We start from the raw sequence: 57,671 nt of genomic DNA, 5'->3' as shown, positions 1-57,671 counted from the left end.
CCTTACTGTCTTTGCTGTAATTGCCAGCGCGCGCCAACCAAACGCCATTTATCACACTGTGCACTCCGCACTCCGCACTCCGCTTTCAGCCCCGTTACGCTGGGCGGGGGTGATCCCCATCGTCTAAAAACAGCTGCATCGTCACCAGATCAAGCCACCGGTCAAATTTGCGCGCCACCTGTTTGGCACGCCCGACCACCTCAAAACCAAACCGTTCATGAAAACGAATGGAATGGACGTTTTCCGCATCGATCCCCGCCACCATCACATGCATGCCCGCCTGCTTGGCGTGGGCCATCAGCGGCCGTAACAGCGCACCGCCAATGCCCTTACCGCGATGATCGGCATGTACATGCACGGAATGTTCGACCGTAAAACGATATCCCCAGCGCGTGCGCCACGGCCCGTACGATGCAAACCCCAAAACCACCCCGTCCCGCACCGCCACCAACACCGGAAAGCCCTTTGCTTTGCGATCATCAAACCAATCGCGGCGCTCGTCCAAGGTCGATGGCTCGTCATCATAAATCGCCGTACTATCGCGCAGCACCTGATTATAGATTTCAAGAATGTCCAAAAGATCATCTTCCGTTGCGTCACGCACCTGCATGGGGGCCTCCGGTTTGTCCTATTAATTCCCTGTTGCGAAACGATATTCCATTATAGTAGACAGTCAATAGGGATTTTTAATCAGATTGGTGATTTCATGACCAACATAGAAGACGACACCACCGCATGGCTGTCGGCCCGCATTCGCCATGAACGCGAAATCCGCGGCTGGTCGCTTGGCCATTTTGCCCAGATGTCGGGCGTATCCAAGGCCATGATCAGCAAAATCGAACGCGCCGAGGCCAGCCCGACCGCAACCGTCCTTGGCCGCTTGTCCGGTGCGCTGTCGCTGACCGTATCGGCCCTTCTGTCACGCACCGATGCCGTCCATCATGGTGTCCGCCGCCACGATCAGCAGCCACGCTGGTCCGATCCCGAAACCGGATATGGCCGGCGTCAGGTTCTTTCAGGACAAAAAATTCCGCTGGAAATGGTCGAAGTTAATCTTCCCGCCGGGCAAAAGGTCGCCATGCCCGCCTCCGCCTATAGCTTCATCCAACAAGCGATCTGGGTGTTGGACGGCACATTGCTGTTTCACGAAGGCGACCGGGTCCATCAACTCCACCAAGGCGACTGTCTGGAGCTTGGCCCACCGCAAAACTGCATGTTTGAAAATCAAACCGCGGAAAACTGTCGGTACCTCGTCACCGTGGTCCGCAGCACGCCGGGCTAACCCCGCGCCTTAACTCTGACGAAGCCTCAAGAGGACGCCTTTCTTAAGAGTACGCCTTTCTTAAAAGGAAACCTTAAAGTGTGGCGTAATCAATCTTGCGCACAGCACCAGGCGACATGCCCGTGGTGCGTTTAAACGCCCGGCTAAACGCCGCACCCGACGCATAACCAAGCCGCTCTGCCACGTCCTCGACCGCCAAATCATCGCGGCCAATCCATTGGCTGGCAAGGCGCATGCGCAGGTTGGTCAGGTAATTTTGCGGCGTTGATTGCGTCAGTTCGACAAACCGTTCGGCAAAGACCGATCGTGACATGCCAATCTCCGCTGCCATATCCGCGACCGACCAATTGCGCCCCGGATCTTTATGAAGGGCGGCCAAAACGCGCGCCAATTTCGGATCGCGCACCGCCTCGACCCAACCACAAATATCACAGCCGCTTTCGACCCAACGGCGCACAATCGCGGCCGCCACCACATCGGCCAACCGTGTCAGGATCACGCCGTATCCCGGCCGTTTGGCTTTCAGCTCGGCGGTCATGACATCCAAAATCGCCGGAATTTGCGGATCATGTTCGGGCACGGTTTCGATATGCATGATTTCGGGCTTTAGGTGTGCTAACGGATGCAACCAGCCCAGATCAAATTCCATCGCACAGCTGAAAATCAGGTTATCCTTGGATCGGCAGGCATCCTGCTCACAGGCGCGAATTTCACATGCCGCATCGCAAAGACGCTCGCGTTCATAATCGCCAACGCTGCGCATCGGAACGTCTGCATCGCTATAAAGGTCATGCACCCCGGCACAGGGCAGCAAAACCGCATCCCCACAGCCAAGCTGATGCACCGCCCCGGTTTTGGTGCGGATCGTCACCGATCCTTGGCCGATAAAATGCAACCACGCCCGGTTGTCATCCTGATCCTCGCCAAATCGAAGCCCATAAGGGGCCGAAATCTCAATCCGGCGATAATCAAGCCCGCGCAGGCGCACGCCCGACAACAGCTCATTGACCATATCATGGCCAATCTCATTCCCCCCGCTGATGCCAGCACCAGCACCAACACCAGCAAAAGCATCCGCCGCCACGGCCAACGGGGCCTCAGCAGAATCAGACGCATTTTCGATTTGGGGTTCTTGCAAAGCAGGCATGACAACATTCCGGACGATTGATCAACAAACTCGGACAATCTGGCATAGATCGTCCGCGCGGTCCAGTCTATCGTGTGTGCAATGCACAAACAGCCGCACCCGGCGCACTGCGCCCCGGCCCCCAAGATCAAAGGACACCCCATGCCTAACCCAAAAACCGATCCCGCCACGGATCAATCTGAAAACGCCGCACCACCTGGCGCGCCAGCAACCGCCACACCCACCCCAACCACAACAGCATCCACCCCCACCGCATGGTGGGCGGTTCTGTCCATGACCCTTGGGGTCTTTGGCCTTGTCACGGCTGAATTCCTGCCGATCAGCCTGCTGACCCCGATTGCCGACGACCTTCACATTACCGAAGGTCTGGCCGGACAGGCGATTTCGGCCACCGCCCTTTTTGCCCTGATCACAAGCCTTCTGATTGCCACCGTCACCCGCCGCTTTGACCGCCGCACCGTGTTGCTCAGCTTCTCGGTCCTTCTGGTGATTTCAAGCATCATGGTCGCCATGGCCCAAAGCTTTTCCTTCCTGCTGTTGGGCCGGGTTTTGCTGGGCATCGCGCTTGGCGGGTTCTGGACCATGTCGACCGCGACCATCATGCGTTTGGTCCCGCCCCAGCACATCCCGCGCGGCCTTGCCATTATGTATAGTGGCGTTTCCGCTGCCACCGTCTTTGCCGCCCCGGTCGGAAGCTACCTTGGCGATATCATAAGCTGGCGGGCGGTCTTCCTGCTCGCTGCGGGCATTGGTGCGATCACCTTTGTCACCCAGCTGGCAACCTTGCCATCCTTGCCGCCGCGTGGGCGCGCGACGCTTCGGGTATTGGTCGATTTGGTCAAACGTCCGGGCATGAAGTTTGGCCTGTTTTCGCTGGTCCTGATCATCACCGGCCACTTTGCCCTGTTTACCTATGTCCGTCCGTTTCTTGAAAACGTCACCGGCGTTGCCACGGCGGGTGTATCGGGCGTGTTGCTTGGCTTTGGCTTGGCCAATTTTGCCGGCACCTATTTGGCCGGCACGCTGATTTCACGCTCCCTGCGCATGACCATTGCCCTGATGCCAATGATTATGGGGCTGTGTGCGATTGCCATGGTCACCCTTGATGGCGCGCTGACCCCGACCATTATTCTGGTCGCGATTTGGGGCATGGCCTTTGGCGGTGTGCCGGTCGCGTGGTCGACCTGGATCACGCGCACCGTCCCGGACGAAGCCGAAAGCGGCGGCGGCTTGGTGGTTGCGGGCTTCCAAACCGCCATCGCCAGCGGCGCGGTCATTGGCGGCCTTTTGTTTGATTTCGTCGGTTCGCTCGGCGTCTTCACCATCGGCGGCCTGACCCTAATCGCCGCGGCCCTCGTCGTCACCGCCGTGCTCCGTCCGGCCCCCGCACCAGAGCTTGACCTCGCCGAACAAAGCTAACCCGACGCATAATCGGCATCCCCAAACACACCAAAGGGCAGCGGAACACCTCCGCTGCCCTGAACCAACCACGGCGCAACCAATTAAGTTAAGCGCCCAGTTGCGGGCTCAGCTACGCACCGACCGAGGCCAATTTTCTAAAATAAAACTCCATGCGCGACGCCACACCTTGGTTCGGATCGGATTTTAGGCGTGCCGCAATATCGTCATGCCAATCCGCCCGATTGCCAAGCCGCGCAATCAAGGCCGACGCCACGATCTTGCGCACCTTCGCCGACCGATCACGAGACGCCCGGTCCATGCTTCCCGCAACATCGACCGAAATGCTTAACGGGCGTTGCTGCAAATCCGGCACCAGGCGGCTGACACCATGGACTTTATCCACCCAAACCCGCTTGTACCCGTTCGCCCATTGCGCGCGGCCATTCAACAAAAAATCTGTCGCACAGGACCGCACCGCCGCCGATTTCGCATCAGCCGCCAACTCAGGAAGGCATTCATCCAAATCGGGCCGCTGCATCACCCGACGCAGCACAGCCGTGACCGGCCCATCGGCCTTATCACGAAGTTGCTGCTTGATAAACGCCAGCACATCGCGCCGATACAGCGTGTCTTCAACACATTTAAAAGCCCGATCATCCCAGCGGGCAAACATCTGCATGCGCAAAAGCAAAAAGAACGCCGCCCGCCCCGCAACGTCATACTCCATGCGCGGAAAATACTGCGCGCCATACTCCAACGCCGCCGCCCGGACCTGCGCAACCCAATCATTCATGCGATAGACAATCGACACAAATTCAAACGGTGATCGCGGCGGACCATCAAGGTGCTTAAGCGCCGCCTCGCGCTTGAACCCATCGCCATGAAACTGCAAGAACCAGCCGTAATCCTTGGGCGCACGTAGGCCCGAACCCGAAAAATCGGACGACGCCTCGCCTGCGAGGTCCCAGCTATAATTGATCCCGCCAATATCGCGAATTTGGATGCCCGCGGGCGCAATCAATTTGGGATCAAGCATCTCAAGTGCGGTGCGAAAGGCGTCGATTTCATCCACCGCGCCAACGCCCGAACCCTCAACCCGCCCCAACGCGTAAATCGCATGTTGCGCATATTTCGGCAGGACGGATTGTTTTCGATGGGTGAATAAATCAGGATATCTTGCAAGCTGAGCCAACGAACCCGGGCCTCTGTCTTTTTCTTTTAGATCGCAACGAAGAACAACGCGAATTCACCGCGTCTATGTGGCCCTTTTATGTCAACCAGCCTCCCGAAAAACCGTTTTTGCCGTCACCACCGTGCTGCGTCCAGCCCCGCCCCAAAAGCCGGCGGACCAGAAGCAAAAAACTCACACAAACACCAAAAAGGGCAGCGAACTTATTCCGCTGCCCTTTTTGCTTCTAAGAATATCCAAACACCCCTAAAACCAACGTCATTCTCGCGCAAAAACGCGAACTGCTAGCTAGTTGCCGGAGGCTCAATTTTTATGGAGACGGACTGGGCTGCAGCCATCGCGTCTTTCACATAGAGTGTGTAGCTTTTCCCAGCGTCCGACACTTTTTTGCGAGATATGACAATTTCATGGCCCGAAGTCACCCTCACGTCAAATTCATCTGAGGCGGGAGAAACGCCAACCCATGATGTACTCAAAGGCATTTTACCACCTTGGACAACAATAACCGCGGTCTGTTGCTCGCCAAGGACCAAAGTGTTTTGTGCCGTCGTCAACGGAGGAACCGGTGGCAGGTCAAGCACACACGTAGAAGCGACCTCCGCCATTGCGTTGGTGGCTTGTTCAACCTTCTGCTTTATACTGTCAGCTGCTTGTTGCAGCTCGGTCGACTGGCTGCGGATTAATGCCGCCAACTCTTCTGGGTCTTGAGATACAGCGCCGCCTGACTTGATAAGCGCAGCCACATCAACCGGCTCCTCTACGACACTAGAAGCCCCAACGCCAGCCCCATAGGCTGCGCCAGAAAGACCAATCCCTTGCGCGACCTGGACTATCGCCTCAAGACTGGCCCGATTGTCTGATATGCGCTGATTAAGTGTAACCAAAACAGTATCACGGGACTGCCTAGTCACCGATGCAAACTCCCCATCAAGCGCTTTGAATTGTTCGATACTCCGGCTTGCGGCCTCAAACGCATTAATGGCGGTCGAAGCTATCGGTTCGACTTCTTTGTAATATGTCGACCCATTATTCATGGCCTTCAGCTTACTTAAGCCCGCCTTCAAAACCACAAGCTTGCCTTTATAGCTAACCGACGTTGAACTAATCGGCTTCACAACCGAAATTGCTTCCTCCGCCTGCCCTGAAATACATGCAAGGGAACGATCTGCCGCAAGATAGGTGCTGACACTATCCTCACTGGCGAAAAGCGACGAGCCCCCATAGGCCCCCGCCGCCGCCAGTCCGAACCCCAGCACCATATCGGTATGCGCACCGTATAGCGCGGAAATACCAGCAGCCGATGCCGCACCAAAAGCGGTGTAGCGCAGCAGGGATTGTCCAACCACCAAGTCTGATCGTTGGTCTTGGATTTTCTCCCGCACAGTTTCGGTTTCCTGCGCGGCTTTGGCTAGAAATGGTAAATCTTTATTGGAGGCATCGAATGTCCGTTCTGGCAGATCAATATAAGGATCGAACCAAACACCACTACAACCAGACACAGCCACACAACACGCAAGACCAATCAAAGAACGCTTTAGCACGGACACCCCCAAGAATAATTTTTCCCCAAAATATTCGCGCTTAGATTGTAATATAAATTAGATAAATCGCAACTAAAAATAGTCCCAAGACAAAACAACCCGCCCTCAAGTTAAATATCTTTAAAATACAAACATATACCTCAAATTACTCTTCACTTTCGCACACTGCGCCACTTTCCTGACTGTCTTTGCCCCTCTTCTAAGGCAGAGCCATCCACACCAACTGTCCCCTACCCCAATCAATAACCTCCCCATCCATACCGCGAAGGCCCCCGCCACAAAATCGTCACAACCTTTTTTGGAACGATCTCAAATCTCACTCGTTTGAAGGGGTGTAATGTTCGACATCAATGAAAGGAGCGACATTATGCCAGCGATTGATACTGCAAAGATTTTGATCCTTGCCACCGACGGCTACGAGCGTTCAGAACTGCGCGTTCCGCTTGAAAAGCTCTCCACCCACGGGGCCGATGTGAAAATCGCCTCCCCCAAATCAGACCCGATTAAAAGTTGGGATAAAACCGATTGGGGTGACACGGTCGATGTCGATGTCGAAGTCAAAAATGTCGATATCAACGATTATGACGCACTGGTCCTGCCCGGCGGGCAGATCAACCCCGACACCCTGCGCAATGACGAAGCATCGGTAAGCTTGGTCCGTGAATTTGTCGCATCGGGCAAACCGGTGGCGGCCATCTGTCATGGCCCGTGGTTGCTGGTCGAAGCCGGTGCGCTGCGCGATCGCCACGCCACATCCTTCCCGTCGATCAAAACCGATTTGATCAATGCCGGGGCGATCTGGCGCGATGAACAAGTGGTGTGTGAGGACGGTATCATCACCTCGCGCAATCCAAATGACCTTGACGCCTTTGTCGCCAAAATCGTCGAGGAAGTCAGCGAAGGCAAACACCACCGCCGCGCGGCTTAATCCGATCACGGCGTCTTAACGCCCAAAACACCAAAAGGCAGCGGAACCACTCCGCTGCCTTTTTTCGTTTCACGCACAATCATCAACCAACAAACCCGTCGGTAACGCCGCACCTTTACAAATCCCGTCATTCCCGCGCAGGCGGGAATCCATAAACGCGACAGATTTAGTCTTCCCACAAGATCCGACAAACATTGAATCCCGTTTTATCCCCGACCAGCATCGTCTCATCATCAAAGGCCAGGGCAACACGATCATGCTTGCGCGAACCAAGGTTCATGCCGGGCGTTAACGGCAACATGCCCAGCGGGGCTGACAGATCCGGCGGATAGATCAGGGTCTTGTTCAGCCCATAAAGCTTTAGCACGCTATAAGACATATTCCGGCTACAGGTAAGGTCCCCCAACGGCACTTCGGCCACAGCGTTGAGGCACAACGCCGGCGCACGGGGCTTTCGAAAGCGCTGCCAGAACCCCCGTTCATTGCGCTCATTGCGCTCATTATCCGGCGCACCAACGATGTCATAATCAATGACAAGCTTCGTCTCATAGGCTGGCCCACTGTTAAAATGGGTTGCTTGCCCGCCATTGGTTACGGTGCGGAGCTTCCCGTCGCCCAAGAACGCGTCGACGATAAACAACCAAGAAGAGCCCATTGCCCGGTCGCGCCACGCCGCCATGACGTCTGGGGAATTCAATTCCACCGGCACCCCGACCCACGCGAAACGGTCACCCGTTCGGCGCAGAAACGCAAAAAAACGCCCAACCCGGACCCTGAAACGATCCGACAGCGTCACCAAAAGCAGATCATCACTGACCGCCATGGCGCTCAGGGGTTTGGGTGTCCGGCCAAAGGAATCCTGCCGGGAAATCTCCATTTCCGCCAGAAAATCCATATTGCGAATTGGATAGGTCTGAAGACAGCGGCTAAAATCAGCAGATATGACATGCACGCGATCATAATCGAGACAGCCAAAGCCCCCGCCCCACGGAAAAAAGCTGCGCGAGAGGTTATCAGAGGACGCACTTTCCGCAATCGCAGACCTGTAAGGCGCCAATGTCTCCAACTTATCGGCGTTTGGCGACCAAACAGCTGCCAAAGGCGCACCATCCGTGGGGGCGTATCCCCGCACCAAAATTCTGGCATCTGGCAATATGTCGATGGAACGCGCCCCGTCTATCACCCCGTCGAACGCAACGTCGCGGATGATTTCGGATTTTAGCCTTTTCTGGCGATTTGCAAATTCCCGGCGGGCAGACAAGTCTTCGGATGCCATCTCATATCCGTTCAGCTTTTTCTGATTTTTCACGCTTGCTCTAAGCGCGTGAGACCTTACCGTCAAGCGCCCGAAAAAATGGACAGGAAAAAGGGGACGGATTTATTTCGGCTTGCTTCTCTTTGTTAGCCGTGTCGCCATTTGACGAGATTTCTGACTATATCTTTTTTTGTTCTCAATAATATTTTGTAGTTCATCAGTGAAATCTGCGTCCACTTCTCTTAGCTCCGAGAGCCAGTGAAGTGAACAGTCTGTCCAATGGGGGGAGCCATGCAGGAAACCGCCACGAATGAGTACTTCATAGGGAAAATCGCATGCGGGATGTTGCGAGGCAAACTCAGATATAGCGCTTTTGAAGCTGTCAACCGAAAGCTCTAAAAAGGGAAGTAGCGCAAGTATTGATTGGCTGTCTCCGTCGCCTACGAAATAACGCTTCCCTTTTACCGCGACTAACCATGATTGTCTTTCGGCATCAAAAACAAGAGTTCTATCCGAATTGCAGCACTGAATGATCGTTTCCATCACATTCCTGCATTGTAATCAATTGCAACAAGGGGACTATACAAAGGGGCCTGCCCCCTTATTCTCATTCATTCCGCCACAAATCTCGTCATTCCCGCGCAGGCGGGAATCCATGCATCAAGGGCACTATGGATGATCGTTGATGGTTTGGAACGTTACTTCTTGGCACTTTTCCCTTCCTTGATAGATTGCTTTACAGCTTCAACACTGTCGATCAGCTCTCTGAGGTTGTCAGGGTCGGGAGTTCCTCCGGTAAATTCATCGGAGTGTGAGTGAGCACCTATCAACTCGGAAGCTTCACCATGTAATTTCCGCAATTCGTCTGCGGCTTCATCCGTCCAGTATACCTGCCGCAGATTGCTTACACGAACATGTTCTTCCCAACGCACAACAGTACCATTAAACAGCTCGTGAATGATCGTCTCTTCGATTGTTCGGCGAAGGGCATCAGCACCTTTTTCAACCAGTTCAACCCGTTCACGACCATGTGCTTTTAGAGCTTTAGCAAGGTATTCCTTAGCGAGATGCGCAGACAAATATGCTTTATGGCTTAACGGTGAATCGTTGAGCTTTACTACTCCCGGAGTATCCTCGTAATCTCTCTCAATCCAATGCACATCTAGCGAGCAGTTATTCTTTTTTTTGGCCAAATTGGTCAGCGAAGTTACAAAAACGATGTCATGGGAAAACACGATAACTTGTCGGACAAGAGCTTCATCAACAAGACGCAGAGCTATCTGCTTCTTACGCTTGTGATCAAGCGATGTCACGGGGTCATCTAGAACTATAGCGGCGCTCGACGGGTTGAGATTAACTTCAGTTAGGAAATCAGCAAGCGCCAAAGCACGCTGCTCACCTTCGCTGAAAATCTCTTCAGGTTTATGTCCTCCTCGCACCTTTAGCCCTCGGAGTGTTTTTCCTTCACTTCCACGTGCTTGAAATTCAATCGGAAGCGCACAATTCAACTTAGTACACTCTTCTGCTAACCGCTCTTTATAAGCCCCTTCAATGAGAGTTTTAAACAACTTGCGCTGCCTATGGGTCACAAAGCGCGTATTTGGCTTCGCTGCTATTGCCTTTTGAATCCAGCGAAGTTCTTCAACAAAAGTGACGACATCTTCAATATTCTGGGCGAGAATTTGACGCTGTCTAAGTAAAGTATGCTCAGCTTTAAGCTTAGCAAGCACTTCCTTGAATTTGCCATCTTTGAGCTTCTGTTCCTGAGCCTCAATTTCTAAAATTGCTTTGGTCAATTCAGCCGTTGGCAAAATAATGTCATTGTTTGGAATTCGTTCCAACTGACCTGTATTAAGAGCATCAACTAACGCATTTCTGCGCTGGGAAAAAATAGCCGAAACTCCGTCAAATACTTTAACGAGTTCAGGATTAATTTTACCCAAATCCGCACGGACGCGGCTGCCCGCAGGAAGGATATCAAGTTCCAATTCCTGCAGTTTTTCAACATGTGAACTAATTTTCTCATCAACCGCAAGGGCCCGCTTGCGGGCTCCTGCGTCCAAATATCCCCACATACGATTTATGAGCTTAGCTGAAGGCTCATCCAATGGACGATGGCACAAAAGACACGGATCGGCTTGCTCCGGATAACTTTCACGCTCTACCTCAGCTAGCTTCCGACTTGCATTGACAAAAGTATCCCATTCAGGACTACCAGTTTGCGTCAACTTTGGATGCGAAACAGTTTCAGCGCCCTCCTTGATCGCTTCAGCGGTCGCTATTCGATGCTCATTCATCATATTGAACGCTTCTCTCACGGCCTCTTTGTTCACCTGGCCAGCAAGCTTATTCATTTTGCGCTGCGAATTGGAAATATCAGTTCTACCGGCCTCAAGAGCTTTTAAAGTTTCTATCGGTGAGTTTGCTATCAACTCGGTTTCCACACGGCGCACTTCATCAAGCCTACTTTGCTCGACTTCGCCAAACGTACCTTGAGCGCGAAGGTCTTCAATATTGCTCTCATAATTCAGCTTCGCCAGTAGATCCGAAATCGCACCTTGGTCCGTAAATAGTTGGTGAAATTTATTCTCCCTACTCTTTGCCGAAATATCGACTTCCAGCTTATCCTCAAAAAGCCGAATAATACGCATCAACTCATCAAAAACATCGAAGCCTGCGGGGTGGAATCCAAGTTCGCTCTCCTTCGACAGGTGAACCCGCGCCACCGAAGAATCGAAAACGCTAATCCTCTGGAGATCAGGGTGTTCATCACCAACAACAAAGAAAATAAGCTCTGATTTCTCGGGACCGTTTTCGGTGACAAACTGAGCTTCAGCGGGAGTATCTTGAGCCTCTTCATCATAAATGTTGCGAAGAATTGTAGGCTTCGAACGATTGAAGCAAGCTGACGACAACATTCGGGCAAAACCACTTTTACCGGTTCCGTTATGCCCATAGATAACTGTTAGCCCATCACCAAACTTCAAGGCTGAGGTCTCAGGAATGGCGTTTACATTTTTAAGAGCTTTCATTTCCCGAAGCCTCAATCGATCTGGCTTGGCTGTAGCACCGCTGCGACCTGTAACTGAAGTCGGTATTTCAGGAAAATCCTCATCGCCAGCATCAAGCTCGTTGTGCCGAAGGAAAAGCCGATACGCCTCATTTACTCTCTCATCAGAAAGCTCACCGTCTCTTACAGCATGGGAAATGATAAACCGTTGCCAGTCTGCAAGCGTCTCCCCCCAATCGTTCAATTCTTCCCATATCGTTTTTTGAGAATCTGGTTCTACTTCGACAACAAGAGCCGCAATAGCATCAGCTAGATCGTCGCTAGTTTTTTTATCAACCATCACGGTGCCTTCAAACTTTCCCATTGTCTTGGAATTTTTGACTTTGCAGCTTTACTTTAGCAGAACACGAAATACCACCAACACACAACCTAAAGTTAAACAAGAAAACCCCGACCCAATTTGTTGAGCCGAGGCTTATCCAGACAGTGCTCTACCCCACACCACTTTTTAGATAGATTTAATCATCCTGCTTCACTCACGCCGAGCTGTCAGCAGGATGATATTCGAATCAGCTATCTTTTAGGAGCGGCGCTTAATCGCTCGAATTGCCCCCTCAATCTTGTGCGTGATTTCCCTTCGAGGCGCACAATCATTGTAAGAGAGTTGAACCATTTCTATCGCAAGTACCAAGGCCTCAATGTTGTTTGATGGCAGATGGAGACAGCTCTCTCTTGGCAGAGCCTCATGAATGTTGCTGTAATAGACATCAATCGGGTTGATATCGTTGGCAGCTCGGCTGAATCTATGCTCTGCACACATCCAGTCCTCCAACGCACTCCGGACGATATCCAGTCGTCGGCTCGCAGCAAAGGGAATATAGGGATGACGGCTTGCCAGAACTGCTTTGAAAAGAACCCCAAGTTCTTTGTGGTACTGCAGCGGCATCACGCTGTTTGGTCGCCTTTCTTCCAAACCGTACGGAATGGTTTTCGAGCTAGGCATACGGTAAATTGTACCTTTTGCTTTGGCGCGCCGCCTATCCTGTGATGACTTGGTCAGAGGACTGAAAAACGTTTCGTGATCTGGAACAGAAATACCCGTCCAGTCTGTCCAGTCATTGTTTTTGTTCCCAGAAGACAGGGCATCAATTCGATCCATTAAAGAATCGATATCAAAATTTTTCGATGCATCTGTCGCGACAAAAAGTGGGCAGCGCCCCGGGAAATACATGCCCGTCCAAGTGGACCTCCTTAGATGCCAATTGTGTAGGTTTCTCCAGCTTTCATCTTCCTCAGGAAAAACTGAACCCTCGTAAGGCTCATAAACAAGAACAGCTTGGCCTGAGGATGGATCAAACCAATGTGTCGGGTGATCCTGCGACGGAGGTCGGTTCTCCTGAGTTTTCTGTGGGTAGGTTGTATGCGGCTTCCTCAAGGGCCGAAGGCCTGTTGCCTGCATAAATATGATTGTTCGCACCGACTTCAGGAGCATTCCTCTGGCAGACTTCTGGCTGGAAGCAAGAAGATCGAAGACAAGGTGATCTTCTGCGACCAATCGCACGGAATGAAGCCCCCGAACATCTCGCACCTCTGACCGAGAGCATATGTTAGAGAACGGACTGTCAATCTCGACGCTGATTGTTTCACGGCCAATCTTCCGCTGGTCTCGATCCGACCAATAAACAGTCAGATATAGGGTGTGCAAGCGCCCAACGCATTGTAATTGCTTCAGCGCGTGCCGATAATTCTGAAAAGATGCGGCTCGTGCGGCTTCATCGAGAGCTTTGTGATGAGGAATAGAGCGGGAAATCTTGATGTCTTTCGCAAGGCGCTTGATGCCATTGATCGAAGACGGACGTATAGAATTGTTCATATCAAACTCCTGGCGGTGCTTTGAAGCGTCACCCGTCAACCACCAGCCAACCCGGAAATTCGGTTTGAACAAGAAAGTTTTGATTACACGGTAGTGCTGATCAACAGCTTCGCAACGACGGGTGGCATGCTTCTACCAGAAGCTGCAATATTTTTAACCTAAGCACTCCATGAACTCAAGATAATTTCAGTTACACATCTTTGTCCTTAAGGTTATCAACATCCAAAAAGAAAACCCCAACCCAATTTCTTGAGCCGGGGAAGTTTGTGTCGTTCGGAGGAAAGCGGGGCTTTGCAAGCTTCGTGCGTTGCATGTGCCCCTTGGGATTTTTCAAATCCCCAAAATCATCAGATGGTTTTGACAACCACTTTGCGTTCAGGCTGGACTTTAAGCCGGTTGCGGATCGGGCGGCCAAAGGGTGCGGCCTCAATCTCGAACTCATCGCCATCCTGTGTCGTCACGCCATCGGCAAAGCTTAAGGTCGCCGTGCCAAAGAAATGCGCATGCACATCACCGGGACGGCAGAACAGATCATATTTGAAATGATGGTATTCAAGGTTCGCCAGCGTATGGGACATATTGTCTTCGCCGCTTAGGAACGGCTTTTCCCAAATCACCTTGCCATCACGATACAGGCGCGACGTGCCCTCAACATGGCTTGGCAAATCGCCAAGCAACAATTCCGGGCCCATGGAGCATGCGCGCAGTTTGGAATGCGCCAGATACAGATAGTTTTGGCGTTCCGTCACATGGTCGGAAAACTCGTTGCCAATCGCAAAGCCAATGCGCACCGGCGTGCCGTCGCCATCAATCACATAGATCGCGGCAATTTCGGGTTCTTCGCTGCCATCCAGCGCGAAAGACGGGCTTGGCATATCCGCCCCCGGATTGGCAACGATGGAGCCATCGCCCTTGTAAAACCATTCTGGCTGCACGCCCTGTTCGCCGGCTTTGGGCTTGCCGCCCTCAACGCCCATGCGGAACATTTTCATGGAATCAGTTTCATCGGCCGCCTTGTTATCAGACGTATGCATGTTCGCGCGCGCCGATGCCGACCCCAAATGGGTCAGGCCGGTGCCGGTGACAAGGAAATGTGCCGGATCATCATGGGTCACCGGGGGCAAAAGCCGCCCGTCCTTGGCCACCTCGTCATAACTGATGCGGTCCGGCCCCATGCGATCTTTGGCGGCCTCGATCATGGTGATGCCTTTGCCAATGGCGATCTCGGCCAATTCGCGCGTACTGGAAAAGCCCAGCAACGGCACAAGGGTATGGGCATCTTCAACAACGGCAACATGCTGCGCGCCGGCGGTGTCTTTATATTGAACCAGTCTCATAAAATGCGTCCTGATAGGTCTGTCTTTTGGGGGCAAACGGGCCCCTTTGCCGCGTGGGACAAAAGGGCTGATCGCTGCGATCTGTTGGCGCGGGGCTTAGACCCAGCCACCATCCACGATGAAGTTCTGGGCTGTGACCATCAGGCTTTCGTCCGAGGTCAGGAACAACGCCATGCGGGCGATATCTTCGGGCTGCACCCGGTTTTTAAGGCACTGGCGTTCGTCAATTTCGCGCTCGGCCGCTTCATCGACCCAAAGGTCAAGCTGGCGTTGGGTCATCACCCAGCCGGGCACAAGCGTATTGACCCGGATGTGATCCTTGCCAAGGTCGCGCGCCATGCCGCGTGTCAGGCCATGGGTTGCGGCCTTTGCCGTGGTATAGCCGGGCATGCCGCCCTGCCCCATCATCCAGCTGACCGACCCGAAATTGACAATCGCACCACCCCCGGCCTTTTGCATCATCGGGGCCACGGCCTGAATGGCAAAGAAGGATGGGCGAATGTTAATTGCCTGGCGTTCATCCCAATATTCCGGGGTGACGTCCTGCCATTTATGACGGGTATCGTTGGCGGCATTATTCAGCAACGCCGTGATCGGGCCATTGATTTTGGCGGCTTCTTCAATCGCGCCCTGAAGCGCTTTGATATCGGTGATATCGCATTTGATGAAAACCGGCTTGTTGCGCGCATCCGCACCCAGTTTCTCAACAAGTTCCGCCCCGGCATCTTCCATAATATCGACAAAGGCCACTTTGGCCCCTTGCGCGACAAAGGCGGTGACGATGGCTTCACCAATGCCCGACGCACCGCCGGTGATGAATACCGATTTATCTTCAAGACTTGTATAATGTGTCGGCAAGCGATCGGTCATGATCGTTCCGTCTCCCATATTCTGATCTGTTATCCCGGCCCGGTAAACAGGCCCCGTCGCGGTCCATTGTTCTGGACCCTGTTTTGGTCTTTATTTTGGTCTTCTTTATCGCCTTTGTCGCGCTGTTCAACATGCGGGACTCCGCAAAGCTGATCATCGCGATGGGACGTTAAATTGGCAGAATGTGCATCAAATTTTCAGATTGCGCAGTGCAGCGGAAAAACTTTTGCGTTTCCCAAAATATGCCCTGCCCCAACGGACGATCCGCACCCCCATCCGGGGCCAGATTTCAGCGTCCATTGGTTCCGTATGATGCTTCCTCCTGACAATTTTTTTCTTAATTCTTCATACAATAACATTAATGATCAGGATATCCGGCCCTGTCAAGCGTCAAACAGGTGAAGACATTGCTTTCGATCCGGGGCGCTGTGGTTTATATGAAGGGCTCCCTTTTGAAGGGATTGGCGATGGACAAAGGCCAATCTTGCGCGGGCCGAAATAATTATTTGCTTTGCAGCACAAGGCATTCACAGGGTTAGATAAGTTGCCCTAAAAATTAATTCATATTATATGAATAATATCAGCGCGGGCCTTCCGCCGTTTTCGTTTTCCACAAGGCCCCGCCGGAGGGAATTTAATGTCTTCTACTATGTCGCGCACCTATGCCAAACGCAGCCTGCACAGCATTGTTGCGCATGATCTGGGAATGCGGATCGTTTCTGGCAAACTCGCCCCGGGCGACGTTCTTCCGACCGAAGCCGCCTTAAGCGAATCCCTCGACGTATCGCGTACCGCCCTTCGCGAAGCCATTAAAATCCTCTCGGCCAAGGGATTGATTGAATCCCGTCCCAAAACCGGCACCCGGGTCAAACCGCGCAAAAGCTGGAACCTGCTGGATCCGGACGTTTTGTCTTGGCACTTCCCCGATCCCGATCCGGCGTTTCTGTATAGTCTTTTGGAAACCCGCCTGATTATCGAACCAAATACCGCCGCGATGGCCGCCATCCGCGCGACCCCGGAACAGATCAAGCATATCGAAACCGCCTATTTCGAAATGGAAAAGGCAGAACCAGGGACCGAGGCCGTCTATATGACCGACCTTGTGTTCCATCAGGGTATTTTGGATGCCTCTGGCAATGATTTCATGAAATCGTTTGGCATGCTGATTGAAACCGCGCTGATCGGATCGTTCCGCCTGTCGTCCGGCGGGCCCAAGGCACATGTGAAGTCGCTTCCGGATCACCACGCGGTCTATGCCGCCATCAGCCACCGCGACCCCGAAGAAGCCCGTGCCAAAATGCACGGCCTTCTACGCCGCACCATGCGCGAACTGCGCAAGGAACTCGGCATGTCGGTTGAACACGACTGGGACCAGATCGGCCTGTAATCAGGCCGGTCGTTCATCCTGTTCTGCGCGACCGAAACACGCTCGGCCCCCTATTCTTCATACAATTAACTTTTATAGTCCCCGCACGCCAAATGCCGCATTTGGCGCCCGCACAGCCGATTATTCACCAAAAATGAATAATGCCGGTGATTGTACAAATTTTCTGATGAAAAACCGCTGGTTTTCGTGCGCCGAATTTCCGGGTTGGGCGGGCACATTTAAATCAAATAATCCCCGATGCCCGTCTTGATAATTCGGGCCGCGTTCTCAAATGAGCTTTGTTACGCGCAAGCGTTCGATAACGAAGACATCAATTGGAGTTCCGCGTGGAAAAAATCAGCGACAAGCTCAAACCTTGGCCGAAAGAAAAACAGGCTGTCGGCCAGCGTGTATTTGATCGGGTTGCCAAAAAGAATGGCCTGAAAAACGCGCTTTTTGGGGCTTATAAGTCGGTTGATCCGACCATGACGGCCCTGCCCGATGAGATTTATAAGCTTGAAAGCGAGAAATTTGAAAATATCGCGGTGGGCACATTCAGCCCAAGCTATTTCCAAACCCAGCATAAAATCATCGAAGAAGTCAGCGCCAAAGTCGGCCTGACCGATTACCTTGAAAAGGGCTATGCGAACTATTCCGCGGGCCTGATCAATGCCTTTATCGACAATTCCCCCCGGTTCGAAAAGAACCGCCACGAATTGGTCGAAAGCTTAATGCAGTCGATCTTTTCCGATGTTGCGGTCGTTGTTGATGCCTATTTCCAGATCGTCACCGAACGCGCCGAACGCGAAAAACGCGAAACATTTGATGCGCTTACCACCGATTTCGAACAACGCATTGGCACCAGCACGCGCCGTCTTGCCCAAGAAGCCCTGCAATCACGTGATGCGGCTGTGTCGATGAAACAGACGGCCCATAATGCCTCTGGCGAAATTAATAACGCGGTCGCCGAAGTCGAAGAATCCGCATCCCTGATGCAAACCACAGCCGCCGCCGCCGAACAACTCGACGCCTCGGTGCTTGAAGTAAACCAGAAGATGGATGCGTCGGTTAAAGTCTCCCAGCAGGCCGTGCAACAGGCCCAGGAAACCGAAACCACCGTCCGTGCCCTGTCGGATGCCGCAGATCGGATTGGCGAAGTGGTCAGCCTGATTTCCAGCATCGCCTCGCAAACCAACCTTTTGGCGCTGAATGCCACGATCGAGGCCGCACGTGCAGGCGACGCAGGCAAAGGGTTTGCCGTGGTCGCCGGCGAGGTCAAAAATCTTGCGGGCCAAACCGCCAAGGCAACCGATGAAATTGGCCAGCAGATCACCCAAATCCAGCAAGCAACCCAAGAAGCCGTTGGCGCGATTGAGCGTATTGTCACAACGCTTGATGAAGTGAATTCCTTCTCGGGCGATATCTTTGCGGTGATCAGCCAACAAGGCGATGCCACCCGCGAAATCACCAACAACATCCAAACCGCCAATGGCAAAACCGACACCATGCGTCATCACGTAACGTCAGCCGGCCAGTTGGGCCAGGAAATGAACAACGATGCTGGCACCATGGCGGACGGTATGAATACCTTTGCCGAGCAGGCCAAGAATATGGAGCAAGTGGTACAGCAATTTGTCATGGACTTGAAAAAGAACCAGAAATAACCGGCAAAAACATCGCCAAAGCCGATCAACAAGATGCGGTCACGAGCACGGGCAACGATTGCGGGGATATGACCCACGGCCATAAACCCCGCACTTTCCCGGTGTAACTGCAAAAACGCCCTGCTTTTTTAAGCAGGGCGTTTTCTTGTTGTGGTCGTTTCATTTGGCAATGCGTTGCAACGTGATATTGCGCGTTACGTCGCCCCGGCCCGCATGCCCGAGAAGGACCGCGTAATCAGGCGTTGCAGCACGATAAAGCCAAACAGCAAGGCACCAATCATGATCTTGGTCCACCAGCTATTAAGCGACCCGTCAAACGCAATCAGGGTCTGGATCACGCCCATGATGATCCCGCCAAAGAATGTGCCAATCACAAAGCCCATCCCGCCGGTCAAAAGCGTGCCGCCAATCACCACCGCCGCAATCGCATCCAACTCAACCCCGACCGCTGCCAGCGGATAGGCCGATGCGGTGTAAAAGGCGAAAACAACGCCCGAAAGCGCGCTGAAAAAGCCCGACAGCGCATAAACGCGAATGATCGTTGCATCGACCGGTGTGCCCAGCAACTGAGCTGATTGACGGTCGCCACCAATGGCATAGACATTGCGCCCAAACCGGGTGTAGTGGGCAATGATGATCCCCCCCACCACAGTCAACAGCATCAATACCGCCGATGCGGTCAACCAACCGCGACCGGGCAACGGAATTTGAAAGCCACTGAATTCGGACACGAACGCATGGTCAATCGGAACGGAATCCAGATTGATCAGGAAGCACATCCCACGCAGAAAGAACATGCCCGCCAAGGTGATAATAAACGGCTGAATATCAAACTTGGCGATAATCACGCCCATCAACGCGCCAAAGGCAGATCCAATGATGATCGAAATGACCGCGGCCAAAACCGGATGCATGCCAAACCCGGTAACAAGCTCGGCCATCAACACCCCGACAAAGGCAATCATCGACCCAACCGACAAATCAATCCCACCTGATAGAATGACAAAAGTCATGCCAACGGCGGTAATGATCAAAAAGGCATTATCGGTCAGAAGCGCGCCCAAAACATAGGTATCGGAAAAGGCACGATGTTCAAAAATCCCATAGCCATACAGCAAGGCCAACACGGCCAAGGTCGCCAACAGTGGGTAAAAGCGTTCATTAATTTTCATGCGATTTCCCCTGCGTCATCGAACCCCAGGCTTTGCTGATAAGTTCACGTGATTTTGGCGCCTGAACCAGCAGAACAATCATCACAACGGCTGCTTTAACGATCAGCGTGTATTGCGATGGCAAACCAGACAACAGAATGCCGGTGGTCAGGGACTGAATGATCAAAACCCCGATTACGGTCATGCCGATAAAGAACCGACCGCCCATCAAGGACGCCCCACCAATCACAACCGCCAAAATCGCATCAAGTTCCAGCCAAAGACCGGCATTGTTGGCATCCGCACCGCGAATATCAGCCGCGATGATGATCCCGGCCACGGCCGAACACAGCCCCGCCGTGGCATACGCCATCAGCTTAATCCCGCGGGCATCAATCCCGGCAACGCGGCTGGCGCGCGCATTGCCACCAACGGCCTCAACAAACAGGCCAAGGGCGGTTTTGCGCATGATCAGATACAAACCACCAATCACAACAGCGGCAATGATCACCCGCCACGGAATCCCCAAAAGGTATCCACTGCCGATCCCTTCAAAGAACGCACCATGGAACGTGACAATCTGACCATCAGTAATCATTTGCGCGATCCCGCGCCCCGCCACCATCAGAATAAGCGTGGCAATGATCGGCTGAATATCGAGAAACGCGACCAAAACCCCGTTCCAAAGCCCGCACAAAAGCCCAGCCCCAAGCGCGGCAAGAATAATCACCGCCGGGTGCAAATCGGTATCACGGATCAAAACCGCCATCACCGCACCGGAAATGGCAATCACCGAGCCAACCGAAAGATCAATGCCACGTGTGCCAATGACAACCGCCATCCCCACCGCGACAAGGGCAGTGGACGCCGCACGATGCACCACATCAACAAGCGATCCATAAAGATGCCCGTCGACAATGCGAACGTTAAAGAAATCCGGCGAAATAATGCCGATGCCCAGAATAATCAGGACAAGGGCCGCGACCGGGCCAAACCACGGACGGCTTATCAAAGAAGATGCAGACATGATGCTGCTTTCCCGTACTTTCTTTTTGTCTTGTAAACTGCTCATCGTGCGATGGCCTCGATGATGTTTTCCTGCGTGATTTCAGCGCCGGTCAATTCCGACACCTTTTCACGGTCGCGCATCACCGCAACCCGGTCGGCAAAGGCGACAATTTCATCAAGCTCAGATGATGCCACCAACAAGGCCAACCCTTCGTCGCAGAGCTCCTTGATCAGTTTGATGATGTCGGCATGTGCCCCCACATCAATGCCGCGTGTCGGTTCATCCAAAATCAACAGCAACGGTTTGGACACCAGCCAGCGGGCCAAAATGACCTTTTGCTGGTTGCCACCGCTAAGCTGACCGACGGGCTTTTCGCTGTCGGGGGTGGCAATGCCAAGCGCCTTGATCATGTCATCGGCAAGCTTTTGCTGCTCGTTGCGCGGGATCGGGCGCAACCATCCGCGCCGCCCTTGCAGGGCCAGCATGATGTTTTCACGCACACTCAGTTCGGCAACGATCCCGTCTTGTTTGCGATCTTCCGGGCACAGGCCAAAGCCCGCCCGGATCGCATGCCGTGGGGAACGCAGCATCACCGGTTCCCCATCCATAAAGACAAGGCCGCTGTCAGCTTTTTGAGTACCAAAAATCAGTTCGGAAAGTTCGGTACGCCCCGATCCCAAAAGACCGGCAAGACCCACAATTTCACCAGCCTGAAGATCAAGACTAACCGGTTCCAACACACGCTTTTTACCCAGGTTCTTGACCTGAATTTGGCGTTTGGGGCCGGTATAATTGCCTTCGTCCTGATGGCGGTGCGAACTGACTTCGGCCAATTCATGCCCCAGCATATGATTGATCAAATCAATTTGCGGCAGGTCCTTTGTCACGAACGTTCCGACCAATTCACCGTTGCGCAAAACCGTGATCCGGTCGGTCACGGCATATACCTGATCCAAGAAATGCGTCACAAACACGATGCCAAGGCCCTTGGCCTTAAGATCGCGCATGATGGCAAAAAGCGTTTTGATTTCTTCGGCGTCCAAACTTGCGGTCGGTTCATCCAAAATCAGAACCCGCGCATCAAGGGCCACCGCGCGCGCAATCGCGACAAGCTGTTGAATGGCAACCGAATACGACCCAAGGGGCCGATGAATATCGATATCAAGACCGAGAATTTCCAAGGCGGCCTTGGCGTCTTCGTCGGTTTTCTTCCACGCAATCAGACCAAACTTGCGGGTCTGACGTTCCAGCATCAGGTTTTCTGCCACCGACAAGGTCGGGATCAGATTGACTTCCTGAAACACTGTGGAAATACCCAGCGCCTGTGCGTCGCCTGGATGGTTGGGATGGATTTCCTGACCGTTAAGGGTAACCGAACCAGCATCGCGCGGATGCACGCCCGTAATCACCTTGATCAAGGTCGATTTGCCTGCGCCATTTTCACCCAAAAGCGCGTGAATTTCGCCTTCTTGCAAATCAAAATCAACATTTTGCAGGGCCTTAACCCCGGGAAAGAACTTCCCTGCCCCGCGAACTGAAAGCACCGTCTTACCCGAATTTTCGGGCTGTGATGTCTGTGCCATATAAATCGCCCTCTCCCATTTTGTTCTGACAGACATTTTCTAGGCGATAAGCACCCGGACGCACCCCCGCGATTGCAGAGGCACGTCCGACGCATTGTCAGTCAGAATTCATCAGGTCACCCGACACATCGAAAGTGTTGGGGTTCCCGATGACTGCACGTTACTTGCTGCGCATTTTGTATTCTTCAGCAGCCGTATCGGGCAGGTAGAGCGGGCCGTTTGCTTTGATCCATTTCGGAACTTCTTTGCCTTCTTTGGCCGCAGCAATTGCGTCAAAGGATGGGCCACCCAAATGCGGGTTCAGTTCGATGGTCGCATTGGTGTCGCCGTCAGCCATGGCTTTGAAGATATCTGGAACCGCATCGATCGATACGATCAGGATATCTTTACCCGGGGTCAAACCGGCTTCTTTGATGGCCTGTACGGCACCAAGTGCCATGTCATCATTGTGCGCGTAAACCGCACAGATGTTTTTGCCGCCGTCTTCGGCTTTCAGGAAGCTTTCCATAACTTCCTTACCGCCGGAACGGGTGAAGTCACCAGACTGCGAACGGATGATGTTGATTGCCGGGAAGTTCGAAACAACGGATTCAAAACCGGATTTACGGTCATTGGCAGCCGATGAACCAACAGTCCCCTGCAGTTCAACAACGTCACAAACCGCATTGGTTTCGGTTGCCAACCAAGCAGCCGCCAAAGCACCCTCGACAACGAAGTCAGACGCCACTTTGGTCAGATAAAGGTCTTCATCCGCAGCAACGCCACGGTCAACAAGAACAACCGGAATACCGGCGTCTTTGGCTTCTTTGAGAACCTGATCCCAACCGGTTTCAACAACCGGGGCCAGCAAGATACCGTCAACGCCTTGGGCGATGAATGAACGAACAGCTTTGATTTGGTTTTCTTGTTTTTGCTGTGCGTCGGAGAATTTCAGATCAATGCCACGCTTTTCGGCTTCGGCTTTGATCGATGCTGTTTCCGATGTACGCCAGCCACTTTCAGAACCGATCTGCGAAAAGCCGATCATCATTTCTGCGTGTGCCGCGAACGAAAGACCCAGTGCAACGCCAAGTGCTGCGGTTGAAACAGCTAATTTTTTGAGACTCACCACGTTTTCCTCCCTAAGTGTGGTTTCTTGCTTAAAAGCCATATAGTAATACAATATGAGTTGAAGTGACTCAACCATATAGTTATTGTCTTATACACGGCGTCGCTCTACACGTTTTAAAACGCATTACAAAACAAAGAAAAACAAAGACTTCTGGAGTTGAACATGTCCGATTTACCCCCATCATCAAAGGCTGCAAATCCCGTGTCAGACACCCTTAAAGACAGCCCCAATTCAGATCAGCTGATGCTGATATCCGATCAGATTCGCGTAAGCCTTTCTGCGGTTGGTGCGCGGATGTCCGGGCTGTATCTGCGTGGTAAAGCCGGGCAGAATGATGGGCCAAATGAAACCAATATCGCGGTCGGCCTGCAAAGCGATGACGCCTATCTGGCGCAAGACAGCTATATCGGCGCAGTTTGCGGGCGTTATGCCAATCGAATTGCCAATTCGCGCTATGTCGATCCGACCGGGCGCGAGATTATCCTTTCGTCGAATGAAGGACCAACGCACCTACATGGCGGGGTCGTTGGCTTTGACAAAAAGACTTGGACCGTGACCGATGCCACCGATACAAAAGTGCGGTTTGAAATCACATCCGAAGACGGCGACCAGGGATATCCAGGCACGTTCCATGCAACCGCGACCTATTCGATCACAGCCGCCAATCGCCTGCGCCTTGAAATCACCGCGACCTGTGATCAGCTGTGCCCGGTGAATATGACAAGCCATGCCTATTGGAACCTGTCAGGTCAGTTTGATAGATCAGCCGCCGATCACGTTTTACAAATCAATGCCGATGCCTGGTTGCCGATTAATGATCAGCTGATTCCCCTGCCCGGCCCCCAAGACGTTGCCGGAACGGGATATGATTTTAGAACCCCGTCACGGGTATCGGATATGCTTCCAAAGGCGGAACAAGGGTTTGATCATAATTTCTGCCTGACCGGGGAGCGCGGGACACTGCGCCAAATTGCCACCCTGTCGGATCTGGCAAGTGGACGTTCGATGAAACTGTTTTCGACCGAGGCCGGACTTCAATTTTATCTGTCCCAGCATTTCACCGACGATATGAAAACCAAGGACGGCGTTGGCCTGCACGCCTCAGCAGGCATCGCCCTTGAACCCCAGACCTGGCCAGACAGCCCCAACCGGGATGATTTCCCGAGCCCGTGGCTTAAGCCCGGTGAAACATATCACCATGTGATTGAGTGGGAATTTTCCTAAACAGCAAAAGGCCCCGTCGAAACGGGGCCTTTTTCTTGGTTAGATTTTGCACTCGCTTTTGGCGAAGCGTTGCGCGACTGCTGTTACCAACCGCCGCCGCCGCCACCGCCGCCGCCGCCGCCAGAAAAGCCGCCGCCACCGCCGCCGCTGGAAAAGCCGCCCGACGAGGACGAACTTGGCGTCGGTGCAGAGGACGTCGCGGTCGCGGTCGTGATGGAGCTTCCGATGGACGAGCCAATAGAGGCCGCACCAGCCAATCCGGTCATTGAACCGGCATACCAATTCGGACGGTAATTGCGCGCGATGCTTGGATCACGTCCAGACTTCGCCAAGGATTCCGCAAATCGATCACCCCAGGCATCTTCGGCGTCCAACGCCATGGCATATGGCAAATGGGCTTCAAAGACTTCTTCGGTAATCTCGGTCTGCGCCCCTGCAAATTCCGCCCGGGCGTTGATCAGATGGCTTTCCGCCGTGGTCAAATACATACGATACCCTTCAATCCGGGTGCGCAGGCGTTGGCCTTCGGGGGTTGGTGCATCAATCAAGAAGAAGAACGGAATTGGAACCAGGAACGTCAGCTTGGTCAGCGTGTAGGCCAACGGGGCGATTGAGTCCGACGCCAAATCTGCAAAAAAGATCAATGGCACGAAACAGGTAAGCGAGATGCCCACCATCAACACGAAGTGAATGAACGACGCGATGGGATTTTCCACGAAGTCCGGAAGGGCCTTGATCACAGACGGGATCAAGAAAAACACTGCGATTGAGCCAAACACAGTCGACATCACACCCAACCCAATCAGGGCGAAGATGTCTGACCCCGACGAATGGCTATTGGCGACCGTCAGCAGGAAAAATCCGATGACAACAAGCAGTCCAACAACCCAAACGCCGGTATTGCTGTTGAAATAGCGTTTGGAATATTCCTTGTCGAAAATGTTTTTCATCGTGCCGAGCGTGGTGCGGACCTTTTTATCGTCCCTTTTGCCAATCTCGAAGGTGTCTGAATTATCAGCCCCAAACATGCCATCAAGGACCAACGCTTCTTCTGCTGGCAGGTCTTCGGGCTTTTTCGATGTCCGATCGACATTAAAAATACCAGGAACTCGGCCGTTGCGCAGGGTCACATATCCTTTTGACGCAAGGCTGGCCAGAACGACACCGAACATGTAGCTGTCGCTAAATTTGCCACGGAACCCTTTAAACCACTGGAAACCACAGGTCGCAGGCGACAGGCCCTTTGGCGGTTCGAATTCCGGGATCACGGTGCCCTTTTTCGGATCGCGGCCATAGCGATGCCACGTATACAAGAAATAAACGAGCGAAGCGATTAACCCCAAAAAGGCGAAAACAACACCGATATTGCTTGTGAACAGGCGGACGGCTTTGTCCCAGAACCCGGGATAGGTGACCAGGCCTTCTTGCCATGCGACGCCAAAGGTAAATCCGGCATGGGGTGCCAGGCTTTTCGTTGTTTGAAGTTCAAGGTAATCTGAGCGTTGCTCGACGACACGGAAATCTTCACCGTCTTCACCGTAATAACCTGTAAATCCGGCAAATTCGTCAATTTCGGCGCCTTTGGGCAGATGCACAGACACACGCGCAGATTGGATATAAAAGCCCCAATCGTTGCCCGTTACGTTCCAATAAAGTTCGTCACGGCCATCGTTATTATAGAGCTGTGAATCAATATGATAGGCGATTTCGTAGGTGTGACGCCCTTTGGAAACCATCCGGCCCTGTTCACCGATATAAATGCGTTTGCCCGAACGCAGTTCTTTGACGGTATAGTTTTCATCCTTTCCGTCACGCTTGATCGACTGAATGTCAAAGGCGGCGTCATGATACATCCCGCCATCGACAAGCGTACGCAACGGTATTTCACGGAAAATACCGCTTCTGATTTCATTATTGGTGGCCTGAACCGAGATGGTTTCAACCACGTCCATGCTGGCGTCATCAAGGACAGAAATGTCCACGTTGTATGACAGGATGCGTTCTGTTGGCAAAACGAATGGCGCAAGTCTTTGGGCCTGCGCCTGCGTGGGGGCGATATTGGCAATCAAAGCACACGCCAAGAACAGCGCGCACAATCCAATTTTTCGCATAAGGCCGCACATATTGCGCGCCAAACCGCTGCTGGCCCCGACCTTTGCGCCGGGTGGCAGTTCTTTTGATAAATTCATTATTCAGATTGTCCCGATCAGGAGAACTTTACCCCCGGCAGATCGCGGCTTGCCGGGTCGTCGATTTCGTAATAGTCGCGGGTGGTGAACCCAAATTTGTTCGCAATCAAATTGCCCGGGAAGGACTGAACAGCTGTATTCAATTCCCGCACCGTGCCGTTGAAATAGCGACGCGCCATCTGGATATGGTTTTCCAGCTCGGAAAGCTCGTCCTGCAGATTGATGAAGTTGGTGCTGGCTTTCAGATCTGGATAATTTTCCGCGGTCGCGAAAAACTGCATCAAAGCAGATGACATTTCACGTTCGGCGGCAACACGTTCAGCCGGCGCTTCACCTTGGGCCGCGATGCAGCGCGCACGCATTTGCGTTACTTTTTCAAGGATGCCTTTTTCGTGATCCATGTAACCACGAACGGTTTCGATCAGATTGGGGATAAGGTTGCTGCGGCGCTTAAGCTGGACGTCGATACCGCTCCAGCCTTCGTCTGCGCGCTGGCGCAGGGCCACAAGGCGGTTATAGATAACGACGGCCCATATAAGGACCCCGGCCACAAGGGCAATCAAGAACCAGCCTGACAGGAAAAATTCGCTCATGCGGTTTGCCTATTTTTTCTTTGTTTGTATGTGTTTGTAACGTGGTGGACAGCCACGCGAATGCTCAGACACACAATAATCTGACTAAGAACAAAGAAACAAGGCATGACAGCCATCCGTCAAACGCAGAGAAACAAGACAAATCAATAAAACTTTTTAGGTGTCCCAATATCTAGAAATCTAACAAAATCTACTGCGGATTTCCCTGCCCTGAAGTACCAACTTACAACACGACAGCAACGTCTTTAATCCTTTGCCAAACAGCGAAAATATCACCCATGATATCGTCGCGAATTTTTTGCAATTTCGGACAACTTTCAATTGATACATTTAACTCCAATGGTTTAAAAGAATTCTTCATCACGGTATAGCTCGTGAGATTTTTGCCACCCAACTATGGAGATTTTTTTATGGACTTAAGAGACACACCAACCACTTTGAAAAATTCAACGCAGCCAAACAGCGCCCCCAAAATGGCTTGGGAAAAGCCCGAAATGACGAAGATCAAAATGGACCAGACCTTGTCGAACGTAGGGTCCGTGGCTGATGGCGGACTTGGCTCTACCCCTTAAAAAGGGCTAAAAACCAAAAGTTTCTGCGTTGAAAATTCAAAAGCATAAATCCTGCGATTTAAAAACATCCAAGGCGAAAATAAATTCGACTTCAACTTGATCCTTCGCTAAAAAAGATGTTTCAGGTCATAAAACTGGTCGAATTTACAATTAAGGTAACTGAATATGCTTATCGAAAAAAAAATTGATACGCAGAAAAATTTGGAAAAAAATAACATTGAAAGCAAATCTGCGTGGACGAAGCCGAAACTAACTAAAATTCGAATGGATGAGACGCTGGCTTCGATGGGCTCTTTGAATGATGGTGGCACACCAACCGTCTAATATCCCGCCTCAAACTCACGTTGCTCACGCCTATTCTTATTAAAACTACAAAACATGATGCCAGACAACGAGTAGCGCCGTGATTTAATGGTGAGGAAAACGTTCATCCCCACGACCTGAAAATTGGTATGATCGACGCGTGCCTTTATTTATTATTCCTGCTCAGCAGCAAGTTATAATTTAAAAACTAAATTTACGCAGGTATCTGTTGAAAAAGAAATATCTGTCCGGCGTCCTGTTCACAGATAAGTACAATACCAACCGCTTTTCAGGAGTGGTCTCGGATATTCCTAGTGTTGTTAATCATCAGCACCCAGTTTTTTTCCGCGACACTAATCTTCTTTTATGTTTTGGCAATCACGAAACAGATCAAATATCTATCTGCAACGGCTTGGTCATTGCTGTCGACGGCATCATATACAACCGTAACGAACTCATAGAACGTCTTAACCTAAGGCTGTCGCCAAACGCACCTATGAACGACGCAGAAATTGTTCATCACGCGTATAGGCATTGGGGAAATGATTTTTGCAAGTTTCTTCATGGTGATTGGTGCGCTGTGTTGTGGGATCGCAATCAGCAAAGCCTCATCATAAGCCGTGATCATTTTGGCAATTCGACCTTATATTATTATCAAACAGACACTTTCCTAACATTCTCAACATCTAGAGAATTCCTTTATCAATTTGGCGCTCCTAGACCCAATATTGATGAAAAGACTTTTGCCCAACACCTTATTTCTTGGCCAATTACCACCCCTTCTGAGTTTTTATATGACAGATCAGCTAGCCGTCTTAAGCCGGGCTATTATTTATCAGCAAAACCCGGCTATTCCAGTCTGCATCAATATTGGTCATTAAAAGACACAAAGCTTCAAACTTTAAAAAACAGAAACGAATACGCCGATGGCTTCCGAGATATCTTTGTAAAGGTGGTTTCGGAACGCGCATCTACGACCGACGCACTCGGATCGATGCTCAGTGGAGGCCTTGATTCCGGTTCTGTAACTGCGGTATCCGCGCGTTTTTTGCGCGTCCAAGGCAAAAGTATCGATGCCTATACCTCCGTTCCACTGCCGGACACACAGTTATTTGCAGCCGGTCGATTTGGCAATGAGTTAGAGTTTGCACAAGCTCTGGTTCAAGGTGCAGGTAATATATCGCATCATCAAATTACTTGCTCAAACTACAGCCCTATTCAAGCAATTCGCGATTCCCTTGATATAGCAGGCGACCCTATTCACGGGTCGTCAAATGCATTCTGGATTCTTGATCTATTTCGCGCAGCTGCCGCAAATGGTAATAAACTGGTGTTAACAGGCCAGATGGGAAATGCTGGAATTTCTTGGACAGGCGATGAGTTTTCAAGACCGCTGGCCAATCAGATCAGCTCTTTAGGTCTTGCCACATGGGTAAACAAACGCCTGAAAAAAGCCCTTCCATCAAAGATAGTAAGCTCAATCCGGCATCTGTACACAAAGCAAGATTGGTCACGTTCGGCTATTTCCCCGGCGTTGGCCGAACGGCTGAACCTACATGCAGAACGGATCAACGATCCCGCGCTCAGGTACAATCGCTCCGCCCGTGAGGCCCGACTTGCTATTTTGAAGCCGACCAATCCGGGGCTAGGCGCTTATTATCATGCACTTGGTCGATTTTTGGGCATAACGATATCCGACCCGACAACGGATCCCAGGGTCCTTGAATTTTGCCTATCGGTACCGGACCATATTTTCTTCGATCCGAAAAGTGGTTACGACCGATGGCTGATACGAGAAGCGATGAAAGGCATTTTGCCCGACCCGATCCGATTGAACCAATTGCGTGGTCGTCAGGCGTCTGATCTACTGACACGCCTTCGCATCTATCACGAAGATGTTGAAGCCGCTCTGGTAGAAATTCAAGATGTTGCGGAACCGTATTTGAACCTGCCACGCATGCGAAATGTTTGGGAAAGAGCTAAAACAGAAAACAATCAGGATATATTCAATCTTGCGACAACAGTTCTCATGCGTGGGATCATGGCAGGACTTTACATTAAGCGTCTGACCCAAAGCGGACAATGAAATGAATGCACCAAAGATACTTCCTGATTGGTTAGATGACGTCAGAATTAATACCATGCCGACGGTTGAGGACCTTATAAATCCTGTTGACCGTGGCATTTTGTGGCAAGCGACCCGCGATCAGCTACTTGTAGATATTCCTCAGTTCGGTCGTGTCCTCGCCAGCAAAAGTGACCTAATCATAAGCGATAGCGCCGCCAAAAAATGGGATAACATTGGCCCGTTCCTGCGTTCTTTACCACTTGTCGCGATCACGCTCCTTCGCGGGGGATTCAGTCTAAACGCCGCAGCCGTTGCAGGCCCTAATGGTGCCATTTTACTTTGCGGACAAACTGTTACCGGCAAATCGGCTCTCGCACTGGCCTTAATGAAACGTGGTCTTCGCTTAATGGGTGACGACGCAGCTTCTATTTTTGTTAATCGTGATGGAATTGCTAATGTCGCGCCAATATGGCCGCAAATGCGCCTTTGGCCAGATACAATTGAAAGCATTTTTGTCAAAAAACGCCCAAGTTGGCTTACTCCAGCCTCAGAGTCTTTGCATGACATTCCCTATTGGAACATCTCTGAGAGTGCTTTCGAAGATAGATTGATGCCAATAAAAGCAATATACCATTTAAGAATAGACCTGCGTGCAGATAAAGCCCAATTCTCATCTGGTCCTACGGGTATTTCAAAGCTCTCTAAAAACAGCCTTCCACCGTATAATGCTCCAATAAACAGTGTATTCACTACAGCAAATCAGTTGCTGCAAACTTATGCAGCAACAAGTTCGGCACCGTTTAAATATATTGATATGGCGCACCGTAACCTAAGCGATATTGAAAATGCCGCAGACGTAATCCTGCAGGAGCACAAATGCCCTACTATTTAATTCATGGGCTTGTTGTATCGCTACCCTTTACCTGCCAAGGGGTAGATGGTGCTCAAGCTGGTGCGAAAGTGGATGTTATCGCAGTTGAAACGGATGTACCACGGCATCTTCCGGCTCCAAAAGTCACTGAACAATCGTTCGATGTAGATCATGGCGCATTTCTCCTGCGAGGTGGAATGCAATCAGCTCGCTTTCTTGTTGAAAATGGCAATTCGATAAAATTCCAAAAAAACAAGGACTGCAAAGAAGATTTGTTTCTTCATAACCTGTTTTATCAAGTTATGGCGGCTGTCTTGCGGCAACGCAAAATGCTTGCTTTCCATGCTTCAAGTGCTAGCACAAATGATCAAGCTGTGATCGTCACGGGTGACTCTGGTGCGGGGAAATCAACAACAATATCTCATCTGGTAACTAAGGGATGGCACCTGCAGGCCGACGACCTTTGCGCAGTAAGGCTAGGTGAAAATGGGAAATTAGAGATTCTACCGGGCACAAAAGAAGTATGCCTTTGTGAAGATGCACTAGAATATCTGCCCTATTCGACCGCGCACCTACCGCGTCGCGATTGGCACCGTAATAAAGTGGCGATATCTCATAACGCGCAGCAGCAGTCCAAACCTGTATCTCGAATTATCTATCTAAAGCGGACTGAAAACACCAGCAAGGTTAAGGTAGAACGCATAAGTGGTCAGAAGAAATTAGAGCTGTTGCTTTCATGTCTTTATGGCCCTCTGCTGCCTAAAGATATCATGTCGGTTCAAACCAGTTTTCTCTATACGCTTTCCAGTATCGATCTGCTTTTAGTTTCTCGCCCTGAAAACAGATGGTCAATGGATGACGTTCTTGGAGCAATCATCGGTGAGTAATATCATTCCCTTGGCATCCTATCCAAAGTCAGGAAACACTTGGACGAGAATGTTTCTCGCAAGTTACATCGGCACGTCGCCTGTAGATATCAACAAAACCGCCGAAACCAATCTAGCTGCTGCTTTCTCCCGTGTTTGTTTTGATCGCTATCTTGGGATAAAAACATCCATGCTAGATCCCGCCACGATTGATAATTTTCGCCCAGAAATCTTGCGGGCCCTCTCGCGTGAAACCAACGACAACCTGTTTGTAAAAACACATGATCTTTGGCGGAAAACGGCTGATGGCAACCTATTGTTTCCGCCTGACGTAACGAAGAAGGCTGTCTTCATTTCTCGTAATGTCCTTGACATCGCATCCTCCGCAGCATCCCATTGGGGTGTCTCACTTGAAATATCTGTAGATATACTTTGCACTCGCGACTACTGCCTTTCAGCAGCAGACAAACGACCATCTCCAGCCATCGAACAAAAAATCGGAAGCTGGAGTCAGCATGCCCAAAGCTGGTTGGATCAAACTGAAGTTGTCTTATGTCACCTGCGATATGAAGATATGGTCCAAAATCCAATGGAATCTTTTGGGCGGTTGGTCACATTTTGCGGGTTGGCATATGATGAGAATAGGCTAAAACACGCACTAGAGTTATGCAGCTTTAAAAAACTGCAAGCACAAGAGCAAACTCAGGGGTTTCGGGAGAGACCAGCAAAAGCTGCAGGTCTGTTTTTCCGCAAAGGAAAAGTAGATGGATGGCGTGAGGAACTGCCACAAAAACTTATAGACAAGCTAATCGATACGCACGGCGAAATGATGCAACGCCTCAGATACGTCGATGCACACGGAAAGCGGCCAGAGGGACAAGATGACTAGCAAAATCTCTGAAGATTCCATTGTTGTTCAAAAGAAAGATTTGCCAAACACTGCCGTTGACGGTGATCTGGTAATTATCAGTTATGAATCCAACAACTATGTTGGCCTCAATCCGGTTGCACGCAAAATATGGGAAGAAATAGAAAAACCGCGAAAAGTTGAAGAACTTTGCGTCGACATCGTAAATTCATTCGAAGGTGATTCTATCGAGATCAGAAATGATGTCATCGCATTCCTTGGCCAACTCGCCGATGAGAGTTTGATAGATGTTTCGAAAGGGTGATTTTTCCAAGCTCCAAAAAGCCGGTTTCCCTCAGTTTCTGCTGCTACTAGAAGCCAGTATACTATTACTGTATGCGCGCTTGGCAATTACCTGTTTGCCTATTGCGAGAGTCCTCCGCCTTTTTGATTTGGAAACAGCATCCTCAACATTCCCAACAAATATGTCTCCTGAAGTTCGAACAGAAGATATATCGTGGGCTATTACAACTGCCGCCAGCCGTCTTCCTTTGAATTGCACTTGCCTTGTAAAAGCACTCGCCGGATCGGTTTTGCTGCAACGTCGGCATATCCCTAGCTTACTTTTCCTTGGGGTCTCACGTTCTACCGCGCCTGAGAATTCGCTAGCGGCACATGCTTGGCTTGAATGCAACGATGAAATACTGACCGGCGGTTCCGAACGCGCACTATTCAAGCAAATAGCGGCTTATCGTAACCGAAAAGCCACTTCTACATCGACAGTACAAGCCCCATGACCGCTGCTAGCTCTCTCTTATCAGCTCTGCGTTGGGATAAAGATGGTGAAGAAGTTCTGCAAAATCTGAGGCCCGATGAATGGAACACCCTTTTTAACCTACTGAAAGAAAAAGGTGGTCAACAGTTTCTAGCTCTTCGCTTGCGGCAAACCAATATATCCGCACCGGACCTAATCAACTCCCAACTTCGCCTTCATATTCTCGGGAACGCTGCCCGTAACTTTGCAGGCAAACAATTGCTATTCAAAGCAATTGCCTCATCGGGACGTCAAGCCATTCTCCTAAAAGGCATCGACTTAGCCGGCCGGGTTTACAGCAACCTTGGTCTCCGCTCTATGGGCGACATCGACATTCTGGCTCAAAAAAAAGATATTCCTGCTTTCGCCGAATATTTCACTCAAATTGGGTATACCTGCAGCCCAACCTTTGACGAAGGCCTATTCGACGTCGATGATTATCACAATCTGACATTCACTAAATCAGATGCTTCAACCCTGCCAATCGAACTGCATTGGCGTTTGACAGATGAACACGATATCGACTTAGACGGCATCTGGCTGCGATCTCTTGCTATCGACGCGCAACATAAAAATGCACGGGTTATGTCGTCCGAAGACTTGCTGGTTTATCTTTGCCTGCATATGGAACATCACTATTTCGATGTTTCCCTAACCCAACTTTGGGATTTAGCTGAATTAATCACCGATTCCGATACAAAAATAGATTGGGATATCGTCCGCGCCCGAGCAGAAGAATGGGGGGCTACCGATAGCATAAATATTTGCCTGCATCTCCTGACTAGAAACCTAGGAGTGACAACCACGCAGTTTTCGAGCTGGAAGCCCGACGCGGACCTGTCAGCAATCATGCCCTGCCTACTCGACAACCTCGGACTATTCCCGGACATAAGCAAGTTTGCAGGCCCCAAGTTACTTTCGCTGTTATCAAGTTCATCTAGCATGCAAGAACGCAGCTACGCACTTTTCAAGGGGCTTTTTCCTGCGAAGGCCGTCTTAAGAGCAACTTTCAACAAACAGGAAAATAACATTATTCTCGATAATTTTCTCTATCTAAGGTTCTGGACGCGACTCTTTTTCATCAAGTGCCGCGCCTTTAGAAAAATGAAGATAGATTATCGCGAATTACATCATCAGGGTGAACGACAACTCGCCTTAATTAGGTACATTCGGGAGAAAAGAGAGCAAGCTGACGGTCTCTCCGACACCTAGCACATCTCAACAACTAAAAACGCATGTCCCCAGCCAAAAACAACCGGCCGCTAGCGCTTATTGTTTTGAAAAGTCGCTCTTTAGGCAGCTGTCTTGACAACGCATTATCCTCAATTGCGAAAATAGAGATCACCGCCATACGCGATCATTGTTGCATGAACAAAGACCACGGCAATCAAATGAGATACCGACTGAAGACCTCTATCAAACATGGACGACAAAACTATTAGCGTAACAGTGCCCCGTGGGTTTGGATCACCCTGCCCGACAGGTCCTGCCCGGCACGGATGGCGTCGGCCGTGTCTTTGCCCGACAGTCGGGTTGCCAAGAATGCGGCATTAAATGAATCCCCTGCCCCGGTGGCATCGACAATTTTTGTCACCGTTGGGGTCGGGATCGTTTCAACCTGTCCGTTGCTTAAAAACGTGCACGGATTGCCAGCATTTTTCACAACAACTTCTTTGACACCCAGATCGCGATAGCGCATCACGGTTTCGGTTGGTGAAGCATCACCAAAAAGCGCTGCTTCGTCATCGAAACTGGGCAGGATGATGTCCGACATTCCTGCAACGCGCGATATTGTGTCTTTGCAGGTTTGCGCATCTTCCCAAAGGGCGGGTCGAATATTGGGATCAAATGCGACCCGGCAGTGATCGGGCAAATTGCCCAACAACTCGATCAAAGCCGCCCGGCGATCCGGCGTTAAAATGGCAAGGGTGATCCCCGACAGATAGATGACATCCGCACCGCGAAATGCGGTTTCCAATTGGGTCGGATCATCCGCCATTTTGCGCGCCGCCGAGTTTTCACGCCAATAGGTAAAGACGCGATCCCCGCCTTCTTGATCAATCAGATACAAGCCCGGGCGTTTACCCGAAAGGTGCTGAATGGCTGTGGCATCAATTCCGGCATCGGAAATAAAGGTGGCAATGCGATCTGAATAGCGATCATCCCCAAGGGCGGTGACATAGCGCACATGCCAATCCGCCGCCGATGTTGCATTTCGGAAATGCCAGGCGGTGTTAAGCGTGTCACCGGCAATGCCCATATTCCATTGATCACCGGTGCCGCCCGACATTTCGATCATGCATTCGCCAATGGCAACGAAATGATGCGTGGTCATGATGCGATCTCTTGCGCCATTGCGGCACGTGCCGCCGCATTTACATCGTCACCAAACAGCAACACAGCCAAACGTGCAATCACCGCATCACGCCATGACGCATCGGATTTCAGTTGGTCTGGCATCCAGTTTGGCAATGCGGCAAGGCTGTCATAGATTTCCGATGGTGACTGTGCGTTGGTCAGTGCCGTGATAATTTCTGTCGCGCGCGGATCATTGATGTCATCGGCGGCATTGCCTGATCCGGCCGCGTCGATGCGTTGACGCATGACGGCCATCCATGCAGCACAGCACAGCGCAAAGGTGCCAAGTTCGGCCGAATTGCCTTTAAGTTCACAGGCCGGTGCGAAAATGCGTTGCGGCAGTTTTTCCGTCCCATCCATGGCAATCTGGCGGGTTTCATGGGCGATTTCCGGGTTGCGGAACCGGTCCAACAGATCTTCGCCATATTGGGCAAAATCGATGCCGGGCAATGGCTGCATGGTGGCCGCCGCATTTTTCATATGCAGCCCAACCAGCTTGGCAAAATCCGCGTCGGCCATGGCATCGCGCACATAACGATAACCGCCAAGTTGCCCCATATAAGCAATCAAAGAATGGCTGCCATTAAGCATACGAAGTTTCATAAGCTCATAGGGTTCGACATCTTTGACCATAACCGCCCCACCGGCATCCCATGCCGGACGGCCATTGGGAAAGTCATCCTCGATCACCCATTGGGAAAACGGTTCTGTCTCGATCGCGGCAGGGTCATCTTGGCCCAGCAGGCGTTTGGCATCGGCATATGTCGACGCGGTTGACGCCGGGGTGATACGATCCACCATAGTTGACGGGAACGACACAGATTGCGCGATCCAGTCGGCAAGTGCGGCATCAATCCGACGCGCGAAATCAATCACGCCATTGCGCAACAAAACACCATTTGACGGCAGGTTATCACACGACACCACCGTAAACGGTTCGGTGCCGGCTTCTTTGCGTAACCGCAGCCCTTCGACCAAAATCCCCAAAAGGCCGGATGGCTGACGCGGGTTTTCCAGATCGTGCTTGATCGACGGATGATCAACAACAACCTGCCCCGACGCACGATCAATGCCATAGGCCTTTTCGGTGACCGTGATGGTAATGATCCGAATGGCCGGATCGGCCAACGCATCCAGAACGGGTTGAATATCGCGTGCGGCGGCAATTGCGCGCGACATGCTTGTAACACGCTGTGCCTTTGGCCCATCTGGATGGCGTTCGATGACCGTAAAGTCACCGTTTTGCGCATTCAGCGCATCGACAATATCGGTGCTGCGCAAGCTGACCCCGATGATTTTCCAATCACCGCCCTCAGCTTTGATCGCTGCATCGGTATAGACCGCCTGATGGGCGCGATGGAACGCGCCAATCCCGATATGAACGATGCCGGGACGCGCTGATTTTTGGGGATCTTGTCCCTCAGGCTTACCCGCTTCGGTCATTCTGCGGCCTCCGTCGATTTCGAACGATGCAAACCGTGCGACAGTGCTTGCATCGCGCCGCGTAGCTCAGCCAGACCTTTAAGGCGGCCAATCGCGGGATAACCCGGCTGACCTTTTTTGCCCAAATCATCAAGGATATCGTGGCCGTGATCCGGGCGCATCGGGATGTTCCAATCCGAACGTCCAGCGGCCTTACGGCGCGCCTCTTCAAGCAAAATCTGCTCAATCAACGCCACCATATCGGTGTCGCCATCCAGGTGTTCGGCTTCGTGGAAGCTGCACGGCAGACCTTCGCTTTCGCGTTTGGTATTGCGCAGATGGATGAAATGAACCCGATCGCCATGGCGTTTCATCATGCCCGGCAAATCGTTTTCCGGATGCACACCAAGCGACCCGGAACACAGCGTGATCCCGTTTTCAGGAATATCAACCGCCTGCATGATGAAGGCATAATCCGCCTCGGTCGACATGATCCGCGGCAGGCCCAAAAGCGCAAAGGGCGGATCATCAGGATGGCAGCACATGCGAATGCCAACTTCGCGGGCGACCGGCACGACTTCTTCAAGGAACGCGACTAAGTTCGCGCGCAGCGTGTCGGCATCAATATCGGCATAGGTTGCCAACAATCCGCGCAAATCATCAAGCGACAGGTTTTCAACCGATCCGGGCAAACCAAACGCGACCGTGCGTTCAAGTTCCGCCAGACGATCTTTTGACATTGCGTCAAAGCGTTGCTTTGCATCGGCAACGATTTCGGCCGGGTAATCCCCCGCTGCGCCATCGCGTTTCAGAATAAACAGATCAAAGGCGACAAAATCGGTCAGGTCAAAGCGCATGCAGGTCGCGCCGTTTGACAGCCGCCAATTCAAATGCGTGCGCGTCCAATCAAGAACCGGCATGAAGTTATAGCAAACAATCGAAATCCCGGAATCGGCAAGATTGCGCAGGCTTTGTTTATAAGCCTCGATATGGTCTTTCCATGGGCCAACCTGACGTTTGATGGATTCGGATACCGGAAGGCTTTCGACCACATCCCACGTCAAACCAGAAGGCGCACCATCTTTCATCACAGCAATTTCGCCGTGGCGTTTTGCTATTTCTTCGGGTGTCCACACATCGCCACTTGGAACATGATGCAGGGCGGAAACGACGCCGTGCGCGCCAGCTTGGCAAATGTCATCAATACTGACCTGATCGCTCGGACCGAACCATCTCCAGGTTTGTTTCATGCGTTTCTCTCTGTCTTGCTTGGTGTGTGAGACACTCAATATAGAGCTATGCGGAGTGCTGTTCTATAAATTTGTTGACTAGTATGGTAGTATGCATCATGACTGAGAAAAGCAAGGAGAGATTAATGGGCGATCCCCGACAGAACGACTGGGAAATCACAAATGATCTGGCCGTTGGCCCACAGATCCATCGCATCATACGCGAACGGATCGTGAGCACGGACCTGTTGCCCGGTATGCGTCTGTCAGAAGCCGAACTTGCGAAGTCCTACAACATAAGCCGCCAGCCCGTGCGCGAAGCTTTCATCAAACTGGCCGATCAGGGCCTTGTGGAAGTTCGCCCGCAACGGGGAACTTATGTGCGCAAGATTTCGGTGGCGGCTGTTCTTGATGCGCGTTTTGTCCGAGAAGCCATCGAATCAGATATCGCCAGCTTTGTCGCCCAAGAGCCCGACGACCAGTTTCTAGAACGTCTTGAGCAACTGATCGTTGAGCAGAAAAAGGCTGAGAAAGGCGACGCGGATGCCTTTTTGAAACTTGATCACGAATTCCACCACTGCCTTGCCGAGGCGGCAGGCAAAACATACGCGTGGAAGGTTGTCGAAGACGTGCGGGCCCAGCTCGACCGTGTTCGATATCTCAGCTATTTCCAGTTTCCGATGGAAGAAATCATTGCCCAGCATGTGCGCATTGTTTCGGCCATCACATCCAAAAATCCAGAAGCAGCAAGCGAAGCCATGCGCGAACATTTACGCGAAATTCTGCATACGCTGCCTGACATTTCACGCTCCAGAGCGGAGCTTTTTGATGACGTCGATTTTACGTCGTCACCCTAAGGCATCAACCAAAACAGGGAGGATACGATGCTTACAATGAAAACCACCAAGAGACTCATTTTAGCCGGTGCAACGGCTTTGATGATGACCAATTCGGCCGTCGCGGCTGAGATGACCTTGAAGCTTGGCCACCTTGCCAACGAGCAGAACGCTTGGCACAAAGCGGCTCTTAAATTTGGCGAAGAACTTTCAACCCTGACCGATGGCCGCATCGCAGTTGAAGTGTTCCCGAATGAAACGCTTGGCAAAGAAATTGATCTGATCAACGGCATGCAGCTTGGCACCGTCGACATGACCATTACCGGCGAAAGCCTGCAGAACTGGGCACCGATGGCCGCCCTTCTCGCTGTGCCTTATGCCTATCAGACGCTTGAAGATATGGATGCGGTTGCTGGCGGTGAAATCGGTGGCAAGATCGAACAGCAGATCATTGAAAAAGCCCAAATTCGCCCGGTTGCTTATTTTGCCCGTGGTCCGCGTAACCTGACCTCGAACCGCGAAATCAAATCCCCAGATGATCTTAATGGTTTGAAACTGCGTGTGCCGAACGTGCCGCTGTTTGTTGACGTTTGGAAATCATTGGGCGCACAGCCAACCCCGATGGCGTTTTCTGAGGTCTTTACCTCGCTTCAGGCTGGTGCAATTGACGCCCAGGAAAACCCGCTGGCGCTGATTGACTCCGCAAGCTTTGACGAAGTTCAGAAATTCGTCAACAAAACCGAGCATGTTCGTTCGTGGATCTATCTGACCATTTCGGAACTGACCTGGGCGGAACTGTCTGATGAAGACAAAGCAGCCGTCAAAGAAGCAGCAAAACGTGCACAAGCCTATGAGCGCGGTCTGTTTTCTGCTGATGAAGAACGTCTGACCAAAGAACTTCAGGACAAAGGCATGACCTTTGTTGAAGTCGACAAGCAGGCCTTTGCCGCCAAGGCAAAAGACGCCGTTCTTGCCAACGTGTCTGACGAAATTCGTCCGATTGTCGAAGAACTTTTCGCACAGTAAATTCTGCCGGTTCGGTCGCGTTTTCGCGGCCGAACCTTTTTTGTGACGGGGAAGTAACGTGTTCTCTGCAAGATTATATGCATTCATCATTGCATTGTGCCGGATCGGAACAGGCTGCGCATTTGGCATTCTGATCGCCACTGTGATGGTCCAGGTCTTTTCAAGGACGTTCTTGGCAAGTTCGCCGGTCTGGACCGAAGAACTCACCCGCCATGCATTGCTGTTTATGGCCGCATTCGGGGTTGGTCTTTCATTTCGCAATGGTGAATTGGTCAATGTCGACATTGTTTGCGAGATGTTGCCGCCCCCTGTCCAACGCACCTTGATGTTCGTGTCAGCGGGATTAACAGCTGCTTTTTGCCTGCTCTTGCTGTCACCGGCCTGGAGGTTTGTCTCCATCGGCGTGCTTCAGACGTCCCCGGCACTGGGTGTTCGGATGGACTTTATTCATGCCACCGTTTTCATTCTTCTCGCTGTGCTCTGTCTTTTTGCGGTCCTTCGCATGATACGCATCATTACCGGCGTGTCAGACGGACGACCTGAAGATACGACGAAGGATTTGCCATGAGCCTCGCTATTCTCCTTGGCGTTTTCGCGCTTGGTCTTGTGATCGGCCTTCCGGTTGCCGTCACCCTTGGCCTTTCTTCGCTTTGTTATTTATTGCTTGAAGGCATCCCGCTGGTTGTGATCCCGCAGAAAATGTTTGCGGGCATGGATGTCTTTGTTCTTTTGTGCATTCCAGGCTTTATTCTTGCCGGTAATCTGATGAACAGTGGCGGCATTACGCCGCGCATTGTGCGATTTGCCAATGCGCTGGTTGGCTGGATGCGTGGTGGGCTTGGCCTGACCAACGTTACCGGTTCCATGCTGTTTGGCGGCATTTCCGGTACGGCGGTTGCCGATGCGGCGTCAATTGGCGGCATGATGATCCCGGGCATGGTTCGCGCGGGCTATACGCCAGCATTTTCGGCGGCGGTAACCGCGGCGTCATCGACTGTTGGTCCTATCATCCCGCCGAGCATGCCGATGATCATTGTCGGTGCCCTTTCGGGTATTTCAGTTGGCAAGATGTTCATTGCAGGTGCCATTCCGGGCATCCTGATGGGACTTGCCATGATGGTGACCTGCTACATCATTGCGGTGAAACGGGGTTTCCCCCATCAGCCTTGGCAGGGCTTTGGCGAACTTGGCAAATCCTTTGTCGGCGCGTTCTGGGCGCTTGCCATGACAGGTCTGATTGTTGGCGGTTTGCTGAGTGGTATTGCCACCCCGACTGAAACCGCCGTGATCGCCAGTATTTATGCCTTTGTGGTTGGCTGCTTTATTTACCGCGACCTTCCGCTTCGTAAGGTTCCCAAAATCATCATCGACAGTGCGGTGACGGCTGCGGCCATTCTTGCCCTTGTCGGTCTTGCCAACGTGTTTGGCTGGATTTTGGTATCCGAACGCATTCCGCAGATGATTTCAAACGGCGTGTTGTCGATTACCGATAACAAATACGCCGTGATCTTGCTGATCAATCTCGTGCTGTTGATTGTTGGCATGTTCATGGAAACCATTGCGGCGTTGATCATTTTGTTTGTGCCGCTTCTGACCCTTGCGACCAATGTCGGGATCGATCCGATCCACTTTGCGGTCTTTGCGGTGCTTAACCTTATGATTGGTCTGACGACCCCGCCGGTTGGTATCTGCATGTTTATCTGTGCGAACATTGCCAAAGCGCCGGTTACGACCGTGATCCGCGCATTGGCGCCGTTCCTGCTGACCAACATCGTCATTCTGTTCCTTGTTTCCTATATTCCGGCGCTCTCAACGTGGCTGCCGTCCTTGATGGAGTAATTTTCCAATGCAAACCCGTGTGTGCCGCCTTTACGGCCAAAATGATCTGCGCATTGAAACTGAAACCGTCGCCGCCCCTGCCAAGGACGAAGTCCTTGTCCGTGTGGGTGCCGGGGGCGTATGCGGATCGGACATGCATTATTACTTTGATGGGGGCATTGGCCTGATCCGGGTGCGTGAACCGATCATTCTGGGGCACGAAGCATCGGGCACCATTGTTGAAACCGGTTCAAACGTTTCTGGCTTGTCCGCCGGGCAAAAGATCGCGATCAATCCCAGTCAGCCATGTGGCACGTGTAAATATTGCGCCGAAGAACTTTATCAGCATTGCCTGAACATGCGGTTCTTTGGTTCTGCCATGCCCATGCCGCACATGCAGGGCCTGTTCCGCGATTTGATCAATGTACCGGCCAGCCAGTGTGTTCCGATCAATGACGACGTTGCGCTTAATGATGCTGCCTGTGCCGAACCGTTGGCGGTATGCCTTCATGCGGCGTCACATGCCGGTGATTTGCGTGGCAAGAAGGTCCTTGTCACCGGTGCCGGCCCGATTGGCAGCTTATGCGTTGCGGCGGCAAAACGCGGCGGTGCAAGTGAAATCGTGGTGACGGACCTTAAGGACTTTGCCCTTGATATCGCCCGCCAGATGGGGGCGAGCAAGACCATCAATGTCGCGCAGAATGGCGAGATGCTTAAACAATACGAAGCAGACAAAGGCTATTTCGATGTCTGCTTTGAATGTTCTGCGGCCCCGGCCGCACTGGGTTCGGCAATCTCGACACTGCGTCCGCAAGGCATTTTGGTACAGGTCGGCGTTGCGGGTGAATTGCCTGTTTCGTTCAATGCACTGGTTGCCAAGGAAATCACCCTTACCGGCAGCTTCCGCTTCCATCATGAATTCGCCGAAGCCGTCGACTTGATCAATTCCGGTGCGATTAACGTCAAGCCGATCATCACAGAAACCTTTGATGTGGCAGACGCCCAGAAAGCCATCGAGACGGCCTGTAACCGCGACAAATCGGTAAAAGTTCAGCTTTCCTTCGCAAGCTGATCCGACAAATCGGCCATGTTGCATTTTGCGTGCGGCATGGCCGGTGCTTTTATACTGGGGCTTTGAAGCCCCGCCGCACCTCACAAATCCCCCTCCCCAGCCAATCCCCTCCATCGAACACACGTCGTGTCATTGACGGACCTAAAATGCTGTGATGCGTAAGGGTTCACATCCCCAAACGCCGTCCCCATATCCATGCAGGATGGCGGACTGGGGAACTGCGGTTCTTCGCGCCATTGCAGTGCTTGGTTTTACCGCGATATCCTGTATACAGGGTCATCATAAGAAGCCAGCAAACCTCGCAAAAAGGGTTTAAACGCCAGATGACCGACGTAAATCAGAAGCGCGATGGCGCGTCTGCAATATCTGCCAAGCCTTCCTCTGCTTCCCAAGGCAGTTCTTCTGACCAGAGCGAGCAACTTGGCATTGCCCATCATCTATGTCAGTCCCTGGAAGACGATATTGTTGCGGGAAAGCTGGCCCCTGGCCAACGCCTTGAAGAGGTTCTTCTGGCCAAACGGTTTGGCGTTTCGCGCACCCCGGTCCGCGAAGCCCTGCACATGCTTACCGCAAGTGAATTGGCAGAAAAAATCCCCAACAAAGGCGTGTATGTCTCGCTTGCGACCCCGGAACGGTTAACCGCAATGTTTGAAAGCATGGCTGAGCTTGAAAGCATGTGCGGACGTCTTGCTGCCAAACGCATGACCAGCAAAGAACGCTATGATCTTGATAAACTGCATCACGACATGGCCCAAACTGTGCGGCTGGGTGATCGCGCGGCGTATGAGACCCAAAACCGCGCCTTTCACAACACACTTTATCGCGGGACCCATAACGATGTTTTGGTCGATGTTACCCTTTCTGTACGGCGGCGCGTTGCCCCGTTCCGGCGGGTGCAATTCCAAAGCCTTCCGCGGCTGGCATCTTCACACGCAGAACACCAAAGCATTGTCGATGCGATTTTGCGTGGGGATCACAAGACGACCGAAGAACTTCTTTATGCCCACATCATGGCGGTGCATGACATCAGCCAAGATTACCTCGCGAGCCTGCGCGAAGCATCACCAGATCCAAAGTGCGAAATGCAGGCTTGATGCCCCCGTACCAAAGGCAGTTTGTTTTACTTTCGGTATACGGTGCCACCTCCCCCAACATCTGACCTATTGAGCCCCTAAACCTTGCTTTGCTAAGGTTTCTCGAGCTTCGCTTTGTGTCTTTGCAAAAGTGTTTTTCGGTTTATGCCATAGGTGTTTTGGCCCGAACTTTCGGCGTCATGAACCCTGCCTATCGCGCCCCAAGCACCAATAACAACTCTTTCCCGCACACAGAAAAACTGCGCCGACGGAACCATTCTTGCGGTCGTGTAACCAATGAAGAACTGCATTCGCATACAACGAACCGTAAAGCGGGAGGTTACAATGCCATCAATCGGTCGATCGCAACCCACTATTCAATCAGAGCGCACCTCTTCAGTCGATACTGAGGCGCTCACCATCCCAAACCCTGACGCAGACAGAGCTCGTGACGAGCTTCCACTTAAAGGTCTGACGAGATTCCAGAAAACATTCACTTGGCTCCGGGGCAAACAAAAAACGACCCATACCGCGCAGCTCGAGAACCTAAGGAAACAGGCTAGTAAAGTTCGCATTGGTGACGGCTTGGCAGCGCTGCAGGAAAAACTTGCGGAAAAGAACTGGAATTCTCCGACCAAACTTTTCTCAACCGGTGAGATGCAAACCTTGATGAATGAGGTACACGCAACGGCGGAGAACCACCCACTCGAAATTCAGTTTATTCTGGACGACGATGTTGAAGATGATGGTTCTGTGCATAGCGCGGCGCCCCAAATACAGCAACACGCCGCAGGAAGACAAACTCAGTTAAGCGGTGTGCCCAATGAATTTGAATTCGTCCATCGTGATGAAAGCAATGCACAGGCGCGAGGGATCCATGGCCCGAGCATGAATGATCTTGTCAATGACGTCACCGAGCGTGGCGATATAATCGCACGCACCGCACTGACCAACTATAAAAGCCTGCAACAAGTTCCACATTTGCATAACGTGGTAACACAATTGATGCATGAACCTGCTGCTGTTGGGCTTGTCGATGCGGGTCAGGATTATGTTGACCAGATGAAGCAAAACCCTAACTTTTTAGCGACGAAGACGACGCAAGAACTTACCGCGATTGTAAATGACTTGCGACATATCGGCGAAACTTTCTGTGTTGCCGGTGCCCCAAACGAAATCACCGTGCGCAACCCCAACCAGGACGCAGCCCTCAAACACAACATTGCGACCGCGATAGATACCCTGAATATGAGCCTGCTTGGCGGGACGCGGGAAAAAACCGCGGCGATCAATAATTTCATTATCACGCAGTTAACCCATGTCGTGAATGACGCGAGCAAAACCGTTGAAGACGGCATGGTTCGGGTTCAATTGAACCATCGGGATGCTGTGGTAAAAGCGGTCCTTAGCATTGCAGCCTACGAGGTTGGTGCTATGGAAGCCGAAAACAGGAAAAGAAACTAATCGAAGGCTAAAGGCACTGCGCACAGGAAACCGGCAAAGTAGGTAGTCAGATTTTGCACAACTACTTTGCCGCTATCTTGAGATTTGGACGAGATTGCATGATCGTAATTTAGGGTGCGAACATTGCTCCATGGACTTGGTTTTGCATGATGTTTGCGTTGCATCAGGCGTACTGTAGAACTAATCACCTTGAAGAACAGGATCGCCCGAATATTGCGGCACAAACATGCTTGCCACCCTTTCGGTTGCGAAGACGCGCTTGCATTCTTCGGCAAATTCACGTGCCGCCGGCGAGATATAATCCCTTATCCGAAAGCCAAATCCTATTGAAGGTGCAGGCAAATCTTCCTCAATCGGGACGCAAACAACTTCATTGCCGGTATATGTCTGATCAATGACTGGGCGGAGGTTAAGGATCGAAAAGCCCATGTCTGCCGCAACCAAGCTGCGGACTGTTTCATATGTTCCGGTTCGAAAGGCGATGTTCGGTGTTTCACGACAGTAGGAAAAAAGAAGATCGAAATACGTACGTGATTCCGGCAGATCAAGCAGGATCATCGGCGGACCAACCAATTCCCTAATAGATACGCTTTTGCGTGTTGCCAACGGATCGGACGTACTGAAAATAGCATGCGGTCGGACTTCACCAAGCTTCGTAAACGATATTCCTTCGGGTAGACCAAGATCATAGCCCAATGCAATTTCCGCAGAACCACTTTCGAGAAAACCATTAACCTCTCTGAGGTCACCTTCAAGTATTCGAATGGTCAGACCGGGAAAGCGGCTTTTCATTGCCCGGACAATCAAGGGCAAAATATGGGGTGTGATCGGCGCAAAACAGCCAACAATCAATTCGCCAACCAGACTTTCATCATGCCCAGAAATCTGTGCATCAAAGGTTTCAGCTTCTAAAAGGAGATGGCGGATCTTTTCGATCAAAATCTTGCCGGGCGGGGTCAAAATCAACCCTTTACTGGGCTGTCTTACAAAAATCTGAATTTCAAAGCGCTGCTCGAACCCATCAATTGCAGCCCCGATGGAAGAAGGAGAAATATTTAGTTTTTGTGCAGCTGACGAGATAGATCGATGATCTGCTGCTGTTTGAACATACTGAAGCTGTTTCAGCGTGAAATTCATCGGTTTTCCCTGATGTTATGTTTTATTTCCTCCCTTTATCGAACTCTGCCGTCATTGGATGACGCCCATTCCTGCGACCTGTTGCTTTACAAACAATTTAATCGCAGTGCTCAAGTTGCGGCATACAACGGACAAACACCAATTCATTGGTTTTTCCGATGATATACAATCTATTAATGAATTATTCAGAGCAAACTTTTTTTGCAAGCATTGGTTGTTCCTCTATGGAGACGACGACCTATGCAAAAAGAAAGTTTGTTGCAAACCAAAGACTTGCGGCAATTAACACACCAATTTCGCGGCGGCGCAGCATCCCCCGTCGAAACATGTGCAGCGGTCTTTGATCGCATCGAACAGCGCAATCCAGAACTCAATGCTTTTTCTCTTTTATGTATGGAAGATGCGGCATCGGCAGCCCGTGCTTCAGAAACACGCTGGAAAAATGGGGAGCCTCTTTCGCCAATTGATGGCGTTCCCTGCACGGTAAAGGATCTGGTCCTGTCAAAAGACTGGCCGACCACATTTGGCAGCGCAGTTTTAGGTCAGAACACCCCGTCCAATGAGGATTCACCTGTTGTTGCCCGGCTTAAACAAGCTGGCGCCGTGATCGTTGGACTGACGACGACACCGGAACTGGGGTGGAAGGCGGTCACAGATTCCAAAAGATTTGGCATCACCCGTAATCCATGGGACATCAGCAAAACACCAGGCGGCAGCAGTGGTGGCGCGGCCGCAGCAGCAGCCGCCGACCTTGGCGTTCTTCATGTCGGTACAGATGGCGGGGGATCGATCCGAATACCCGCAAGTTTCTGCGGCATTGTTGGGCACAAACCAAGTTTTGGACGTGTTCCGGCCTACCCCATCAGTGCATTTGGCACCGTTGCCCATGTGGGACCGATGGCCCGCACTGTTTATGATACTGCTGCAATGCTTAGTGTTATCAGCCAGTCCGACAGCCGGGACTGGTATGCTTTAAAGCCCGATAGCATCCGATACGAAGATCACTTGGAAACGAGCCTAAAGGGCAAAAAATTCGGCTATAGCCTCGACCTTGGTCATATCGATGTTGCCCCACAGATCGCCGATGCCTTCCTCAGTGCAATCAAGGTTTTCGAAACATTGGGGGCAGAGGTTATCGAAGTCACGGCGCCTATCAATCCATGCCAATCAATCTTTCATGATCACTGGTTTGCCGGCGCGGGGTATCGGATTCGGCACCTGGATGGTAGCCAAAAAGCACAACTCGATCCCGGGCTTATTGAGATTGCAACACAAGGCCAGGACATCAGTCTGCATCAATATATCCAAGCAGGTCAGATCAGGGCTGAGCTTGGCGCAAAGATGATCGAATTTCACGAAACTTACGATTATCTGCTTACGCCAACCACCCCCATTCCGGCCTTTGATGCGGGACTGGAATTTCCGGCAGAATCAAACAACACGCGTTGGACTGATTGGGCCGGATTTAGCTATCCGTTCAATCTGACGCAACAGCCCGCCTGTTCGGTCCCCTGTGGGTTTACGGATCAAGGGCTGCCAATCGGGCTGCAAATTGTCGGCCCCAGATACGCCGATCTTGAGGTTTTGCAAGCGGCATATGCGTTTGAACAGGCATATGCCTAAACCATTTTAACGCGCCATAAAGAAACTGCGGGGAAACGCACCAGAACAATAAACAGACTACCAATCAGGGAATAAAGGAGCTTCACAATGATAAGACGTAAATGTCTAAAACTGGCTACTGTTTTCGCGTTCGGTCTCTTTGGGTGGGCTGGTGCAGCCGCGGCACAAACACCAGAAGCCGGTGGTACGCTGATCATGGTTGTTCAGCCCGAACCACCAACCCTTGCCTCATATCTTTCAACATCCGGTCCGATTGGCCAGGTCACAACCAAAGTTTATGACGGCCTTCTTGAATACGATTTCGACCTGAAACCGATCCCCAGCCTTGCGGAATCATGGGATGAAAGCAGCGATGGCAAGACCATCACATTTCATTTGCGAAAAGACGTAAAATTCCATGATGGTTCCGATTTTACCAGCGCAGATGTCCAATACACCTTTATGGATGTCTTGAAAAAAGTTCATCCGCGCGCTTCAAGCAGCTTTAAGGAACTGACGGCGGTTGAAACGCCTGATCCCTACACGGCTGTGTTCAAATTGGCCAATCCAGCCCCGTACATGATCCGCGCGCTAAGCGGATATGAATCACCGATTGTTTCTAAAGAACTGTTTGAGGGAACAGACCCACGTCAGAACCCAACGGCAAATGCCCCGATTGGAACAGGTCCGTTCAAGTTCGTTGAATGGAAAAAAGGCCAGTATGTTCGCTTGGACAAAAATGAGAATTACTGGAAAGAAGGACTTCCTTATCTGGACCGCGTCGTCGCGCGGTTTATCCCAGATGCCGCAACACGTGCTGCAGCACTGGAAAATCAGGAAGTTCAGTACGCCGCATTTAATGCAGTACCAAATGTCGATGCCAAACGACTTGATTCAATTGACGGCATAACCGTTACGACCGAAGGCTATAGCATGATCAATCCGATGATGCTTTTGGAGATGAACACCAAAAGCCTACCGATTGATAATGTAAAAGTCCGTCAGGCGATCTCTTACGCAATTGATCGCCAATTCATCATCGACAATATCTTTTACGGTTATGGCAAGCCTGCCACCGGGTCGATTAGCTCCAACTTTGCCTCTGTTGGACTTTATTCTGATGACGTCCACGACTATGCCGTCGCGGATCGTATTGAAAAAGCCAATGCCCTTTTGGACGAAGCCGGTTTCCCACGCGGGGAAAATGGTGTTCGGTTCGAAATCGTACACGACATCATTGCCTATGGCGAAGATTGGCAACGTCTCGGTGAATACATCAAACAGGCATTGGGCGATATCGGCATCAGCGTCACCCTGCGTTACGAAGATGTACCGACATGGCTTAAGCGTGTTTTCACTGACTATGATTTCCAAATGAATTCGAACTTCTTCTACCAATTGGCCGATCCGGTACTTGGCATGCATCGTCAATATCTGACCGATCAAATTAAACAGGGCACGGTTTTTGTGAATTCAAGCCGTTACTCCAACCCGGAGGTTGACGATCTGGCGCATCTGGGGGCCGAGGAAATTGACCCAAAGAAACGCTCGGAAATCTACACCAAGATTCAGCAGATTCTGGCCGAAGACCTTCCTGTTATCCCTTTGGTGGAAATGCAGTTTACCACCGTCTATCTGGATAAAGTCAAAAACACCATTGTGAGCCCGCTTGGCGCATATAGCAGTTTTGACCAAGCCTGGATTGAGCAGTGAAAAACACCAGGAGGCCCCTTATCGGGGGCCTCCATCTTCGTTCAGGATCAGGAACACCATGAACCGATTAAATTATCTTTTGCGGCGGCTGTTGCAAGCGATCCCCGTATTGATCGCGATCGTCGTCCTTAACTTTATGTTGCTGCAACTTGCCGATGGTGACGCCGTTGATGTCATCGCCGGCGAAGCAGGTTCCGCCACCCCCGAATATATTGCCCAACTGCGCGAAAGCTTTGGACTTGATCAACCGTGGTACGTGCAACTTGGCCACTACATGGTCAATATGGCGCAGCTTGATCTGGGCTATTCTTTTCGACAAGACGCCCCAGTTCTTGACCTGATCATGACGCGCTTGGGCCCGACGCTTTTGCTGATGGTCTCGACACTGGTTCTGTCTGCGACATTTGGGTGTTTCTTGGGGCTTTTGGCCGCTGTCGGGTTAAATACGTGGCGCGACAATCTGATTTCCATCTTTGCGCTGGTGTCATACGCAACCCCGCTTTTCTGGGTCGCGCTGATGTTTATCGTGGTTTTCTCGATCCATCTACATTGGCTCCCCACAAGCGGCATGGAAACCATTGGGGCCTTTTATGAAGGCTGGGACCGGGTTGTCGATATCGCATGGCACATGATCCTGCCTGTGACCACTCTATCGCTGTTTTATTTGGCGGCCTACACGCGCTTGATGCGCGCGTCCATGCTGGAACAACGCGGAATGGATTATGTCATGACGGCACAGGCCAAAGGCCTTCCGGAACGGGTTGTGACCTATCGCCATATTTTGCGCAATGCGCTGCTGCCTGTGATCACGCTGGCGGGTGTGCAGACCGGCAGCATGCTTGGCGGGTCGGTTCTTGTTGAATCTGTTTTTGGCTGGCCCGGCCTTGGCATGCTGGCTTATGACGCCCTGTTTTCGCGCGACCTTAATCTTCTATTGGGGATTTTCTTCACCTGCGCCTGCCTTGTCGTGATCATGAATCTTTGCGTTGATCTGCTTTATACGTTTCTCGATCCGAGGATTGATCTGCAATGAAAAATTTCTGGCAACAATATTCCAGGAACAAATCAGCCGTGTTCGGTTTGGTTGTCCTGTTTGCACTCGTTCTTCTTGCGGCTTCGGCAAACCTTCTGTTTCCTTCTGACCCGTTCAAGCTGCTGGGCGCACCAATGTCGCCCCCCTCCTCCGAATTTCTTTTAGGGACCGACAGCCTTGGCCGCAGTGTTGCTTCGGGCATTGCGCATGGGGCTAGAACCTCCTTGCTGATCGGTTTGGTTGCGACATCCGTTGCCGTTTTACTGGGCACGGTGATCGGTGGTCTTGCCGGATTTCACGGAGGAAAGGTTGATAACCTTTTGATGCGCCTAACAGAACTGTTCCAAACTATCCCGTCCTTTATCTTTGCGGTTCTGTTGGTTGCCATTCTGTCGCCATCACTGAAATCTGTGGTTATCGCCATCGCTGTGGTGTCTTGGCCCACCGTGGCCAGACTTGTCCGTGCTGAATTTCTTTCCTTGCGCAAACGCGAATTTGTTCAGGCGTCGATTACGATGGGCATGCCAAGCTGGAAAATCATTTTTCAGCAAATACTGCCAAATGCGCTGTCACCGATCATCGTTTCGGCATCTTTGATGATTGCCACGGCCATTTTGCTTGAATCCGGCCTATCCTTTCTGGGGCTTGGCGATCCAAATATCATGAGCTGGGGCTTTTTGATTGGTGCCGGACGATCAATCCTTCGAACTGCCTGGTGGGTCTGCACCTTTCCGGGGATTGCTATCCTCCTTACCGTTATGGCCATCAATCTCGTCGGCGAAGGCCTTAATGATGTGCTCAACCCTCGTCTGCGGGAGAAAGATCAATGAGCACACCAACAGCACACAGCACACAGCCCGTTTTGCAGATCAAAGACCTTTCGATTTCGCTTCCCCGTGGGGCTGATCGCCCCTTTGCTGGCCAGAACATCGACATGCAGATCATGCCCGGTGACATTTTATGCGTTGTCGGGGAATCTGGTTCCGGAAAATCAATGCTGACACGTGCCGTCCTTGGCCTTTTGCCAGCGCCACATGTTCAGGTGACATCGGGGAAAATTGAACTTGATGGCATAAACTTATTATCCTGCACCTCTGCCGAAATGCGCGAACTGCGCGGAGACCGCATTGGTATGATCTTTCAAGAACCGATGACCGCCCTTAATCCTTTGCTGACGGTCGGGCGTCAAATTGACGAAGTTCTTGAAACCCATCGCGATATGACAGCAAGTGAACGTCGCGAAAAGGTTATTGCCGCCCTTGATGAAGTTCAGATGCCCAACCCATCTGAAGTATATGATGCTTATCCGCATCAACTGTCCGGTGGCCAGCGCCAGCGCGCCATGATCGCAATGGCACTTATTCTGTCACCAGGATTGCTGATTGCCGATGAACCAACCACGGCTCTGGACGTCACCACGCAGGCGCAAATCTTGAACCTGATCAATATACTGCGCAAAGACCATGGTACCGCAGTAATGTTTATTACCCATGATTTCGGTGTTGTTGCAGAAATCGCCGATCATGTCGTTGTCATGGAAAAAGGCTTGGTGGTCGAAACCGGAACTGCACGCGACGTTTTAGACTCCCCCAAACACAATTACACACGTGCATTGATTGCCGCTGTTCCGGGCCTAACACCCCATACGCGGCCGTCGATCAAAGCAAAGAATGAAGGCCTTGCTATTCAAGCACTCTATAAAACATTTACCAGTTCCGGCGGATTGTTGGGAAAACCAATACGCAAAGTGGAAGCGGTTAAAAACATTAATCTCAATGTCCAACCTGGCGAAATACTCGGCATTGTTGGGGAATCTGGTTCTGGTAAATCGACACTGGCTCGCCTGATCATCCGCTTGATCGAACCCGATAGCGGCGAAGTTATCCTTGAAGGCGAAAACTTCCTGACGATGAATCCATTAAGGCTGCGAAACCAACGCCATCGCATCCAGATGATTTTTCAAGATCCATATTCGACGCTTAACCCACGTCACAAAGTAGGGCGCATCATTGCCGAAGGCCCCAAATTACGCGGCTGTTCATCTGCGGAAGCAACAGAACGCACAAACCGGCTATTATCTCTTGTCGGGCTTGGCAAGGAGGCGGCAAATCGTTTTCCACATGAATTTTCCGGTGGCCAACGTCAGCGGATCGGCATTGCACGTGCCCTCGCGATCGAGCCTGACTTTCTGCTGGCCGACGAGGCGGTCTCAGCCCTTGATGTTTCCGTTCAGAAACAGGTCTTGGACCTCCTTTTGGATATACGCGATAAATTCAATCTCGCCATTGTGTTCATTACCCATGATCTATGCGTTGCTGCCCAGATATGTGACCGTGTCGCGGTTATGAAATCAGGTGAAATCGTTGAGCATGGTTTGGCTTCGGATGTCCTAAACACACCACAACATCCCTATACCAAAACCCTTTTAAGCTCACTTCCGGGACAGGCATGGCTTAAAACACGCTAAGCCAGCACACGTTACCCGAAACAACAAAACCCCTGGCCTTGATTGGTCAGGGGTTTTGTCTTTTCGCCAAACAGGAAATATAGCGATGGTGCTTATGGGGCCCGCATAAACCAAGCCTCTCAATCTGCGCTGGCTAGCTTCGTGTGTTGCCATGCTTCCCCCTATCGACCGAGTAATCTTACTTAAAAGAACCTATCCTTTGGCGCATGGATTCCCAAAGAGAGAGCTCCTCTACACGAGCCTTCTCAAAAACGCGGGCCAGCACCCTTAAGAATAGGTGACATTTCGCTGGCCCAAGTTTCGCAATCACCATTTCAGCAGAAAATTGGGCCATATCAATTCATGGAACCCTATATCAGGGTATAGATGGCTAACTAAATGACTAGGCCTCATTAACGGGACCGGTCGGAAACCCTTCTGTGAGGGCCGCAATAGCGCAAGGCTCTTTCGTTGCGCAGCTATAGCGACAAAAAAACTCACCTTCTTTACACCTACCGGAGAAATCCACCTAGAAAACACAATCCTAATACACCATATTACCTACACCTTTGTATAATCCGACATTGCTTAATGTATATGTCATTGCGGTATCTATCTATGTAGGGGGCTCCGATGCGAGCATTGCCTGTGCTTCAAATGCGTTCAATTCAAATGAAAATCGCGACCATTTCTGGACTGTTTCTTCTTGGGACAGTCGTCGTTTTGGTTGCTTTTAGCGTCTACTCGACGAGTAGCACTCAAAACTACGTCACAGATTCGACCAAGGCGCTTTCCATAAATTACGTCGAACGCCTTTTGACAAATGTCGCCACGACGCAGGCGAACGAGATCAAAGCGGAGCTCAACGTCGCGATCGATGCGGCACGCACCATGTCCCAGTCCTTCGCCGTTCTGGCCAACCAGCAAGATGGCAACACGCCCGCTGAGTTACGACGCGATCAACTTAATGCCGTACTGCGTCATGTTCTGGAAACCAATCCGTCTCTAAACGGCACCTATTCAGCATGGGAACCCAATGCCTTGGACGGTAACGATGCAGAGTTTACCAACAACGCAGCTATGGGTTCGGATTCCACGGGCCGCTTCCTCCCCTACTGGAGCCGGGGCAGCAACGGCAATCTCGCCATGGAACCGCTGACGGGTTATGACGACAATGGGACCAACGCCCAAGGATTGACGAACGGTGAATGGTACATCGTCCCCCAGACGAGCGGGACTGAAAACATCATGGGTCCGCTAGCCTATGTCGAGCAGGGTAAGAAAGTGTTCCTTGCGACGGTGTCCGTACCGATTAAAATCAACGGTAAATTCCGCGGGATTACAGGGGCGAACTTCAAGATCACGGCCATCCAAGACCTTGTTGGTGACGTTGCCTCTTCGCTCTTTGGCGGCAACACCAAGGTTGTCATCGTCAATGAGACCGGTCTCGTCGTTGCAAATAGCAGCGATCCTGAATCGATCGGACAGAAGCTCGCTGACATCGATCCGCTTTGGGCAGATACCACAGCCACTATTGGCGCGGGTGATGCGCTTGTTCAGGACAACACTGCTTCGCAGACGGTCGATGCTTTTGCCTCTTTCGAAATTGGCCGCACCGGCACGCCCTGGTTCGTGATTGTTTCGGTTCCTCGCGATGTTGCTTTGGCAGAGGTAAATGCACTCTCTGACTCTATGGATGATCAGGCGACAACGACAACCATTTTGCTCGTCGTTGTCGGGCTTGCCGTCGCCGGCGTTGCGATTTTCTTTGTCTCGATCGCGGCGCGCAAAATCGCGCAGCCCATTTCCAAATGTGCTGAATTCGCCGATGGTGTTGCAGAAGGTCATCTGGACCAAAGCCTTGAAATCGATCAAGTCGATGAAGTGGGCGACCTTGCCATTGCCCTGCGGAAAATGTCGAGCGACCTGAAAGAAAGTGTCGAACGCCGCGCAGCAGACCAGCAGAGGGCCGAACAAGAGAAACACGATGCGATGAACAGCATGGCCGACGATTTTGAGTCGTCGATTATGGCAATCGTAAATACCGTTTCTTCCGCGGCGGCCGAACTTCAATCATCGGCCGAGAGCTTGGCCCAAACAGCAGATAGCACCGACCAGCAATCGACTGTGGTTGCGTCGTCATCCTCTGAAGCGTCCGCGAACGTGCAAACGATTGCGTCCGCGGCAGAAGAGTTGGCAACATCGGTCAGCGAGATCAACCGTCAGGTCGCTCAATCGACTGCTATTGCAAAAAATGCGGTTGGCGATGCCGATCGGGCCAATTCGTCGATCGGTGAGCTGTCAGAAGCAGCCCAAAAAATTGGCGAGGTTGTGCAGCTTATCAACGACATTGCCACACAAACCAACCTTCTCGCGCTTAATGCGACCATCGAGGCCGCACGCGCTGGCGAAGCGGGACGTGGTTTTGCCGTCGTTGCACAAGAAGTCAAAGCCTTGGCTGACCAGACGGCACGGGCGACAGATGACATCAACGTCCAGATTACATCCATGCAATCGCAAGTCGGCGATTCCGTCGGGGCAATTCAGGACGTGACGCAAGTGATCGAGCAGATCAGCTCGATCACGTCGAGCATCGCAGCCGCTGTCGAGCAGCAAGGCGGGGCAACCAATGAAATCGCACAGAACGTCCAGCAGGCCGCAGCCGGCACGCAGGAAGTGTCCAAAGCCATCCAAGGCGTGACAGACGCTGCCAGCGAGACGGGCCAGTCTGCCTCGCAGGTCTTGGGGGCCGCTGGCGAACTCAGTCAGCAATCGGTGCTGTTGCGTAATCAGGTTGATGACTTCATCGCCAAAGTCCGCTCTGCTTGATTTAGCTGCCTTTACACATCTCTTAGTCCTCTGTGATTATGAGGCTAGCCCAAAACGGGCCGCTACCAATGAACTGGTAGCGGCCCGTTTTGCATGCAGATGAGGTTGGGCAGCAGCATTGTCGGCGAAAGCTTGTCTTCTGTTCAGTGCTCATGCTGTTGCCTATGTCGAGACGGAAATTCCTGTGTCGCGTCGTAACGCCTAATTCAAACGCCGATGAACTTTCCTGCCAAGATTTGTAGTGCGTCCCCAAGCAAGGCTGGTTGCCGCCCTGCCTTGAAGATCGGCTGCAATGGCAGAGCGGCACAACCCCCATTCGCTTTACGTCTTCAGTGGGCACCTAAAACTCACCACACCCATCTGGGCTTTGCTCCGGAAAATATATGCGCCGCTACGCGCTGGTTTGATGTCACCGGACCAGAAACGACAAAACCCCCAACCGGTTAAGGTTGAGGGTTTTTAAAATCGTTGGATAGGGAATAAATAACTGTGTTTAGAAGGCCCGGCAGTGACCTACTCTCCCGTGCCTTAAGACAAAGTACCATCGGC

48 protein-coding genes (1 of these 48 running past the window's edge) are annotated in these 57,671 nt (G+C 51.6%); 28 read left to right on the top strand and 20 right to left on the bottom strand.

What is annotated here, in order from left to right:
* Positions 1-20 carry the 3' portion of a LysE family translocator gene (locus tag HCZ99_RS10225; protein WP_167446889.1) on the top strand. 619 nt of this gene lie to the left of the window's left edge, so only the last 20 of its 639 coding nucleotides appear in the window; the start codon falls outside the window, past its left edge; it ends in the stop codon at positions 18-20.
* A gap of 74 nt (positions 21-94) precedes the next feature.
* On the opposite strand, the gene HCZ99_RS10220 is transcribed toward HCZ99_RS10225, so the two are convergent.
* Complete coding sequence (locus tag HCZ99_RS10220) at positions 95-610, bottom strand: GNAT family N-acetyltransferase (RefSeq protein ID WP_167446888.1); 516 nt, start codon at positions 608-610, stop codon at positions 95-97.
* 96 nt (positions 611-706) lie between these two features.
* Between HCZ99_RS10220 and HCZ99_RS10215 the strand changes: the two genes are divergently transcribed.
* Positions 707-1,282, top strand: a complete 576-nt coding sequence (locus tag HCZ99_RS10215) for a helix-turn-helix domain-containing protein (RefSeq protein WP_167446887.1) — start codon at positions 707-709, stop codon at positions 1,280-1,282.
* Between the two features lie 73 nt (positions 1,283-1,355).
* Here HCZ99_RS10215 and HCZ99_RS10210 read toward each other — a convergent pair whose 3' ends face one another.
* Positions 1,356-2,429, bottom strand: coding sequence for an AraC family transcriptional regulator (locus tag HCZ99_RS10210; RefSeq protein WP_254869566.1), 1,074 nt, complete (start codon positions 2,427-2,429; stop codon positions 1,356-1,358).
* A gap of 141 nt (positions 2,430-2,570) precedes the next feature.
* On the opposite strand from HCZ99_RS10210, the gene HCZ99_RS10205 reads away from it, so the two are divergent.
* Positions 2,571-3,848, top strand: coding sequence for an MFS transporter (locus tag HCZ99_RS10205; protein ID WP_167446886.1), 1,278 nt, complete (start codon positions 2,571-2,573; stop codon positions 3,846-3,848).
* A gap of 112 nt (positions 3,849-3,960) precedes the next feature.
* Here the strand turns inward: HCZ99_RS10205 and HCZ99_RS10200 are convergent, their stop codons facing one another.
* Both HCZ99_RS10200 and HCZ99_RS10195 read right to left on the bottom strand, forming a co-directional pair.
* Positions 3,961-5,022 (bottom strand): hypothetical protein, encoded by a 1,062-nt coding sequence (locus tag HCZ99_RS10200; RefSeq protein WP_167446885.1) that lies wholly within the window; start codon positions 5,020-5,022, stop codon positions 3,961-3,963.
* Positions 5,023-5,303: 281 nt separating this feature from the next.
* Complete coding sequence (locus HCZ99_RS10195) at positions 5,304-6,560, bottom strand: hypothetical protein (protein ID WP_167446884.1); 1,257 nt, start codon at positions 6,558-6,560, stop codon at positions 5,304-5,306.
* A 367-nt stretch (positions 6,561-6,927) separates the two neighbouring features.
* Here HCZ99_RS10195 and HCZ99_RS10190 point away from each other — a divergent pair, with 367 nt between their 5' ends.
* Positions 6,928-7,488, top strand: coding sequence for a DJ-1/PfpI/YhbO family deglycase/protease (locus HCZ99_RS10190; RefSeq protein WP_167446883.1), 561 nt, complete (start codon positions 6,928-6,930; stop codon positions 7,486-7,488).
* A 166-nt stretch (positions 7,489-7,654) separates the two neighbouring features.
* Here HCZ99_RS10190 and HCZ99_RS10185 read toward each other — a convergent pair whose 3' ends face one another.
* The 6 genes from HCZ99_RS10185 to HCZ99_RS10160 all read right to left on the bottom strand — a co-directional run bounded on the left by HCZ99_RS10185 (position 7,655) and on the right by HCZ99_RS10160 (position 15,833).
* A complete protein-coding gene (locus HCZ99_RS10185; RefSeq protein ID WP_167446882.1) occupies positions 7,655-8,797 on the bottom strand; it encodes a hypothetical protein in 1,143 nt (380 codons plus the stop codon).
* Positions 8,798-8,866: 69 nt separating this feature from the next.
* A complete protein-coding gene (locus tag HCZ99_RS10180; RefSeq protein WP_167446881.1) occupies positions 8,867-9,286 on the bottom strand; it encodes a hypothetical protein in 420 nt (139 codons plus the stop codon).
* Between the two features lie 155 nt (positions 9,287-9,441).
* Positions 9,442-12,117: an AAA family ATPase gene (locus HCZ99_RS10175; RefSeq protein WP_167446880.1), complete on the bottom strand. Its 2,676-nt coding sequence runs from the start codon at positions 12,115-12,117 to the stop codon at positions 9,442-9,444.
* A gap of 216 nt (positions 12,118-12,333) precedes the next feature.
* On the bottom strand, positions 12,334-13,626 hold the full coding sequence (locus tag HCZ99_RS10170; protein WP_167446879.1) for a DUF5623 domain-containing protein: 1,293 nt from the start codon (positions 13,624-13,626) through the stop codon (positions 12,334-12,336).
* Between the two features lie 347 nt (positions 13,627-13,973).
* Positions 13,974-14,963: an AraD1 family protein gene (araD1, locus tag HCZ99_RS10165; RefSeq protein ID WP_167446878.1), complete on the bottom strand. Its 990-nt coding sequence runs from the start codon at positions 14,961-14,963 to the stop codon at positions 13,974-13,976.
* A gap of 96 nt (positions 14,964-15,059) precedes the next feature.
* Positions 15,060-15,833 (bottom strand): SDR family NAD(P)-dependent oxidoreductase, encoded by a 774-nt coding sequence (locus HCZ99_RS10160; RefSeq protein WP_167446877.1) that lies wholly within the window; start codon positions 15,831-15,833, stop codon positions 15,060-15,062.
* A gap of 637 nt (positions 15,834-16,470) precedes the next feature.
* Here HCZ99_RS10160 and HCZ99_RS10155 point away from each other — a divergent pair.
* Positions 16,471-17,220, top strand: a complete 750-nt coding sequence (locus tag HCZ99_RS10155) for a FadR/GntR family transcriptional regulator (RefSeq protein ID WP_254869565.1) — start codon at positions 16,471-16,473, stop codon at positions 17,218-17,220.
* Between the two features lie 326 nt (positions 17,221-17,546).
* Entirely contained in the window at positions 17,547-18,863 is a 1,317-nt protein-coding gene (locus tag HCZ99_RS20925; RefSeq protein WP_217701488.1) for a methyl-accepting chemotaxis protein, read from the top strand.
* A gap of 194 nt (positions 18,864-19,057) precedes the next feature.
* On the opposite strand, the gene yjfF is transcribed toward HCZ99_RS20925, so the two are convergent.
* The 4 genes from yjfF to HCZ99_RS10130 all read right to left on the bottom strand — a co-directional run bounded on the left by yjfF (position 19,058) and on the right by HCZ99_RS10130 (position 23,714).
* Complete coding sequence (gene yjfF / locus HCZ99_RS10145) at positions 19,058-20,035, bottom strand: galactofuranose ABC transporter, permease protein YjfF (RefSeq protein ID WP_167446876.1); 978 nt, start codon at positions 20,033-20,035, stop codon at positions 19,058-19,060.
* On the bottom strand, positions 20,025-21,041 hold the full coding sequence (locus HCZ99_RS10140) for an ABC transporter permease (protein ID WP_254869564.1): 1,017 nt from the start codon (positions 21,039-21,041) through the stop codon (positions 20,025-20,027). Before HCZ99_RS10140 ends, yjfF begins: the two co-directional genes overlap by 11 nt.
* Before the next feature lie 41 nt (positions 21,042-21,082).
* On the bottom strand, positions 21,083-22,606 hold the full coding sequence (locus tag HCZ99_RS10135; RefSeq protein ID WP_167446874.1) for a sugar ABC transporter ATP-binding protein: 1,524 nt from the start codon (positions 22,604-22,606) through the stop codon (positions 21,083-21,085).
* Between the two features lie 160 nt (positions 22,607-22,766).
* Positions 22,767-23,714, bottom strand: coding sequence for an ABC transporter substrate-binding protein (locus HCZ99_RS10130; protein WP_368484251.1), 948 nt, complete (start codon positions 23,712-23,714; stop codon positions 22,767-22,769).
* Positions 23,715-23,879: 165 nt separating this feature from the next.
* On the opposite strand from HCZ99_RS10130, the gene HCZ99_RS10125 reads away from it, so the two are divergent.
* Positions 23,880-24,941, top strand: coding sequence for an aldose epimerase family protein (locus HCZ99_RS10125; protein WP_167446873.1), 1,062 nt, complete (start codon positions 23,880-23,882; stop codon positions 24,939-24,941).
* Between the two features lie 83 nt (positions 24,942-25,024).
* Here the strand turns inward: HCZ99_RS10125 and HCZ99_RS10120 are convergent, their stop codons facing one another.
* Together HCZ99_RS10120 and HCZ99_RS10115 are read right to left on the bottom strand one after the other, a co-directional pair.
* The gene (locus HCZ99_RS10120) at positions 25,025-27,130 is read right to left on the bottom strand and encodes a DUF2207 domain-containing protein (protein WP_167446872.1); all 2,106 of its coding nucleotides are present in this window, start codon (positions 27,128-27,130) and stop codon (positions 25,025-25,027) included.
* 17 nt (positions 27,131-27,147) lie between these two features.
* A complete protein-coding gene (locus HCZ99_RS10115) occupies positions 27,148-27,723 on the bottom strand; it encodes a LemA family protein (protein WP_167446871.1) in 576 nt (191 codons plus the stop codon).
* 737 nt (positions 27,724-28,460) lie between these two features.
* Between HCZ99_RS10115 and HCZ99_RS10110 the strand changes: the two genes are divergently transcribed.
* The 8 genes from HCZ99_RS10110 to HCZ99_RS10075 all read left to right on the top strand — a co-directional run bounded on the left by HCZ99_RS10110 (position 28,461) and on the right by HCZ99_RS10075 (position 35,276).
* On the top strand, positions 28,461-28,619 hold the full coding sequence (locus tag HCZ99_RS10110; RefSeq protein ID WP_167446870.1) for a hypothetical protein: 159 nt from the start codon (positions 28,461-28,463) through the stop codon (positions 28,617-28,619).
* Positions 28,620-28,827: 208 nt separating this feature from the next.
* Positions 28,828-30,684 (top strand): asparagine synthetase B family protein, encoded by a 1,857-nt coding sequence (locus HCZ99_RS10105; protein WP_167446869.1) that lies wholly within the window; start codon positions 28,828-28,830, stop codon positions 30,682-30,684.
* A gap of 1 nt (position 30,685) precedes the next feature.
* Positions 30,686-31,558 carry a hypothetical protein gene (locus HCZ99_RS10100; RefSeq protein ID WP_167446868.1) on the top strand — a complete coding sequence of 291 codons (873 nt, stop codon included), beginning with the start codon at positions 30,686-30,688 and terminating at the stop codon, positions 31,556-31,558.
* Positions 31,543-32,424 carry a hypothetical protein gene (locus HCZ99_RS10095; RefSeq protein ID WP_167446867.1) on the top strand — a complete coding sequence of 294 codons (882 nt, stop codon included), beginning with the start codon at positions 31,543-31,545 and terminating at the stop codon, positions 32,422-32,424. Before HCZ99_RS10100 ends, HCZ99_RS10095 begins: the two co-directional genes overlap by 16 nt.
* Complete coding sequence (locus tag HCZ99_RS10090) at positions 32,417-33,292, top strand: sulfotransferase domain-containing protein (protein ID WP_167446866.1); 876 nt, start codon at positions 32,417-32,419, stop codon at positions 33,290-33,292. Before HCZ99_RS10095 ends, HCZ99_RS10090 begins: the two co-directional genes overlap by 8 nt.
* On the top strand, positions 33,285-33,575 hold the full coding sequence (locus tag HCZ99_RS10085) for a PqqD family protein (protein WP_167446865.1): 291 nt from the start codon (positions 33,285-33,287) through the stop codon (positions 33,573-33,575). Before HCZ99_RS10090 ends, HCZ99_RS10085 begins: the two co-directional genes overlap by 8 nt.
* Complete coding sequence (locus tag HCZ99_RS20920; RefSeq protein ID WP_167446864.1) at positions 33,559-34,047, top strand: lasso peptide biosynthesis B2 protein; 489 nt, start codon at positions 33,559-33,561, stop codon at positions 34,045-34,047. The genes HCZ99_RS10085 and HCZ99_RS20920 overlap by 17 nt, the downstream gene beginning before the upstream one ends.
* Positions 34,044-35,276, top strand: coding sequence for a nucleotidyltransferase domain-containing protein (locus HCZ99_RS10075; RefSeq protein WP_167446863.1), 1,233 nt, complete (start codon positions 34,044-34,046; stop codon positions 35,274-35,276). The genes HCZ99_RS20920 and HCZ99_RS10075 overlap by 4 nt, the downstream gene beginning before the upstream one ends.
* Positions 35,277-35,502: 226 nt before the next feature.
* On the opposite strand, the gene HCZ99_RS10070 is transcribed toward HCZ99_RS10075, so the two are convergent.
* The 3 genes from HCZ99_RS10070 to uxuA are packed head-to-tail and all read right to left on the bottom strand — an operon-like array spanning position 35,503 to position 39,094.
* Positions 35,503-36,399, bottom strand: a complete 897-nt coding sequence (locus HCZ99_RS10070; RefSeq protein ID WP_167446862.1) for a sugar kinase — start codon at positions 36,397-36,399, stop codon at positions 35,503-35,505.
* Complete coding sequence (locus tag HCZ99_RS10065; RefSeq protein WP_167446861.1) at positions 36,396-37,865, bottom strand: mannitol dehydrogenase family protein; 1,470 nt, start codon at positions 37,863-37,865, stop codon at positions 36,396-36,398. Before HCZ99_RS10065 ends, HCZ99_RS10070 begins: the two co-directional genes overlap by 4 nt.
* A complete protein-coding gene (gene uxuA, locus HCZ99_RS10060; RefSeq protein WP_167446860.1) occupies positions 37,862-39,094 on the bottom strand; it encodes a mannonate dehydratase in 1,233 nt (410 codons plus the stop codon). The genes HCZ99_RS10065 and uxuA overlap by 4 nt, the downstream gene beginning before the upstream one ends.
* A gap of 125 nt (positions 39,095-39,219) precedes the next feature.
* Here uxuA and HCZ99_RS10055 point away from each other — a divergent pair, with 125 nt between their 5' ends.
* The 7 genes from HCZ99_RS10055 (at position 39,220) to HCZ99_RS10025 (ending at position 46,362) form a co-directional block, all read left to right on the top strand.
* On the top strand, positions 39,220-39,930 hold the full coding sequence (locus tag HCZ99_RS10055) for a GntR family transcriptional regulator (RefSeq protein ID WP_167446859.1): 711 nt from the start codon (positions 39,220-39,222) through the stop codon (positions 39,928-39,930).
* A gap of 27 nt (positions 39,931-39,957) precedes the next feature.
* The gene (locus tag HCZ99_RS10050) at positions 39,958-40,935 is read left to right on the top strand and encodes a TRAP transporter substrate-binding protein (RefSeq protein ID WP_167446858.1); all 978 of its coding nucleotides are present in this window, start codon (positions 39,958-39,960) and stop codon (positions 40,933-40,935) included.
* A 58-nt stretch (positions 40,936-40,993) separates the two neighbouring features.
* The gene (locus HCZ99_RS10045; protein ID WP_368484250.1) at positions 40,994-41,503 is read left to right on the top strand and encodes a TRAP transporter small permease; all 510 of its coding nucleotides are present in this window, start codon (positions 40,994-40,996) and stop codon (positions 41,501-41,503) included.
* On the top strand, positions 41,500-42,774 hold the full coding sequence (locus HCZ99_RS10040) for a TRAP transporter large permease (RefSeq protein WP_167446857.1): 1,275 nt from the start codon (positions 41,500-41,502) through the stop codon (positions 42,772-42,774). The genes HCZ99_RS10045 and HCZ99_RS10040 overlap by 4 nt, the downstream gene beginning before the upstream one ends.
* 7 nt (positions 42,775-42,781) lie before the next feature.
* Positions 42,782-43,825, top strand: a complete 1,044-nt coding sequence (locus tag HCZ99_RS10035) for an L-idonate 5-dehydrogenase (protein WP_167446856.1) — start codon at positions 42,782-42,784, stop codon at positions 43,823-43,825.
* A 323-nt stretch (positions 43,826-44,148) separates the two neighbouring features.
* Entirely contained in the window at positions 44,149-44,919 is a 771-nt protein-coding gene (locus HCZ99_RS10030; RefSeq protein ID WP_167446855.1) for a GntR family transcriptional regulator, read from the top strand.
* 324 nt (positions 44,920-45,243) lie between these two features.
* On the top strand, positions 45,244-46,362 hold the full coding sequence (locus HCZ99_RS10025; protein WP_167446854.1) for a hypothetical protein: 1,119 nt from the start codon (positions 45,244-45,246) through the stop codon (positions 46,360-46,362).
* A gap of 180 nt (positions 46,363-46,542) precedes the next feature.
* On the opposite strand, the gene HCZ99_RS10020 is transcribed toward HCZ99_RS10025, so the two are convergent.
* Positions 46,543-47,499 carry a LysR family transcriptional regulator gene (locus HCZ99_RS10020; protein ID WP_167446853.1) on the bottom strand — a complete coding sequence of 319 codons (957 nt, stop codon included), beginning with the start codon at positions 47,497-47,499 and terminating at the stop codon, positions 46,543-46,545.
* 240 nt (positions 47,500-47,739) lie between these two features.
* Between HCZ99_RS10020 and HCZ99_RS10015 the strand changes: the two genes are divergently transcribed.
* The 6 genes from HCZ99_RS10015 (at position 47,740) to HCZ99_RS09990 (ending at position 57,122) form a co-directional block, all read left to right on the top strand.
* Entirely contained in the window at positions 47,740-49,122 is a 1,383-nt protein-coding gene (locus tag HCZ99_RS10015; protein WP_167446852.1) for an amidase, read from the top strand.
* An 87-nt stretch (positions 49,123-49,209) separates the two neighbouring features.
* Complete coding sequence (locus HCZ99_RS10010) at positions 49,210-50,814, top strand: ABC transporter substrate-binding protein (protein ID WP_167446851.1); 1,605 nt, start codon at positions 49,210-49,212, stop codon at positions 50,812-50,814.
* A 58-nt stretch (positions 50,815-50,872) separates the two neighbouring features.
* A complete protein-coding gene (locus HCZ99_RS10005; RefSeq protein ID WP_167446850.1) occupies positions 50,873-51,847 on the top strand; it encodes an ABC transporter permease in 975 nt (324 codons plus the stop codon).
* Entirely contained in the window at positions 51,844-52,677 is an 834-nt protein-coding gene (locus tag HCZ99_RS10000) for an ABC transporter permease (RefSeq protein ID WP_167446849.1), read from the top strand. The genes HCZ99_RS10005 and HCZ99_RS10000 overlap by 4 nt, the downstream gene beginning before the upstream one ends.
* Complete coding sequence (locus tag HCZ99_RS09995) at positions 52,674-54,314, top strand: ABC transporter ATP-binding protein (protein ID WP_167446848.1); 1,641 nt, start codon at positions 52,674-52,676, stop codon at positions 54,312-54,314. The genes HCZ99_RS10000 and HCZ99_RS09995 overlap by 4 nt, the downstream gene beginning before the upstream one ends.
* A 612-nt stretch (positions 54,315-54,926) precedes the next feature.
* Entirely contained in the window at positions 54,927-57,122 is a 2,196-nt protein-coding gene (locus HCZ99_RS09990; RefSeq protein ID WP_167446847.1) for a methyl-accepting chemotaxis protein, read from the top strand.
* Positions 57,123-57,671 lie beyond the last annotated feature (549 nt).

The sequence above is a fragment of the Thalassospira lucentensis genome, from assembly GCF_011806425.1.
GTDB classification, from domain to species: Bacteria; Pseudomonadota; Alphaproteobacteria; order Rhodospirillales; family Thalassospiraceae; genus Thalassospira; species Thalassospira lucentensis_B.
The sequence above is the reverse complement of the archived record's forward strand: the minus strand, read 5'-3'. Positions and strand labels throughout refer to the sequence as shown.

What these genes read in the sequence shown, in the direction of transcription:
- HCZ99_RS10050 (WP_167446858.1), top strand. Translation starts at nt 39,958, where the DNA reads ATGCTTACAATGAAAACCACCAAGAGACTCATTTTAGCCGGTGCAACG.
- HCZ99_RS10220 (WP_167446888.1), bottom strand. Translation starts at nt 610, where the DNA reads ATGCAGGTGCGTGACGCAACGGAAGATGATCTTTTGGACATTCTTGAA.
- yjfF (WP_167446876.1), bottom strand. Translation starts at nt 20,035, where the DNA reads ATGAAAATTAATGAACGCTTTTACCCACTGTTGGCGACCTTGGCCGTG.
- HCZ99_RS10210 (WP_254869566.1), bottom strand. Translation starts at nt 2,429, where the DNA reads ATGCCTGCTTTGCAAGAACCCCAAATCGAAAATGCGTCTGATTCTGCT.
- HCZ99_RS10215 (WP_167446887.1), top strand. Translation starts at nt 707, where the DNA reads ATGACCAACATAGAAGACGACACCACCGCATGGCTGTCGGCCCGCATT.
- HCZ99_RS10095 (WP_167446867.1), top strand. Translation starts at nt 31,543, where the DNA reads ATGCCCTACTATTTAATTCATGGGCTTGTTGTATCGCTACCCTTTACC.
- HCZ99_RS10120 (WP_167446872.1), bottom strand. Translation starts at nt 27,130, where the DNA reads ATGAATTTATCAAAAGAACTGCCACCCGGCGCAAAGGTCGGGGCCAGC.
- HCZ99_RS10175 (WP_167446880.1), bottom strand. Translation starts at nt 12,117, where the DNA reads ATGGGAAAGTTTGAAGGCACCGTGATGGTTGATAAAAAAACTAGCGAC.
- HCZ99_RS10100 (WP_167446868.1), top strand. Translation starts at nt 30,686, where the DNA reads ATGAATGCACCAAAGATACTTCCTGATTGGTTAGATGACGTCAGAATT.
- HCZ99_RS10025 (WP_167446854.1), top strand. Translation starts at nt 45,244, where the DNA reads ATGCCATCAATCGGTCGATCGCAACCCACTATTCAATCAGAGCGCACC.
- HCZ99_RS10020 (WP_167446853.1), bottom strand. Translation starts at nt 47,499, where the DNA reads ATGAATTTCACGCTGAAACAGCTTCAGTATGTTCAAACAGCAGCAGAT.
- HCZ99_RS10030 (WP_167446855.1), top strand. Translation starts at nt 44,149, where the DNA reads ATGACCGACGTAAATCAGAAGCGCGATGGCGCGTCTGCAATATCTGCC.
- HCZ99_RS10085 (WP_167446865.1), top strand. Translation starts at nt 33,285, where the DNA reads ATGACTAGCAAAATCTCTGAAGATTCCATTGTTGTTCAAAAGAAAGAT.
- HCZ99_RS09995 (WP_167446848.1), top strand. Translation starts at nt 52,674, where the DNA reads ATGAGCACACCAACAGCACACAGCACACAGCCCGTTTTGCAGATCAAA.
- HCZ99_RS10110 (WP_167446870.1), top strand. Translation starts at nt 28,461, where the DNA reads ATGCTTATCGAAAAAAAAATTGATACGCAGAAAAATTTGGAAAAAAAT.
- uxuA (WP_167446860.1), bottom strand. Translation starts at nt 39,094, where the DNA reads ATGAAACAAACCTGGAGATGGTTCGGTCCGAGCGATCAGGTCAGTATT.
- HCZ99_RS20920 (WP_167446864.1), top strand. Translation starts at nt 33,559, where the DNA reads ATGTTTCGAAAGGGTGATTTTTCCAAGCTCCAAAAAGCCGGTTTCCCT.
- HCZ99_RS10055 (WP_167446859.1), top strand. Translation starts at nt 39,220, where the DNA reads ATGGGCGATCCCCGACAGAACGACTGGGAAATCACAAATGATCTGGCC.
- HCZ99_RS10160 (WP_167446877.1), bottom strand. Translation starts at nt 15,833, where the DNA reads ATGACCGATCGCTTGCCGACACATTATACAAGTCTTGAAGATAAATCG.
- HCZ99_RS10205 (WP_167446886.1), top strand. Translation starts at nt 2,571, where the DNA reads ATGCCTAACCCAAAAACCGATCCCGCCACGGATCAATCTGAAAACGCC.
- HCZ99_RS10115 (WP_167446871.1), bottom strand. Translation starts at nt 27,723, where the DNA reads ATGAGCGAATTTTTCCTGTCAGGCTGGTTCTTGATTGCCCTTGTGGCC.
- HCZ99_RS10040 (WP_167446857.1), top strand. Translation starts at nt 41,500, where the DNA reads ATGAGCCTCGCTATTCTCCTTGGCGTTTTCGCGCTTGGTCTTGTGATC.
- HCZ99_RS10065 (WP_167446861.1), bottom strand. Translation starts at nt 37,865, where the DNA reads ATGACCGAAGCGGGTAAGCCTGAGGGACAAGATCCCCAAAAATCAGCG.
- HCZ99_RS10005 (WP_167446850.1), top strand. Translation starts at nt 50,873, where the DNA reads ATGAACCGATTAAATTATCTTTTGCGGCGGCTGTTGCAAGCGATCCCC.
- HCZ99_RS10135 (WP_167446874.1), bottom strand. Translation starts at nt 22,606, where the DNA reads ATGGCACAGACATCACAGCCCGAAAATTCGGGTAAGACGGTGCTTTCA.
- HCZ99_RS10010 (WP_167446851.1), top strand. Translation starts at nt 49,210, where the DNA reads ATGATAAGACGTAAATGTCTAAAACTGGCTACTGTTTTCGCGTTCGGT.
- HCZ99_RS10140 (WP_254869564.1), bottom strand. Translation starts at nt 21,041, where the DNA reads ATGTCTGCATCTTCTTTGATAAGCCGTCCGTGGTTTGGCCCGGTCGCG.
- HCZ99_RS10190 (WP_167446883.1), top strand. Translation starts at nt 6,928, where the DNA reads ATGCCAGCGATTGATACTGCAAAGATTTTGATCCTTGCCACCGACGGC.
- HCZ99_RS10125 (WP_167446873.1), top strand. Translation starts at nt 23,880, where the DNA reads ATGTCCGATTTACCCCCATCATCAAAGGCTGCAAATCCCGTGTCAGAC.
- HCZ99_RS10170 (WP_167446879.1), bottom strand. Translation starts at nt 13,626, where the DNA reads ATGAACAATTCTATACGTCCGTCTTCGATCAATGGCATCAAGCGCCTT.
- HCZ99_RS10180 (WP_167446881.1), bottom strand. Translation starts at nt 9,286, where the DNA reads ATGGAAACGATCATTCAGTGCTGCAATTCGGATAGAACTCTTGTTTTT.
- HCZ99_RS10070 (WP_167446862.1), bottom strand. Translation starts at nt 36,399, where the DNA reads ATGACCACGCATCATTTCGTTGCCATTGGCGAATGCATGATCGAAATG.
- HCZ99_RS10015 (WP_167446852.1), top strand. Translation starts at nt 47,740, where the DNA reads ATGCAAAAAGAAAGTTTGTTGCAAACCAAAGACTTGCGGCAATTAACA.
- HCZ99_RS09990 (WP_167446847.1), top strand. Translation starts at nt 54,927, where the DNA reads ATGCGAGCATTGCCTGTGCTTCAAATGCGTTCAATTCAAATGAAAATC.
- HCZ99_RS10155 (WP_254869565.1), top strand. Translation starts at nt 16,471, where the DNA reads ATGTCTTCTACTATGTCGCGCACCTATGCCAAACGCAGCCTGCACAGC.
- HCZ99_RS10035 (WP_167446856.1), top strand. Translation starts at nt 42,782, where the DNA reads ATGCAAACCCGTGTGTGCCGCCTTTACGGCCAAAATGATCTGCGCATT.
- araD1 (WP_167446878.1), bottom strand. Translation starts at nt 14,963, where the DNA reads ATGAGACTGGTTCAATATAAAGACACCGCCGGCGCGCAGCATGTTGCC.
- HCZ99_RS10075 (WP_167446863.1), top strand. Translation starts at nt 34,044, where the DNA reads ATGACCGCTGCTAGCTCTCTCTTATCAGCTCTGCGTTGGGATAAAGAT.
- HCZ99_RS10000 (WP_167446849.1), top strand. Translation starts at nt 51,844, where the DNA reads ATGAAAAATTTCTGGCAACAATATTCCAGGAACAAATCAGCCGTGTTC.